Below are 57,137 nucleotides of genomic sequence, written 5' to 3' on the forward strand. Positions count from 1 at the left end.
CGCCGGCTTGCACAGCGGCAGCACGATCTGCCAGTACATCCGCCACACGGAGGCGCCGTCGACGAGGGCGGCCTCGGTGAGCTCGTGCGGCAGCATCCGCATGTAGTTGGACAGTACGAAGGCGCAGAACCCGGACTGGAAGGCCACATGGATGAGGACCAGGCCGAGGGCGGAGTCGTACAGCTTGCCGCTCATGGTGATGCCGGGCAGGTCGATGAGCAGGTACAGGCGGTACAGCGGGGTGATGATGACCTGCTGCGGCAGCAGGTTGCCGGCCGTGAAGACGAGCAGCAGGAAGATGTTGAGGCGGAAGTCGAAGCGGCTGACGTAGAACGCGACCATCGACGACAGCAGCAGCGTGATCAGCACGGCCGGGACCGCGATGATCAGCGTGTTGCCGAAGTAGTGCATCATGTCCGACTGCTCGAACGCGTTCTTGAAGTTGTCGAAGTTCAGCGTGTCCGGCCAGGACACGTAGCCCTTGTTGCTGGTCTCCGAGTACGGGCGCAGGGCCGCGAAGACGGCCCACAGCAGCGGGGCCAGCCAGGCCAGCGAGGTGACCACCAGGAAGGTGTGCAGCAGAACCCGGGCGGGCCGGACGGGGGTGCGCTGCTTGCCGAGCGCCGCGGCGTTGGTGCTCATGCGCGCCGCTCCTTCCGGAAGGTCGCGATCAGGTACGGGATGATGACCGCGAGGGAGATGACCAGCAGGACGACCGCGATCGCGGAGCCGTAACCGATCCGGCTGGACTCGCCGATGATGTTGTTGGTGATCAGGATCGACAGCAACTCGGTGCCCTGGGCGCCCTTGTTGAAGACGAACACCAGGTCGAAGGCGCGCAGCGCCTCGATGATGGTGACCACCAGCACGACGGTGTTGGTCGGCCGCAGGGTGGGGAAGATGACGTTCTTGAACGTCTGCCACTCGTTCGCGCCGTCCAGCGAGGAGGCCTCGCGCAGGGACGGGTCGACGCCCTTGAGGCCGGCCAGGTACAGGATCATCATGTAGCCGGTGTGCCGCCAGGACGCGGCGATCAGCACCGCCCACAGGTTCAGGTGCGGGTTGCCGATCCAGTCGATGTAGTGGCCGGGCTTGTTGGCCCCGATGAGGCTGTTGATCAGGCCGGTGTCGGGGTTGTAGACCAGCTGCCAGACGAACCCGGTCACGGCCAGCGAGACCACGACCGGCAGGAAGAACGCGGTCTGGTAGACCCGGGAGAAGCGGATCTTCTTGTCCAGCTGGACGGCCAGGAACAGGCCCATCGGCGTCGGGATCAGGATGAGCACGACGAACCAGATGATGTTGTGCTCTACGGCCGGCCAGAACTGCGGGTTGTCGGTGAACAACTGCTTGAAGTTGTCCAGGCCGACCCACTTGATCGAGTCGAAGCCGATGCCGTCCCAGGAGGTGAAGGCCAGGGCGATGGAGGCGAGGGCGGTGACCCAGACGAGGGCCACGTGCAGGACCGTGGGCACGCCCGCCATGAAGGCGAGCGTGATGCGGTCACGGCGGGTCAGCAGGCGCTTGTGCCCCTGCGGAACCCGCTTCTTGGTGGATTCGGTGCCGGGAGACGGCACGGCGGCCGCCTCCCGGGTCTTCGTGGCGTCGATGGACATGATGCTGGGAGAACCCCCGACTACGAGGACGCGAAGATCGTCTTCTTCTGGCGCTCGATCGAGGACAGCAGGCCGTCGACCCCCTTGGGGTCGCGGACGAACTTCTGCAGCGCGGGCTGCATCACCGTCGAGGTGAAGTCCGGCCGACTGTCGCGGTCCATGAACTGCGTGAGGCTCTTGGCACCGGAGATCATCTCGAAAGCCTTCTTCTGAAGCGTCGAGTAGGTGGAGGTGTCGGCCTTGCTGGAGGCGGCCACCACGCTCGGGTCGGCCTTGAGGTAGATCGCCTCGGCCTCCGGAGTGCCCAGGAACTCCAGCAGTTTCACCACGCCGTCGTGGTTCTTCGGGCTCTTGCTGACCATGAAGCCGTCGGTGGGGGCCTCGACGGTGTCCTGGCCGTACGCGGAGTTGATCTCCGGGAAGGCGAAGAAGTCGAGGTCGTCCAGGTCGGCCTTGTTGGTGAACTGCTGCGCCACGAAGGAGCCGAGGAGGTACATGCCGGCCTTCTTGGACACCAGGGTCTGGGCGGCGTCCTGCCAGGTGCGGCCGAGGGAACCGTCCTGGTGGTAGGGCAGCAGCTCGGCCCAGTGGTCGAAGGCGGCCTTGACCTTCGCGTCGGTCCAGGAGACCTTGCCCGCCATCAGCTCGACGTGGAAGTCGTAGCCGTTGGTACGGAAGTTGATCTGGTCGAAGGTGCCCATCGCGGGCCAGGCGTCCTTGTCGCCGAAGGCGATCGGGACCAGGCCGTCCTTCTTCATCTGCTTGCACAGGGCGACGAGTTGGTCCCAGGTGGTGGGGACGGTGTAGCCGTGCTGCTGGAAGACGCTCTTGCGGTAGAAGAGCGCCCAGGGGTACGTCGTGATCGGCACGAAGTAGTACTTGCCGTCCGCGCCCTTGGACAGCTTCTTCATCGCGTCGGGGAAGTTGTCCCCGATTTTTGCCCACACGTCGTCGATGGCGGTGGTCAGGCCCTTGGCCGCGAAGAACTGCATCCGGTAGCCCGCGAACCAGTTGAACACGTCATCCGGAGTGCCCTGCAGGTAGGAGTTGATCTGCTCCTGGAACGTGTTGTGGTCCTTGGTGTTCACGTCGACCGTGATCCCGGACTGCTTCTTGAACGCCGCGTAGATCTCGGCGAACGCCTTCTTGGGGACGGCGTCGGACGCGTTGGAGCCGAGGGTGACGGTCTTCGGGTCGGACGCGGCACCGCTGCCGCCGCACGCGGACAGCACCGGTATGCCGGCACCGAGCAGAGCGGCCCCACCGAGTCCGCGCAGCACGGCGCGGCGGCTGGTACCAGGCAGGGGTTGACCAGGGGATGAAAGGCGCATTTCGGCTCCTGAGGGGCTGTCATGGCCCGGGCGTGGCGCGTTGGCTCAAGGGGGCATGACGGGAAGCGGTCGACGATACGACCAGAAACAAACGCGATCGGACAGATCCGATCGGTCGACGCGTCGAAGAGTGAACTTTCCGGGGACCCGCTGTCAAGGCTCTGCAGGGAACGTGGTGAGCGGACCGCTCCTTTCGCGGCTTTGCGGCCTGTCGGCGGAAGAAATGCTGCGCGGGCTCTTGACGCGTGACCATCCGGCTGTCTAGATATGACCGCGCGGTCAGTGACCGCGCGGTCATATAGCTGACCTCGCCTGATGCAGGTACCAGGCGGCGGGGTGGCAGGCGACAGGCATACGGCCAACAGGAGCTTTCATGACATCAGCGGCAGGGCGCAGCGCGGGTTCTCCCGCACCGCGCAGCGCGGACGTGGCCCGCGTGGCCGGCGTTTCGCGCAAGACGGTGTCACGGGTCCTCAACAACGAGCCGTATGTGTCCGACGAGGTCCGGCAACGCGTCCTCGAAGCCGCCGACGAACTCGGATACCGGCTGAACCACGCGGCCAGGGCGCTCGCCTCGGGGCGGAATCGCTCCATCGGCGTCGTCGCCCTGGGGACGGCCGGGTACGGAACCGCCATGCTCCTCGTGGGCATCGAGAAGGCCGTGCGCGACGCCGGGTACGCGCTGCGTGTGGTCAATACGCCCGACGGGGACCCCGAAGGCATTGCCGGCGCGGTGATGTCCCTCCTGGAACAGGGAGTTGACGGGATCGTCGTCTCCGAGCCCGTCGTGGAAGGAGAGGTCTCCGTCCGCATCGACGTGCCGGTCCTGTTCCTGGGCGCTCCGCCGTCCTTCCCCTCCGCCCGGACCCTGACTGTGGGCGTCGGCGCCCATGCGCTGGCACGGGCGGCCACCGATCATCTGCTGGACCTGGGACACACGACCGTTCACCACCTCGCCGGACCCGGTCGCTGGTACGCGTCCACGGACCGTATCGACGGCTGGCGGGCGGCGTTGGCCGCACGGGGGGCACAGGAACCGCCAGTGATCCGGGGTGACTGGTCACCCGAATCCGGTTACGCGGCAGGCTGCGCGCTGGCCGCGGACACCTCGGTGACGGCGGTGTTCGTGGCGGGTGACGAGATGGCCATCGGCCTGATCCATGCCCTGCGGGAAGCCGGCCGGCGTGTGCCGGAGGACATCAGCGTCATCGGTTTCGACGGCAACCCCGTCTTCGCCTACGTCACTCCTCCCCTGACCACCGTGCGTCAGCCCTTCGACGCTGCGGCAGGAGAGGGCATCAAACTCCTCGTGCACGCCATCGAAAAGCCGGAGACCGAGCTGCCTGCGGCGGGCGAGCCACCGGTCGACCTCGTCGTCCGCGGCTCGACCGCACCTCCGCCGTCCCACCAGGACCAGACGGAACTTCGCACCACCTGATCACCTGCCCCGGCCGTTGCAGGCGTAGGCCGCACGCCCGAGCACCAACCTCCGCCGCCCGACGGCCGTCTCATCGTGGCGCCTGTCGGATGCCCCTCGTCATCGCGGCGTCAGCCGGCACGGTCATGCCGGCTCACGCCGCCCACCGACTCCGCCGTTCCCGTCCGGACCGATCCGGGGTGCGGCGGGTGCCAGAGAACATCCCCTTCCCTTCCTCTGAGAGCCGCACATGTTCCCTGCCCGAACAGGCGCCAGACCCGGCGCCGCTCCGCGTTCCCGTCCCCTCTCCCTCCTGTCGACGGTCTTCGCCCTGCTGGCCGTGGTGGCGACGCTGGTTCTGCCGGCCGCCGGGCGGGCGGATGCCCTGGCGCGTCCGTCGCAGACGATGTACACCCCGCCCTCGAACGCGCCCTCGCCCGGTTCGTTCTATCCGCGGGCGCTGCGTCTGGAGCACAACGGCTCGGCCAACGGCACGATTCTGTCGACGTTCGAGCAGTACACCTCCGGCACCCCGGTCTTCCCGATCTACCGCAGCACCGACAACGGCAACTCCTGGACGAAGCTCTCGGACGTCACCGACACCCAGAACGGCTGGGGCATGCGCTGGGAGCCCCAGCTGTTCGAACTGCCCACCGCGATGGGCGACTTCCCCGCCGGGACCATCCTGGCCGCCGGTGACTCCGTGCCCAGTGACCGGTCGGCGTCCAAGATCGACCTCTACGCCAGCACCGACCGCGGCCAGACCTGGAGCTTCGTCACCAACATCGCCACCGGCGGCCCGGCGTTCTCCACCAACGGTTACACGCCGGTGTGGGAGCCGTTCTTCCTCATGAACGGCAACCGGCTCATCGTCTACTACTCCGACCAGCGCGACACCGCCCACGGCCAGAAGATCGTGCACCAGGTCTCCACGGACGTGCGCACCTGGGGTGCGGTCGTGGACGACGTGGCGATGCCGAACTACGCGGACCGCCCCGGCATGCCGGTGGTCACCCAACTGCCCAACGGCAACTACGTGATGACCCACGAGTACTGCGGCGCGCCGGAGGGCGGCTGCTCCGTGTACTACCACATCTCCGCTGACCCCGAGGCGTTCGCCTCCGCCCCCGGCCAGGTGCTGCGGGCGACCGACGGCACCATCCCCAGCGGCGCGCCGTACATCACCTGGCTGCCCACCGGCGGCCCGAACGGCACCCTCGTCGTCAGCGGCGACACCCAGGACGACCTGTTCGTCAACACCCAGAACGGCGCTGCCGGCGCCTGGACCCGGATCCGCTCCAACGTCGCCGGCGGTTACAGCCGCGGCATGCTGCCGCTGCCCGACGGCCACAGTCTGCTGGTGCTCAGCGGGGGACGCGCGCGAAGCACCGGCGTCAACCCGGTGACCTACAGCACCATCGATCTGGGCGGCGGTGTCTCGGACGGCGCGACCTACACCGTGTCGAACGCCAACAGCAATCTGCAGCTCGCCATCGCGGGCGGCTCCACCGCCAACGGCACCTACGCCACCCAGCAGAACGCAGACAACGCCACCGACCAGCAGTGGCGCTTCGTGCAGCAGTCCTCCGGCTACTTCAAGATCTTCAACGTCGCCACGGGCAAGGTCCTGGGCGTGGAGAACCAGTCCACGGCCAACGGTGCCAAGATCCTTCAGTGGGACGACAACGGCACCCTCGATCACGAATGGGCCGTCGCCCCCAACCCTGCGGGCGGCTACACACTCACGAACCGCATCACCGGCAAGTACCTCGAGATCCCGAATGCCTCCACCGCCACCGGCACCACCGCCGGCCAGTGGAGCGGCACCGGTTGCGCCTGCCAGCGCTGGAACCTCACCCAGACTGCGCTGCCCCCGTTGGGCACCGGGCAGTACGTCCTCGTCAACAAGAACAGCGGAAAGTACCTCGACATCCCCAAGGACTCCACCTCCACCGGTACGGCCGCCGACCAGTGGCAGAACTCGGCCTGCTTCTGCCAGCTGTTCACCTTCCAGTCGGCGGGCGGCGGAGCCTGGACCATCAAGGGCGTCAGCAGCAACCTCAACCTCGACATCGGCAGCGGCTCCACCGCCGCGGGAGCCGCCGTCGTGCAGAACACGCCCTCCACCGCCGGCTCACAGAAGTGGACCCTCACCGACGCGGGCAACGGCTACTACAAGCTCAAGAACGTCAACAGCGGCCTCGCCGTCGGCGTCGCCCAGTCCTCCACCGCCAATGGCGCAGCCGTCATCCAGTGGAACGACCTGAACGTCGACGACCAGCTCTGGAAGATCGTCCGCATCAACTGAGCGGACGTCGCGTAAAGCCTCGTCCGTATCAAGAAGGGCCTCCTGACAACTCGGGATCGCGATGCGCACCGAGTGTCAGGAGGTCGTGGTGCGGACTCGGATTGCGGCTGCTCAGCGGGTCAGCCCTTGATGGCCCCAGTGAGTACGCCGGTCTTGAAGTGCTTCTGCATGAAGGGATACACAAGCAGGATCGGGATCAGCGTCAGCACCACCACGGCCATCTGCAGTGACTGGGGCGCTGTTTGCGCGTGGATACCGCCGAAGCCGTTGTTGACCGATCCGGGCATGGTCAGGCCGTAATTGACGTACTGCAGGAGTACGTACTGCAGTGGCCACTTGGCGCTGTCGGTCGGCATGTAGAGCATCACGTTGAAGAACGCGTTCCAGTAGCCGACGGCGTAGAAGAGGGCCACGACCGCGGTGACCGCGCGGGAGGTGGGCAGCACCACCGACCAGAGGATGCGCCATTCGCTGCACCCGTCCATCCGTGCCGCGTCGATGAGGTCTGCGGCGGTGCCGGAGTAGAAGGAGCGCAGCACCAGGATGTTGAAGACGGAGACGGCGCTGGGCAGGATCAGCGCCCAGTACTGGCCGTAGCCGCCGAGGCCGGTGACGACGAGGTAGGTGGGGATCAGTCCGCCGCTGACGAACATGGTGACGATCAGCACCATCAGGATGCTGCGGTGGCCGAGAGAGCGGGACCGGGAGAGTCCGTAGGCGCACATCACCGAGACCACCATGGACAGCACCGTGCCGATGACCGTGATGCAGAGGCTGACCAGGACGGCGCGGGTGACGGGGCCGTCGGTGAGCATCTGCCGGTAGGCGCCGAGAGTGAATCCGTCGGGCCAGAGCACCAGTCCGCCGGCGCGGTTGATGGCGCCGGGGGTGGAGAAGCTCGTGAGCACGACGATGTAGAGCGGCACCAGTACGGCGGCGAGGACCAGGAGGAGGACGCCGCCCTTGAGGGTCTGTCCGGCGACGGTGGGCTTCTCCTCCCAGACGGCACGGCGGCGGTGGCGGTCGGGCCGGAGGGCGGAGGCGGTGTGCGTCTGCGTCAGCGTCTGGCTCATTTGCGGTACAACCCGTCCTCACCGAAGGTATGCGCGATCTTGTTGGCGCCCCAGATCAGGAGCAGCGAGATCGCGCTCTTGAACAGTCCGGCCGCAGCGCCGTAGCTGTAGTTGTTGGTGGCGATGCCGTAGTAGAAGGAGAAGGTGTCCAGCACATCAGCGGTGTCGTGGCCGACCGCGTTGCGCTGGATCAGGAACTGCTCGAAGCCGACGGACAGGGCGTTCCCCAGGCGCAGCACGAGCATCAGGACGATGACGCCGCGCATGCCGGGCAGGGTGATGTGCCATGTCCGGCGCAGGCGGCCCGCGCCGTCGACGGCAGCGGCCTCGTAGAGGTTCTGGTCGATGGCGGCGAGAGCGGCGAGGAAGACGATGATGCCCCAGCCGGCCTCCTTCCACACGGCCTGGGAGGTGACCAGCAGCGCGAAGGTGTGCGGGTTGGTCATGATGTTCCAGGTGCCCAGGTCGTGCTGGGCAAGGAAGTGGTTGAGCACTCCGGCGCCGCCGAGCATCTGCTGGAAGATGGTGATGGCCAATACCCAGGAGAAGAAGTGGGGCAGGTAGACCACGGACTGGATGAAGTTCCGCAGACGTTCGCTGAGCACCGTGTTGAGCAGCAGCGCCAGCCCGATCGGCACGGGGAAGAAGAGAATCAGCTGGACGAAGCTGAGCCAGAGAGTGTTGCGCAGTGCTTCCCAGAACAGCGGGTCGTTGAAGAGCTGCCGGAACTGGTCGAGGCCGGCCCAGTCGCTGTGGACCACCCCGACCAGCGGGTCGTAGTACTCGAAGGCGGTGACGAGGCCGAACAGCGGGGCGTAGTTGAAGACCAGCAGCAGCGCGACCGCCGGCAGGGTCATGATGATCAGCGACTTGTCGCGGCGCAGCTGCACCCGCAGGCTCATGCGGTTCGCTGGGGAAGCGGACTTCTCGCCGCCCTCGACCGTTGCCGACGTGGATTCCTTCTTCGCCTTGGTGGTGATCGTGCCGGCCACCGTTCCTCCTTGCTGTGCGGCGGCCGCTGCTACGCGGCCCGCCCGCACGCCGTCGTCTGCTACTGGCCGGTGCCGAACTTCTCCAGTACCGCGGTCTGATACCAGTTGGTCAGCTGGTCGCCGCCGCTGGACTTCCAGGACGCGATGGCGGCCTGGACGTCGGAGACCTTCTTGATGCCGTGGTAGCAGTCCTTGACGGCGTCCTCGACGGCCTGCGCGGTGTCGGCGGTGGCAAAGCGCTTGGGCACGGTGATGTTCATGTTCCAGAACACCGGCTTGTAGACGTACTTCACGGTCCGGGCCTGCCAGGCGGTGTAGTCCTTCGTCACCTGGTTGGCACCCGGGTTGCTGACGACCTGCGGAGCGGAGGCCAGGAAGTTGAACGTCTGCTGCTGTGCGGTCTTCTTGCCCTCGTCGGTGTAGGCGGGGATGCCGTTCACCATGGTGTAGTGGACACCCTCGACGCCGTAGACGACCTTCGTGTACTCGGCTGAACCGAAGGGCGCGGCAAGGTAGTTGGCGACCGACAGCAGCTCCTCGATCTGTTCGCCCCTGAGCTTGGCGTTGAGGTAGCTCATGATGCTGGTGGAGGGGCCGAGGAAGGTCTGAGGCTTGGATTTGCCGTCGGCGGAGATGATGTCGAAAGCTCCACGGCGGTAGTTCTTGTTCGCGGCGACGCCGGACTGGTGGTCCGCCAGGTTCCACGCGCCGGTGCCGCCGCCTTCGATCAAGGACTTTCCGGCATAGAACCGGGAGAGGCCGTTGTTGGTGTCGCCCGCCCGCGCATTCGGGTGCATGTAACCGGCCTTGGCGAGCCGGTAGTGCCAGTTCAGGGCTTCCAGGAACTCGGGCATGTCGTACTTGTGTACGAGCTTGTCCTTGTTGATGGTGAACTTGTAGGGAAGCCCCCACGCTTGGTACAGGTAGGTCCACACGTCGTCGAAGGCCCACACGCCGCGCTTGGCGTCGGTGAACTCCTTGCCCAGGTTCCACAGGTCGTCGGCGGACTTGACCTGGTCCGCGGTGACGCCCTTCGCCCCCAGTATGTCCGCGCGGAAGTAGACCGCCCCGGCCACGGCCATGCCGCCGGCGAAGGAGGGGATGCCGTAGATCTTGTCCTCCCAGGCGGCGGCCTGCCAGGCGCCGGTGGGAATCGCGGCCAGGTTCGGGTACTTCTTGATCTTGTCGCCGGACAGGTACGGGGTGAGGTCCGCCAGCTGATTACCCACCAGCTCACTGACATTGAAGGTGGCGTTCCACCAGGCGGGCAGCTGGACCCAGTCCGGCAGCTTCTTGGACGCGGTCATCGTCGGGACGATGGTCGCGTAGTCGTTGCCGTTGGCCGGCTTCATGGTCAGGTCGATGCCGAGGGCCTTGTTCATGGCCTGGTAGTAGGAGTTGTTCGGCGCAGGCAAGGTCCCCCAGATCGGTGTCACCGCGGTGTAGCTGCCGCCCTTGCCGGGGGTTCCCTGAACCGTTGTCACGGGGTGAGCCGGGTAGGACAGGAAGCCCGGGCTGGTGAACGCTCCGTCGGCTCCGGTGATCGACGGAATGTCCGGCTTCACCGAGGTGCTGGCCTGGTAGTCGGGAAGCGCCCCGGCGAGCCCTGACTTGGAGTTGGTTCCCCCCTTCGAGCTGGAGGAGCCGCTTCCGCACGCGGACAGCAAGGGGGACATGGCGGCGGCCCCGGCGACGGCGACGGCGCCGTTCACGAAGGCTCTGCGGTTCATTGCGATGCTCATGGTGGGCGGTCCTTCGCCTTTGAGGTTCTGTGACGAACGTCGTGCGGGAGGGCTGCGCAGGAGCCGCCTGGCTTCGGCGCAGGAGGCGTGAGCGGCTTCGATGGCGTCGAAACGCAGCGCGGATCGTGTCCGCTGTCGAAGCGCTTCGACATTGCCGAGAGGTTAAGCGCGGCTTGCGGTACCAGGCAAGGGCTGTGCCAGAAACTTGAGCGCCGTTTTTCGTGCGAAGTTTCTTGGAAACTTTCTCTTGACACGCAAGTGCCCCCATGTCAGCGTCGAAGCGCTTCAACACGGCCCCGAGACGCTGCGACCCGGCCGTACGGCGCCGTCCCCCTGCCCCGCACTCTGCAAGGGACTTTCACCTGTGAGTACCGCTGCCGTCTCCGCCACGCTGCCCTTCCGCGACCCGGGGCTCCCGCTGGCCGAACGCATCGAAGACCTGCTCCACCGGCTCACGCCGGAGGAACGCGTCGCGATGCTGCACCAATACGCGCCCGCCGTTCCTCGCCTGGGCGTCGCCGAGTTCCGTACCGGCACCGAGACCCTGCACGGAGTGGCCTGGCTGGGCGAGGCCACCACCTTCCCGCAGGCCGTCGGTCTGGGCGCGACCTGGGACGAGGACCTGGTCCGAGAGGTCGCCGAGGCGATCTCCGTCGAGCAGCGCGCCTTCCACCACCACCGTCCCCCGGTCGTCGGCACCGGCCGCAACAGCCTCCAGGGCTGGGCCCCCGTGGTGAACCTGCTGCGCGACCCGCGCTGGGGCCGCAACGAGGAGGGCTACTCCGAGGACGCCCTCATCTCCGCCCGGCTCGGCGCCGCCTTCTGCCGCGGCATGTCCGGCGACGACCCGGACCACTTGCGCACCGCGCCGGTCCTCAAGCACTTCCTCGCCTACAACAACGAGGACGACCGCTGCACCACCTCCTCCGGCCTGCGGCCCCGGGTCCTGCACGAGTACGACCTCGCCGCCTTCCGGCTCGCCATCGCCACCGGCGCGGCCACCGGCGTGATGGCGGCCTACAACCTGGTCAACGGCCGTCCCTGCCACGTCAGTCCGCTCCTCGAGCAGCAGCTGAGGGAGTGGGCGAAGCCCACCGGCCACGAACTCTTCGTGGTCAGCGACGCCGACGCCCCTTCGAACCTGGTGGACCCGGAGCACTACTTCGACGACCACGCCGAGTCGCACGCCGCCGCGCTGAAGGCCGGCATCGACAGCTTCACCGACCACTTCGAGGACAGCGCCCCCACCTTCGGCCGGATCAGCGCCGCCCTGAAGCGCGGCCTGCTGTCGATGGCCGACGTGGACCAGGCCGTGCGCCGTCAGCTGTCTGTACGCTTCCGGCTCGGCGAGTTCGACCCCGAGCAGGACCCGTACGCGGGTATCGGCTGGGATGCCGTCAACTCCCCGGCCCACCAGGCGCTCGCGCTGCGCGCGGCCACCGAGTCGGTCGTGCTGCTCAAGAACACCGGAGTACTGCCCCTCGCCGCGGACCGACGCGTGGCTGTGGTCGGACCGCTCGCCCACACCCTGTTCGAGGACTGGTACAGCGGCAGCCACCCCTACCGGGTCACCGTCGCCGAGGGCCTCGGCGTGGAGGGCGTCGAAGGCGTCGACCGGATCGTGCTCCGTACCCCCGACGGCCGCGCCCTCACCGCCGTAGGCCCTGAGGGTCGGCTGGCCGTGACAGACGCCCAGGACACCGACCCCGCCGTCCAGTGGGACCTCTTCGACTGGGACCTGGGTGTGCTCACCCTGCGCTCCGCCGCCACTGGTCGCTATGCCTCGCTGCGCGACGAGGACCAGCGAGTTGCCGCCGACCGGGACCAGCCCGGTGAGTGGGAGGTCCACGAAACTTTCCGCCTCGAATCCGCCGAGGACGGCGCGGAGCTCCTCTTCAACATCTGCAACAGCCGTTACGCCCAGGCCGACCCGGACACCGGCGTCCTCACCATGACCGCCGAAACCCCCGAGCAGGCCGCCCGGTTCACCCGGACCGTGGTGCGCGACGGCGTCGCCGAGGCCGTCGCGGCCGCGCGGACCGCCGACACCATCGTCGTGGTGGTCGGCAACGACCCGCACATCAACGGCAAGGAGACCACGGACCGGGCCGGTCTGCGGCTGCCGCCCCAGCAGGACCGGCTCCTGCGCGAGATCGCCGCGGTCCACGACGACACCGTGCTGGTCGTCATGTCCAGTTACCCCTACGCGCTGGACTGGGCCGACGAGCACGTGCCCGCGATGCTGTGGATCTCGCATGCCGGCCAGGAGACCGGCCGGGCCCTGGCCAGCGTGCTGCGCGGCGAGGCCGACCCGGCCGGCCGCCTCCCGCAGACCTGGTACCGGGGCGACGACCAGCTGCCCGGCCGCCTGGACTACGACATCATCAAGGCCGGCTGGACATACCAGTACCACCGCGCCGCCCCGCTCTACGCCTTCGGCCACGGCCTCTCCTACACCAGCTTCGACTACACCCAACTCGCCGTGGAACAGGAAGGGTTGGGTCAGGACGGTGAGATCCGGGTCCGGGTCTCGCTGCGCAACGCCGGGCCGCGCGCGGGCACGGAGACCGTGCAGCTCTACGCCCGCGCCCTGGACGCCCGCTACCAGGCTCCGCGGCTGAAACTCGTCGGCTTCCGCAAGGCGCGCCTGGCAGCGGGCCAGACAGCGGAGCTGGAGTTCCGGCTGCCGGTCGTCGAGGCGCTGTCCCACTGGGACGTGGTCACCGGTGCTTTCACCGTGGACCCCGGCCGCTACGAACTGGTGCTCGCCCGCTCGGCGGCGGCTCCCGCCCTGACCGCGCAGCTGACCGTCACCGGCCCCGCCCCGCGGTCACGCCGAGCGCTCGAAGGCCCGCTGCGCGCGGTCGACTTCGACGACTACGAGGACCTCGCCCTGGTCGACGCCACCCGCGAGGACGGCGACGCGGTGGCCCCGGCCGGCGCGACCGCGACGCTGCTCTTCCGCCAGGTGGACCTGAGCGGCGCGGGCCGGCTCGCGGTCGAGGTGTCCCGGACGGGGGAGGGGGACGCCGCCGTTCTCGAACTACACGTGGGGGAGCGCAGGTTGGCGTCGCTGGAGGTGCCGGCCACCGGTGACCGCTACGTCTGGACCACCGTCACCGCTCCTCTGGCCGAGCAGCTGGAGGGCGTTCACGACCTGCGGATCGTCCTCACCGGCGAACAGCGGCTGCGCACGCTGACCTTCGCGCCCTGAACCGCCGTTGCAGATCCATCGAACCACAGACCAAGAACCGAAGGGACCTGACGAGGTGTACGACGAGAACGCGACGGCATCCGCCACCAATCCGGTGATCCCGGGTTTCCACCCCGACCCCAGCGTCTGCCGTGTCGGCGAGGACTACTACCTCGCCTGTTCGAGCTTCGAGTACTTCCCAGGCATCCCCCTCTTCCACAGTCGGGACCTGGTGCACTGGACCCTGATAGGCAATGCCCTGGACCGGCCCAGCCAGCTCCGGCTGCCCCGGGAGACCCCCTCCTCCGGTGGTCTCTACGCGCCCACCCTGCGCCATCACGACGGACGGTTCTGGCTGATCGTCACCAATGTCGCCCCCGGTGAGGGGAACCTGGTGGTCAGCGCGACCGACCCCGCCGGCCCCTGGACCGACCCGGTCCGCCTGCCGGGCGTCCCCGGCATCGACCCCGACCTCGCCTGGGACGAGGAAGGAAACTGCTGGTGCACCATCTCCGGAGTCGCCCAGGTCCGTATCGACCCGAGCACAGGCGAGACCTTCGGTGAGCCGCAGCCGGTGTGGTCCGGCACCCCGGGTGCCGCCGCCCCGGAGGCCCCGCACCTGTACCGGATCGGCGACTACTGGTACCTGATGATCGCCGAGGGCGGCACCGAGCGCGGCCACGGTGTTTCCATCGCCCGCGGTACTTCCCCCAATGGCCCCTTCGAGCCCTGCCCGGCCAACCCGATCCTGACCCACCGCAGTACCAACCGGCCGATCCAGAACACCGGCCACGCCGATCTCGTCCAGGCCGCGGAGGGCTCCTGGTGGATGGTGCTCCTGGGCGTCCGCCCGCAGGGCGGCACCCCCGGGTGGCACGTCCTGGGCCGGGAGACCTTCCTGGCCCCCGTCTCCTGGGTCGACGGCTGGCCCGTCGTCGGTGAGGTCAACCCCGAACTCCCGGAGATGCCCTGGCCGTTGGTGCCGACCGCGGTGCCGGACGAGCGCGACGACTTCGACTCGAACGAGCTGCGGCCCTCCTGGATCTCGCTGCACGACCGCCCGGCCGAGCACTACACCACCAAGGAGCGCTCCAGTTGGCTGACCCTTCGCGCCCGCGGGACCTCCATGGACGAGCCCGACGTCATCTTCCTCGGGCGGCGCCAGCAGCACCTCGGCTTTGAGGCGCGGACCCTCGTCGACTGCTCCGAGGGCGCCGGGGGCCTGGCCGTCCGCCTGGACGACCGGCACCACTACGCCATCGAGGCGGCACCCGAGGGCACCGTCCGGGTGATCGCCCGCGTCGGGTCGCTGCGCTCCGTGGCGGCGCAACTTCCGCTGCCCGCAGGTCCCGTCGTGCTCACCGTGCGCACCGGCAAGGCACCCGAGCCCCACGACTCGCGTACCGGCCCCGACTCCCTGGTCTTCGGCATCGAGGCACCCGACGGGACGACGACGGACGTGGCCTCGCTGGACGGCCGCTATCTCTCGACCGAGGTCGCCGGAGGCTTCACCGGCCGGGTCGTCGGCCTGTACGCCGTCGATGGCGCCGTGCACTTCGACTGGTTCGACTACACCCCTGCTCACCACTGACGAGGAGTTCCGATCCACACCTCGCACGACCACCCGCCCGCACAGAAGGGACCGTACCTTGTACCGGACACAACGCCTCACGAGACGTGGGCATGAGAACAACGGCCGAAGCCGCAGACCGCTCCGCCGTTGCGTCGGCCTGTTGCTCGCGCTCGTGGCCGCGACCCATCTCGCCTGGGGTGGTGCAGCCTTCGCCGCCTCACAAACGCCCCAGGCGTCCGCCGTGCCCTCTGACCGCATGGCCGCCGTCAAGGCCATGCAGCCCAGCTGGAACCTCGGCAACACCCTGGACGCCATCCCGGACGAGACGTCCTGGGGCAACCCGCCGATCACCAAGGCCCTGCTCGACACCGTCAAGGCCCAGGGTTTCCGCAGCGTCCGCATCCCCGTCACCTGGAGCGGCCACCAGTCGTCGACGGCGCCGTACACCATCGACCCCACCTTCATGAACCGTGTCAAGCAGGTCGTCGACTGGGCCATCGCCGACGGCCTCTATGTGGACCTCAACGTCCACCACGACTCGTGGGAGTGGATCGCCGACATGCCCTCCGACCACGACGGAGTGCTGGCGCGGTTCGACGCCACCTGGACCCAGATCGCCACCGCCTTCCGGGACGAGCCGCGCCTCCTGCTGTTCGAGAGCGTCAACGAGCCGCAGTTCAACAACGCCACCGACGCCCAGAAGCAACAGCTGCTGGACGAACTCAACACCTCGTTCCACCGCATCGTCCGCGCCTCCGGCGGCGGCAACACCAACAGGCTGCTGCTCCTGCCCACCGTGTACGCCACGCCCAGCAAGTCGCTGATGGAAGACCTCGCCGCCGAGATGGCCTCGCTCAAGGACGACAACCTCGTCGCAACCGTGCACTACTACGGCTTCTGGCCCTTCAGCGTCAACATCGCCGGCTACACCCGCTTCGACGCCACCTCACAGCAGGACATGACGCAGGCCTTCACGCAGATGCACGACATCTTCGTCGCCAAGGGCATCCCGGTGTACCTGGGCGAGTTCGGTCTCCTCAACTACCCGGACTTCCACCACCCGGCCATGATCGAGCGCGGCGAGGGGTTCAAGTACTTCGAGCAACTGGGTTACGAGGCCCGGGTCAACGGGATCACCACCGCGCTGTGGGACGCCTTCAACTACCTCAACAGGGACACACTGCAGTGGCGTGATCCCGAGCTGATCAACCGGATCAGGTCCGCCTGGACCACGCGTTCCGGGACCGCCTCCAGCGACACCGTGTACCTGCCCAAGTCGGGCGCCATCGGCGCGCAGACGCTCACACTGAACCTGAACGGAACATCCTTCCGCGGTGTGTGGCAGGAGGACCGGAAGCTCGCCCCCGGCCGCGACTACACCGTCTCCGGCGACCAGGTCACCCTCACCGCCGCCGCCCTCACCCGCCTCGCCGGGGATCGCGCCTACGGGGTGGACTCGACCATCCAATTCCGCTTCTCCTGCGGCCTGCCCTGGCCTGTCCACATCCGCACCTACGACACCCCCGTGCTCTCGAACGCGTCGGGCACGAGCAGCGGCCTGGTCATCCCCACGGCCTTCCGGGGTGACCAACTAGCCACCATGGAAGCGAAGTACGCGGACGGGTCCAATGCCGGCACCGCCACCTGGACCTCGTACCAGCAGTTCAACACGACGTTCTCCCCGGACTACCCCGGTGGGGCTATCGACCTCACCTCGGACTTCCTGGGCAGCCTCACCGACGGCACGCCGGTCGCCCTCACCTTCCACTTCTGGAGCGGTACCACCGTGACGTACCAGGTCACCCGCTCCGGCACCACGGTGACGGGAGCGAGCACCTGACCTGTGGTCCTCGACCCGAGGAACCACCCGGCCCGGGAACGGTGGCGACGCACCGTGACCGGGCTGATTGCCTCACGCCACGAAACATAAAGCGCCTCGATTCAAGAATGAGAAACACAGGGAGCCGTCGCTCGCCAGCCTGAAGTGCCATAATGAATCTCGCGACAACGACAACGTAAAGTGCTGGGCATTCCCTCCGTGAATCTGGATGCGATCGTTCGGCGGCAGCGAGGGTAGGCGAGCGTGGCGGACAACGGGTCGGACGTGTCGACGGAGCACGCCCCGGGCACCCCGGACGAACCGCAGGGGCCGGTCACCATCGCGTACATCGCCGAGACTGCCGGAGTCTCGATCCCCACTGTTTCGAAGGTGCTCAACGGCAGGACAGGCGTCTCCAGCGACACCCGAGCCCGCGTCGAGGAGCTGATCAACCGCTACGGCTACAAGAAGCCGCCGGGCAGCCGCAACACCACCATGGAGCTGGTGTTCCGCGAACTGAAGAGCCTGTGGGCGGTCGAGATCATCCGTGGCGTCGAGCGAGTGGCCAGCAAGAACCGGGTCGGGGTGATGGTCTCCGAGTTCGGGCTCCATGACGCACCCACCCGGACCGTGGAGGACATGGTGGGCCGCCGGCCGCACTGCGTGCTGTCCGTGGCCCAGCTGTCCGACGATGAGCGCGAGCAACTCAGCGCCAAGGGCATCCCCTTCGTCGTCTTCGACCCGACGGAGGAACCCCCCGACGACGTGCCCTTCGTCGGCGCCACCAACTGGCGTGGTGGCCAGTCGGCAACCCGGCACCTGATCGACCTCGGGCACCGCCACATAGCGATGATCGGCGGCCCCCGGGATGTCTCCTGCTTCCGTGCGCGGCAGGCCGGTTACACATCCGCCCTGGAGGCAGCAGACCTGCCCACCGATCCCGGCCTGGTGCTCCATGCACCGCTCACCAGCGAAGGCGGAAGCGAAGCCGCGCGTGAACTGCTGATGCGGAGCGAGCGACCCACCGCCATTTTCGCCTCGAACGACCTGCAGGCACTGGGCGTCTACCAGGCCGCCCGCGAACTGGGACTGACCATTCCCGACGACCTCAGCGTCGTGGGTTTCGACGACCTCCCTGTCGTGGCGTGGGTGGATCCACCGCTGACGACGGTTCACCAGCCGCTGACGGAGATGGCGGCGGCAGCCACCGAACTCGCGCTCTCTCTCGGCCGCGGCGAGAGGCCGGCGCAGATCGGCGTGGAAATCGCCACCACGCTTACCGTGCGCGGCAGCACAGCCGCACCCGCGAAGAAGCGGAAGAAAGTCTGACGGCTGCCGAGGCCCGCTTGCCGCACGCTCTCAGGCCGCAACCCCTTTCACGCCCCATGGCACTGGGGGCGTGACGCCGAGCGGCAGGGCCCACCTGCACCCTGGCGGCAACCGGCCTGTCGAGCATGGCCTCGCCTCCGGCTTCAGTCCACGAGCCTTGGCAGAGTCGCCGCTGTGTGCCGACGGCCACTGGAATGGTCCGTTCAACAGCCAGTTCTGGATCATCGGTGCTGGTTCTGACCCGCGGATGCACCGCCGTGCTGAAGCCGTCCGAGGACGCGTCTTTGTCGGTGCTGCGGGTGGCCTTCGACCTCACTCAGAAGGTGAGGACCAGCCGCCCCCGGTGGCCACCGGCCTCCAGCAGCCGGTGTGCTTCGACGGCTTCGTCGGCAGGCAGGGTCCGAGCGACGCGCGGGGTGAGCCGGCCCTCCTCCGCCAGCCGGCGGAGGCGGCCGAGCTGGGCGCGTGCGCGGGCGTACTGCGGCACGAACGTGAACTGGACCTCGATACCGCGTTCACCGGGCACCTGGGTACCACCGACCGACGACGCCAACCGGCCGCCGTCGCGCACCGCACCGATGGCGAGGCCCGCGACACCCGCCGTGTCGACGAGTCCGTCGACACCGGTGGGCACTTCCTTGCGCACCAGCTCCGGGAACTCGGTACCGCGAGGCAGGACCACGTCGGCGCCGAGGGCCTTCACCAGCTGCTCGTCCTTCGGCGCCGCGTCGGCGATCACTCGGTATCCGCCCGCTTTGGCCAGTTGGACGGCGTAGCCGCCGACCGCGCCGGCCGCTCCGGTGACCGCCACGGTGGCGCCTGCAGGAAGTTCCAACAGGTCCAGGGCCATACGGGCCGTCAGTCCGTTCATCGGCAGCGTGGCGGCCTCGGCGGCTGTCACGCCCGCCGGCACACGGACCACCGACTCGGCGGGCACGACGAGGTGCTCGGCATAGGCCCCGTGCGTTCCGGACACGACCGCGACGGCCATGACATCGTCGCCGACGGTGAGATCGGTGTCGGTTCCCTCGCCGATCTGCTCGATGACGCCGGCCGCGTCCATCCCGGGGACGTAGGGCGGTTCGGCGTCGGAGACGAAGGCAATTCCTCGGCGCACCAGCGTGTCGACGGGGTTGACCGTCGCCGCGTGTACGCGGATCCGTATCTCGCCCGGCCCGGCGTGGGGGACCGGAAGGTCCAGGACCCGCAGTACCTCGGGCCCGCCGAATTCAGTCAGTCCTATGGCCTTCATGGAAGGTCCTTCCTCAGGTATGGGTCATTCGACCGCCGCGCCTCCCGACAGGCGCACCTCTTCGCTGTCGAGGGCGGCCTGCAGACGGCGCAGTACGGTGTCGTCGATCCGGCGCTCGTCGCGGAGCCGGACGACGGTGGCGCGTTTGTGCGCGATGAGGGCGAGGCGCAGTGCGAGGTAGTCCTGGTGCTGGAGCTGTGCCGGGTCGTCGGTGGCACCCGCACTCCTGGCCCGTACCGACGCCAAGTGCGCCTCGTACTCCTGCCGCAGCCACTCGACGATCTTCGGTTCGGACCGCAGATCGGTGGCGAGTTGGGGCATCGCCTTGATCGCCTCTTCTATGGCGGCGGTCTCGGCGAGGTCGTGTTCCTCGTCGACCGACGTGTCCGGCGGCAGCTTCGCCCAGCGCACTGCAACCGGCAGCAGCAGTCCCTGACCCACCAGCGTCACGAGGATGACGCCGGAGGTGACGAAGACGATGAAGCTGCGGTCGGGGAACGGCTCGCCCGAGTCGAGGGTCTGCGGCACCGAGAGCACCATCGCGAGCGAGACCGCGCCCCGGAAGCCGGCCAGCCCGTTGACGACGCGGGTCCGGTGACCGACGCGGAGCATGCGTTGCTGGGGGCGGCGGTCGAGCGCGCGGACCAGGTAGGTGGAGGCGTACAGGAACGCGAAGCGCACGGCGACGAGCACCACGCAGATGGCACCCACCGCGATCAGCGCGTCCCGGAGATCGGCGCGGCCCAGGTCGCGGACCGCGTACTGCAGTTCCACCCCCACCAGGACGAACAGCGCACCGTTGATGATGAAGGTGGCCAGCGGCCAGAACGCCAGTGCCTGCGTGCGGTGTTCGGCCTGGATGATGCGCGGGGCGACCTGGGACATGATCAGACCGCTGACGACCACCGCGAGGACACCGGAAGCCTCGACCAGTTCGGCCAGCAGATACGCGGTGAAGGGCGCCAGGATCATGACCAGGTTGCCCAGCAGCGGATCGGTCAGGCGGCGCCGCAGGTTCATGTTGACCCACGCGACCGCCACGCCGACCAGGGCTCCGCCGCCGTAGGCGAGCAGGAACAGCCCGCCGACGTGCGGCATGCTCAGGTGTTCCTCGCCGACCGTGATGCCGACGGCGAGACCGTAGACGACCAGGGCCGTACCGTCGTTGACCAGGCTCTCCGCGCGCAGGATGGTGACCTGACGGCGCGGCAGGGCGCGGGCGAGGACGCCGACCGCGGTCGCGTCGGTGGGCGCCATGGCCGCGCCGAGCACCCAGGCCGGCCCCCACGGCAGCCCGAGGGCGTGCCCGGTTGCGGCGACGGCCCAGGCGGTGAGGATGACGAGGACGGTGCTCAGCTGCAGGATGCCGCGCAGGTTGGTGCGGATCTCCCGCAGGGAGGTGGTCAGGCTCTCCCAGTACAGCAACACCGGAAGGAAGAGCAACAGCACTACCTCCGGTGGCAGTTGCGCCTCCCGCACTGCCGGGACGAATCCCAGCAGCACACCCGTCAAGAGCAGGACGACGGGCGGGGCGATGCCGAGGCGCTGTCCCACGACGTTGCCCACCAGCACGGCCACGCCCAGGACCACGACGAGTTCAAGACCGAGCATGGTGGTTCTTGTCTCCTGTAGGTCAGCGCGGTACGAGCTTCAGGGTCGTGTCCCGCGAGGCCACCATGGGATCGATGTAACTCGCGCCGTAGCGGCCGTACTTGGTGCGGTAGGCGGTGTCGATACGGTCGTTGACGCCGGGGTCGGTGACCTCGACGAGGGTGACGGCCTTGTCGACGCCGCCGGAGCGGATACGGCCCTCGTGGCTGGCCCGGGCCGCCCGGTACCAGGCGCCGGCGCTGCCGCGGAAGGAGCGGACGTAGAGGTCGTCGCCGTCTCGGACGACCCAGATCGGCACGGGTGTGCGCGGCTTTCCGTCGCTGCGCGAAGGGGCCATCTGAAGTTCCTCGGCGTGCTCGATCCGGGTCAGCTCGTCGTTCGTCCAGGTCGTCATGGGCTTGCCTCCTTTACGACCATGCGGCGGGGTGTGCCCTCGTGGGCGTGAGCGCGGCCGGCGCAGCTCACGCCCACGAGGCGACCGGGTCAGGGCTTGAGGAGGGCCTTGATGGCGCGGCGCTCGTCCATCGCCTTGTAGCCCTCGGCGACCTGCTCCAGCGGCAGCGTGAGGTCGAAGACCTTGCCCGGGTTGATGTGGCCGGACAGCACGCGGTCGATCAGGTCGGGCAGGAAGCGGCGCACGGGCGCCGGGCCGCCGCGCAGGCCGACCTGGGAGAAGAACAGCTCCTGGCCGTCGACGGCCACCTCGTGGGGGACGCCGACGAAGCCGACGTTGCCTCCCGGGCGGGCGGAGTGCAGGGCCTGGCTCATGGACTGGGAGGTGCCGACACACTCCAGGACCGAGTCGGCGCCGATGCCGCCGGTGAGGTCCTTGATGCGGGCGATGCCGTCTTCGCCGCGTTCGCTGACGATGTCGGTGGCGCCGAACTCCAGGGCGAGCTTCTGACGGGATTCATGCCGGGACATGGCGATGATCCGCTCCGCGCCGAGCTCCTTCGCGGCGATGACACCGCACAGGCCGACGGCTCCGTCGCCGACCACGACGGCCGTCGAGCCGGGCTTGACCTCGGCGGCGAGGGCCGCGTACCAGCCGGTGCCCATCACGTCGGACACGGCCAGCAGGCTCGGCACCAACTCGCCGGAGGGGTGCTCGTCGGTGGCGACCAGGGTGCCGTGGGCGTTGGGAATGCGCACGTACTCGGCCTGGCAGGTGCCCATGAACTCGCGGTTCAGACAGGAGGACTGCCAGCCCTTCTGGCAGTTCGCGCAGGTGTTGTCCGACGTGGCGAAGGAGCCGACCACGAACTGGCCGGGCTTGACGTTGCCGACCTCGCTGCCGACTTCCTCGACGATGCCGACGTACTCGTGCCCCATCGGGTGCGGGTCGCCGACCGGCTCCAGGCCGCGGTACGGCCACAGGTCCGAGCCGCACACACAGGTGGCGACCGTGCGGATGATCGCGTCCGTCGGGTTGACGATCTTGGGCTCGTGGGCGTCCTCCACCCGGATGTCACCGGGGGCGTGGATCACGGTTGCGCGCATGTCTTTTCTCCTGAAGCGTTTCTCGGGCAGCGGTGTCACCCGGACGTGCCGGATTCGTCGACGATGGCCATAAGGGTTTAAAGAAGCGCCGACGGCCTGTGAAAACAATTGCCGTTCTCCGACTCTGTCACCGCCCGCAGGACCCGTACAGAGGAGAATTCCACCCCGGGAGAGATGTATCCAGGGATAAAACCTTCCTACCCAGCCGAGTGGCGGACAGCGCAGACTGGCCAGTATGAACAGCAGTGCGCACCGTAAGGAGCTGGGCCAATTCCTGAAAGCCCGCCGGGCCGAGCTCAGCCCCCGCACGGTCGGTCTGCCCGAAACCGACCGGCGCCGGCGTGTGGCCGGCCTGCGCCGGGACGAGGTGGCCATGCTGGCCGCCATCAGCACCAATTACTACACCCGCCTGGAGCAGGGTCGCATGACCCCCTCCACGTCCGTGCTGTCCGAGCTCGTCCGGGTCCTGCACCTGAGTGACGCACAGCGGGACCAGCTGTTCGAGCTGGCCGGAAAGGGGGCCGGTCGCGCGCGGCGGCGGGCCCCGCAGAAGGCGCACCCGCGGCTGCGTTCCGTGCTGAACGAGCTCAGCGTGGCCCCCGGCATGATCCTGGGCCGGCACCTGGACATCCTGGCGTGGAACCCGACGGCCGCCGCCTTGTTCGGCACCGATTTCGCGAAGACCCCCCAGCAGCAGCGCAACTACGTCCGGCAGCTCTTCACCGACCCGGCCATGAGAACGCTGTACGCCGACTGGGAGGACTCCGCCCGCAACGCCGTGGCCGTGCTGCGGCAGCAGGCCGCGGTCTGTCCCGACGACAGGAGACTGGCCGACCTCGTCGGCGAGCTGTCGGTGCAGGACGACCAGTTCCGCCAGTGGTGGGGAGGCCGCCCTGTGGTGCCCCGGGCCGGCGGCACCAAGGTGTTCAACCACCCGGTCGCCGGTGAACTCTCCCTCACCTGGGACGCCCTCACCTGCGTGGCCGACCCCGATCAGCAGCTGATCATCTGGAGCGCCGAACCCGAATCACGTACGTACGAGGGCCTACGCTTCCTTTCCTCCTGGACGGCGACCCCCGCCATGAATTCGTAAAATCGGCAGGAGATTCCCGGCGTAAAGCCAGGGACAAATCCTTCCTACCTTCGCTGTTGAATTCCGTGCCATGCTTCCAGAGCACGATTCATGCAATCCCTTTCGAGATCCTTTTCGAGGAGCAATACCCCCATGTCCTCCACCTCCCGCCCCACGGTCGCCGTCGCATTCCACTCCGGCTACGGCCACACCGCCGTCATAGCCGAGGCCGTGGCGCGCGGTGCCGCGGAAGCCGGTGCCGAGGTGATCTCCATCCCCGTGGACACGATCACCGACGAACAGTGGGCGCAGCTGGACGCCGCCGACGCCATCATCTTCGGTGCCCCCACCTACATGGGCACCGCCTCCGCCGCCTTCCACACCTTCGCCGAGGCGAGCAGCAAGCGCTGGTTCACCCAGACCTGGGTCGACAAGATCGCCGCCGGTTTCACCAACTCCGGTGCCAAGAACGGCGACAAGTCCTCGACCCTGGGCTACTTCTTCACCATGGCCGCCCAGCACGGCATGCACTGGGTCAGCCTGGGCGTGCAGCCGGGCTGGGCCTCCACCGAGGGCAGCGAGAACGACATCAACCGTCTGGGCTACTTCGTCGGTGCCGGCGCCCAGACCCCGACCGATGCTGGTCCGGAGGCCGTCCACAAGTCGGACATCGCCACCGCTGAGGGCCTCGGCGCCCGCGTCGCGCAGCAGACCGCGTTCTTCCGCGCCGGCCGCGCCGCCCTCGCCGCCTGAACCCAAGCACCTCACCCGCAGCCTGACCCGTAAAGGAGCAGCACCATGTCCGACTCCCCGAACCTCGCTCTCGTCCGCCGTCTCTACGACTCCGGCATGGCCCCGGACGTGGTCGCCGAGGTCATCGACCCCGACATCGTCTGGGACATCACCCCCGGCTTCCCCTACGGCGGCGTCTACAAGACCTGGGCGAGCGCCGGAGCCGACTTCTTCGGCCGCCTCGCGCCCAGCTTCACCTCCTTCGGCGCGGTGGCCGAGGAGTTCTACGGCTCTGGCGAGCACGTGTTCGTCCGCGGCCACTACCACGCCGTGTCCAAGTCCGGCGAGGAGTCGGACGCCCGCTTCATCCACCTGTGGACGGTCGGCGACGGCAAGCTCACCCACCTGATCCAGGCCGCCGACAGCCACGTCGTCCAGCAGGCCGCGAACAACTGACCGCCCGCACTCACCCCTGGGAGCACCCCATGGCGAAGATCCTCTTCCTCATCACCGCCGCCGACCACTGGACCCTGGCCGACGGGTTCGAGCAGCCGGCCGGCTTCTGGGCCGAGGAGGCCATCGGCCCGTACGGCGTCTTCAAGGAGGCCGGCTACGAGATCGCCGCGGCCACCCCCGGTGGCGTCCCGCCCACCGCCGACGCCCTCAGCCTCACCCCGGACTTCAACGGCGGCGAGGAGGGCGCCGAGCAGATGAAGACCGCCCTGCGCGAGGCCACCGAACTGGCGAACCCCATCCGTATCGAGGACGTGAACATCGACGACTACGACGCCGTGTTCGTCCCCGGCGGCTGGGGTCCGATGGAGGACCTGTCCGACGACCCCGCGGCCGGCAAGCTGCTCGGCGACTGGCTCGCCTCCGGCAAGCTCGTGACGCTGGTGTGCCACGGCCCGGCCGCGCTGCTGTCCACCGTGGACGCCGACGGCAAGTCCCCGTTCTCCGGCTACCGCCTGACCGGTCTGTCCAACTCCGAGGAGATCCAGAACGGCCTCGCGGACCGGGCGAAGTGGCTGCTTGAGGACCGTCTCGTCTCGGACGTCGGCGCGGACTACCACAAGGGCGAGGAGAACTTCGCCCCCCACCTCGAGGTGGACCGCACCCTCATCACCGGCCAGAACCCCGCCTCGGCCGTCCCGCTGGCCCGGGAAGTCGTCAAGACCCTCGGCTGACGACACCCCGCACCGCCGCTCAAAGGTTCAAAGAAAGAGGTAGTACCGATGGACAGCAACGCGACTCTCCCCAGCGTCGGCCAGACCTGGCTGGCGGACCTCGGCCCGGACACTCCGCTCGGCCACTTCACGGTGGAGATCACCTTCGACTCGGCGACCAAGGTCAGCTTCGAGGTGACTGGCGGCGCCATCAAGGGTCGTAAGCAGACGATGGAGTACACCACCACCCAGCTCCGCGACGGCCTGTTCGTCGTCCGCTGGACCGAGCCCGACGCTGGTGACCACGTCACTCACATCGAGGACTACACCGAGGGTACCTGCATGGCCAGCTCGGTCATCGGTGGCGAGTTCGTCCAGCTCCACGGGAAGTGGACCCGCGTCCGCTGATCCCACAGGGCAGCGCGCTTCTCGACGGTGAGGACTTCCAGGGACAAATCTCTCCCCCTGACAACACCGCTTTCCGGTGTCAGGGTGATGGCATGAACCGCGATCCTCACCGCCACGATCTGGGGGAATTCCTCAAGGCGCGCCGTGCCGAGCTCGACCCGGCCGCCGTCGGCCTGCCCGACGGCGGCTCGCGTCGCGTCGCGGGCCTGCGCCGTGAGGAGGTCGCCGTACTGGCGGCCATCAGCACTGACTACTACGCCCGCCTCGAACAGGGCCGTATCCAGCCGTCGCCGTCGGTGCTGGAGTCCCTGGCCCGCGTGCTGCGCCTGGACGAGGATCAGCGCGCCTACCTGTACGAGCTCGCGGCCAAGGACGAATTCCGCCCACCCCGCCGGCAGCCGCGCCTCAAGGCGCAGCCGCAGTTGCAGCGCATGCTCGACGACATGGCGCACACTCCCGCGTTCGTGATCGGGCCGCGCACCGAGATCGTCGCCTGGAACGCCATGGGCGCCGCCCTGATCACCGACTTCGGCAAGATCCCCGAGAAGCAGCGGTACTACATCAGGCTGCTCATCACGGACCCCGCGATGCGCGAGCTGTACGCGGACTGGGAGGGTGTCACCCGGCTGGCCATCGCCCAGATGCGCATGCACAACGCCAACAACCCCGGGGATACGCAGCTCGCCGCCCTGGTGGGCGAACTCTCGGTCCGGGACGAGCAGTTCCGCCAGTGGTGGGGCGCCCACCACGTCGCCGTCCGGGACACCGGGACCAAGCACCTGCGCCACCCCGTCGTCGGCGACCTGCACCTCGACTGGAACGCCGTCACCTGGGCCGCCGATCCCGACCTGGCGATCATCGTCTGGACCGCCGAAACCGGCACCCCGACCCACGACAGCCTGCGCATGCTGGCCTCATGGGCGGCGGACCCGAGCCACTCGACCAGCGACAGCTCCGCCTGACCGTCGCCCAGGTATTCCCTTCAAAGGGGGAGCCTTTCCTCCTACGCGCCCCGCGCCTAGGAAGAGGCTCTCCCTTTTTCGTGTACGGCTCTCCTGGCACGCTCGTCACGAGGCCCACCGCGCTGCGCGTCCCCGCCCCGGTCCGGCCCTCTTCCCACCGACAGAACCGGTTCCCTCAGCGCCGAGGCGTCCGACCTGCCTGCTCATCCGCCAGGAAAGAGATCCACCTCCCCATGTCCCTGACCCAGTCCCGCCCCGGGACGCTGCCCTCGGCCGCCCCCGAACCCCGCTGGACCGCCCGCCTCTGGGCCGTCCTCGCCGTGCTGTGCCTCGTGCTGTTCCTCGACGGCCTCGACGTCTCCATGGTCGGCGTCGCCCTGCCCTCCATCGGCCACGACCTCGGCATGGCCACCGGCTCACTGCAGTGGATCATCAACGGCTACGTCCTCGGCTACGGCGGCCTGATGCTGCTCGGCGGCCGCACCGCCGACCTGCTCGGACGCCGCCGCGTCTTCCTCGTCGCGCTGGCCGTCTTCGCCGCCGCCTCGCTGCTCGGCGGCCTCGTCGACAGCGGCTCGCTGCTGATCGCCACCCGCTTCGTCAAGGGCGTGGCCGCCGCCTTCACCGCGCCCGCCGGCCTGTCGATCCTCACCACGACGTTCCCGGAGGGCCCACAGCGCAACCGGGCGCTGTCGGTCTTCAGCCTCTTCGGCGCCCTGGGCTACTCCTCGGGCCTGATCCTGGGCGGTCTGCTCACCGGGATCGGCTGGCGCTGGACCTTCCTCATGCCGGTCCCGCTCGCCCTGCTCGCACTTGTCGTCGGCCTGCTGCTGATCCCGCGCGACCGCCGCACCGAGACCGGAGGCCAGGACCCGGCCGGGGCGGTCACCCTCACCGCGGGCATGCTGCTCGCCGTCTACGCCGTGGTCACCGCCCCCCAGACGGGCTGGACCTCCGGGGCGACGCTCGCCGCCTTCGGCGTCGCCGCCCTGCTGCTGCTCGCCTTCGTCCTGATCGAGCAGCGGGTCCGGCACCCGCTGGTCCGCTTCGGCATCCTGCGCAAGGCCACCACGGTCCGGGCCAACCTCAGCATCGTCGCGCTGATGGGCTCCTACCTCAGCTTCCAGTTCATGATGACGCTGTTCCTGCAGGACGGGCTCGGCTGGTCGCCTCTGCGCATGGCCTTCGCGCTGCTGCCGGTCGGCCTGATCGTCGCCGTCGGCTCGCCCCTCACCGGCCGACTCGTCAACCGCTTCGGCACAGCACCGATGATCATCGCCTCGATGACCTCGCTGACCCTCGGCTACGTCTGGTTTCTGGCGACGGCCGGCTCCTCGCCCGACTACGTCACCGCCATGCTCCCGTCCCTGCTGCTCCTCGGCGGCGGCTTCGCGTTCGGCTACAGCGCCATCATGGCCCAGGCCACCGAAGGCATCGACGACTCCGAACAGGGCCTCGCCTCCGGCCTGGTGCAGACCTCCGGCCAGGTCGGCGCCGCCCTCGTCCTCGCCGTACTCACCGCCGTGATCGCCCAAGCCGGCGACAGCGGCGCCGACTTCACCGCCTACCGACCCGGCCTGAACCTGGTCACCGGCGTAGCCGCGATCGGGTTGCTCCTGAACCTGGTGCCCGTACTGCGTCTGCGGCGGCGCTGAGCCCCGACAGACGGAAAGCCGACCCGAGGCCAGCCCCGGGTCGGCTTTCCGCGAGCACCGCTCACGCGAGGTTCTTGGTCAAGAACTCCTCCAGCTTGTACTCCTTCGGCTCCGAGGCGAGTTCGCGTACACGACACCGGGGTGCGGCTGACGTTCTCGTCAAGGTCGAAGATTCAGTTGTCCCCGGTCTCTCCTGGGCTGTTCGTCAGCGGACGTGGGAGTCGAACCAGTCGACAGCGACCTCGGGGTGCTCGCTGAAGTAGTTGTAGCCGTCGAAGCGGCGGGTGCTGCCGTGGATCCAGTGCATTTGCTTGTCCTCGACGGGGATGGCGTCGTGGACGGCCTGCACGGCTTCGGGGGTGGTCATGATGTCGTCGTGCTCCTGCGCCACCAGCGTGGGCACGGTGATGGCAGAGGCGTACTTCGCAGGCGACTGCTCTGCCAGATGGAAGCCGGTACGCTCCAGCACGGCCTGGTCGAGCCGGTCGTAACCGCCTTTGAAGCCAAGGGCCTTGGAGAACTGCTCGCCGATGGAACGGCCCTCCAAGGGCTGGAGCATCACCAGCGCCTGGATCTCGGCGAACTCCTCGGGGTGCTTGGCCCAGGCGACGGCCGTGGAGTTGGCGCCCAGGCACACCGACAGCAGGGCCTTCTTCATGTTCTTGGTGTCGGGGCGTGCCGCGGCGTAGCGGAGGGCTCCGATGACGTCGCGGTACTCGGTGAGGCCGATCGTGCAGATGCCGCCGTTGCCGTACCCGCTCATGCCGTGGTTGCGCAGGTCGTAGGCGAGGACGTTGTAGCCGGCGTCGTGCAGTGCCTTGTAGGCGGGGAGGAAGTTGACCTCGAATCCGCCGAAGCGGTCCCAGCCGGGCAGGTGTCCGGGATAGCCGTAGCGGTTGCCGGGGGAGAAGTGGTTGTGGGTGATCAGCCGGTCCGAGTCGGCCGGGATGAACCACCCCTCGAGAGGCACGCCGTCCATCGACGGGAACGTCACGTCCTCGTAGGCCAGGCCCAGTTCGGAGGGGCGGCGCAGCAGGGGCGCGCGTCGGCCGTCGGTGGTGCCTTCCGTCCACTGCCCGACGAATCCGTTGAATGCCAGCTCGGCCATGTCGAGTTCGGTCATGGTGCGCTCCTGATTTCCCGGCAAGGGTGCTTGATGTGTGGTGCTCCGGGCGCCTGGATTTCCCCCAAGATAGGCCCGTGAACGGATTTTTCGCATCTTGAGCTCGGCCTGGGAAGGGAAAGAGAGGGGGAAGGAATTCTCCCAGGGAGTAATTCCTCCCTGTCGGGATCGGAGTGAATCCGGTAATGGTGCGGACGCGCCCGCAATCCTCATGGCTGTGCCCTTGTCGGGCCGCAGTGCGGCGGCCCGACAAGGGCACAGGGAATGTGGTGGGGAATCCGGGGTCAGATCGTCGCGGTGTCTATCACGAACCGGTACCGCACGTCGCTGTTCAACACCCGCTCGTACGCCTCGTTGATCTCGGACGCGGCGATCACTTCGATCTCGGCGCCGAAGCCGTGCTCGGCGCAGAAGTCCAGCATCTCCTGGGTCTCGGCGATGCCGCCGATGGCGGAGCCGGCGATGGACCTGCGGCCCATGATCAGGGGGAAGACGTTGACGGAGATCGGCTCCTCGGGGGCGCCGACGTTGACCAGGGCTCCGTCGATCTTCAGCAGGTTCACGTACGCGCTGAAGTCGAGCGGGGCCGAGACCGTGGAGACGATCAGGTCGAACGTGCCTGCCAGGTCCTCGAAGGTCTTCGGGTCGCTGGTGGCGTAGTAGTGGTCGGCGCCCAGCTTGAGGCCGTCGTCCTTCTTGCGCAGGGACTGGGAGAGGACCGTGACCTCGGCGCCCAGCGCGTGCGCGATCTTGACGCCCATGTGGCCGAGACCGCCCAGACCGACTATCGCGACCTTCTTGCCGGGGCCCGCGCCCCAGTGCTTCAGCGGGGAGTACAGGGTGATGCCCGCGCACAGCAGCGGGGCGGCCACGTCGAGGGCGAGGCCGTCGGGGATGCGGACGGCGTAGTTCTCGTCGACGACGATCTTCTCGGAGTAGCCGCCGTAGGTGGGCCGGCCGTCCTTGTCGAGGTAGTTGTACGTCTGGATCATGCCGCTGCCGGTGCAGTACTGCTCCAGGCCTGCCTTGCAGTGGTCGCACTCGCGGCAGGAGTCGACGAAGCAGCCGACGCCCACCCGGTCGCCGACCTTGTACTTCGTGACACCGGGGCCGACCTCGGAGACGACACCGGCGATCTCGTGACCGGGGACCATCGGGAAGATGGCGGTACCCCAGCCCTCCTGGACCTGGTGGATGTCGGAGTGACAGATACCGGCGAACTTGATGTCGATGAGCACATCGAACTCGCCGACCGGGCGCCGCTCGATGGTGGTGCGCTCCAGCGGAGCCTTGGCGGCGGGAGCGGCATAAGCAGCAACGGTGGTCATGAGGGGGGTCTCCTAGCAGTGCTCTCGTGCCCGGCTGCCTTCCGACCGGGCACGGTGACGAGCTTGCCGCGCCGCCGGGAAATGACCCAGGGCAGGAATGTGCCTACGTTCGCGGTTCCTACCACTGTCAGAGTCAGGCTCTTTCCCGGCGGCGCGCGAAATGTGCCATGGCCTCAAGAATCATGCGCTCAGGAATTCGGTTCGCTCACCGCCTCCTCGTCATGGAGAAGACCACGAGAAGGCAAAGGGGGGATAAAAGTCTCCCTGTCGCGAGTGTGGCCGGTGATGCAAGACTCCCGGCGTGACCGGCCGCCGCTGCCAAGGCGCGCGGTTGCCCTTTCCCCGCGGCGGCGTTGATCCCGCGCCTGCTGCCCCGCTGTTGTTCACGACTGTCCCGTCCGTGATGCGAAGGCGTGCGTATGTCTGCTGACCTCTCTGAATCCGCTGTTCCACCCTCGACCGAATCGGGTGAGTCCTCCTCGGGGCCCAGTCGGCGTACCGTCATCGCCACTGGTGTCGTGGTGGGCGGTGCCGTGGTGGCCGGAGGGACGTTCCTCGCCGGCTCGGAGGAGGCCATCGCCGCAGAAGCGGCGCCCTCCAGCCGGGTCTCCCTGACGGTCAACGGCACCCGCCGGACCGTGACGGTGGACAACCGGACCTCGCTGCTGGACCTGCTGCGCGAGCACCTCGACCTGACCGGCTCCAAGAAGGGCTGCAACGCCGGGGCCTGCGGGGCGTGCACGGTGCTGGTCGACGGACGGCGGGTCAACTCCTGCCTGACGCTGGCCGTTCGGCTGGAGGGCGTCGAGGTCACCACGATCGAGGGCCTGGCCAAGGGCGACGAACTGCACCCGCTGCAGCAGGCGTTCATCGACGAGGACGCCTTCCAGTGCGGGTACTGCACTCCAGGGCAGATCCTCTCCGGCGTCGGCTGCATCCAGGAGGGCCACACCGGTTCGCCGGAGGAGATCCGGGAGTGGATGAGCGGCAACATCTGCCGCTGCGGCTGCTACGTCAAGATCGTGCGCGCGGTCGAACAGACCGCGGGCCGGAAGTAAGGAGCGGCCCACCATGCATCCCTTCTCCTACACCCGCGTCTCCGGCACCCGTGAAGCCCTCAAGGCCGGTCGCGCAGGCGGCCGTTACATCGCCGGGGGGACCACGCTGGTCGACCTGATGCGGGAGACCGTCGAGCGCCCCGAGGCGCTGGTCGACATCTCCGGCCTGCCCCTGCGCGAGGTCGCGGTCACCGAGCGCGGAGGCTTGCGCCTGGGTGCGCTGGTGAGAATGTCCGAGGCCGCCGCGCATACCAAGGTGCGCACGCTGTACCCCGTCGTCTCGCAGGCGCTGGAGCTGAGTGCCTCGGCCCAGTTGCGGAACATGGCGACCATCGGCGGCAACATCATGCAGCGCACCCGGTGCACCTACTTCCGTGATGTGACCGCGGCCTGCAACAAGCGTGAGCCCGGCTCCGGTTGTGCGGCGCGGGAGGGCTTCAACCGGATGCACGCGATCCTCGGCACCTCCGACGCCTGCGTGGCCACCCACCCTTCCGACGTGGCCGTGGCCTTCGCTGCCTTGGAGGCAACGGTGCATCTCCTCGGCCCGGAGGGTGCGCGCACCCTGCCGTTCGCCGACTTCCTGCTACGGCCCGGCACTACCCCGAACCGTGAACAAGCCCTCAGAAAAGGCGAGTTGATCACGGCTGTGGAGATCCCGGCGCTTCCGCGTCCGCTCAAGTCCGGCTACCTGAAGGTGCGCGACCGGCAGTCCTACGAGTTCGCCCTGACCTCGGCGGCGGTCGCGTTGCACGTCCGGCGCGGGGTGATCCAGGAGGCGAAGGTCGCCGCTGGTGGCGTGGGGACCGTGCCGTGGAAACTGCCCGCCGTCGAGCAGCACCTCGTCGGTGAGCGTCCCTCGGAGTCCCTGTGGACGTCCGCTGCCGCGAAGGCGGCGGACGGCGCCCGTCCCCTTCAGCACAACGGCTTCAAGGTCGAGCTGCTGAAGCGGACCGTCGAACGCCAGCTGCGCATCGTAGGAGGTACGAAGTGAGCCCCCAGCCACAGGCGGCCGTGGGCGCGCCGCTGTCCCGGGTGGACGGCCGACTCAAGGTCACCGGCAAGGCCCTGTACGCCGCCGAACACGACCTCGAAGGTGTGGTGCACGCCGTCATCGTCGACGCGAGCATCGGGCGCGGCCGTATCACCTCGATCGACACCGGCGACGCCGAGAAACACGCCGGTGTGCTGCGGGTGATCCATCACGGCAACGCGCCGACGCTGCCGTACCGCGACAACGCCGGGTCCAACAACCCGCCCGGGCGCAGGCTCAGGGTCTTCCAGGATGATCGGGTGCTCTTCCACGGCCAGCCGGTCGCGGTCGTGGTGGCGAGCACGTTGGAGGCCGCGCAGCACGGGGCGAGTCTGGTGAAGGTCCGCTACGACGCCGAGCGGCCCTCGACCGACCTGCACGAGGCCGAGCCGGGCGAGCCGACGGACTACGCGCGCGGCGACGCGGAAGCCGGCCTGCGTTCCTCGGCCGTACGGCTGGACCTGACGTACGAGCTGGCGCGCAACCACCACAACCCGATGGAGCCGCACGCCACCATCGCCCGCTGGGACGGCGACAAGCTGACCGTCTGGGACAAGACCCAGTGGGTGGTGGGCACGCACGACGAGCTCGCGGCCGTGTTCGGCCTGCCCGCGGACTCGGTGCGCGTGATCTCGCCGTTCGTCGGCGGCGGTTTCGGCAGCGGACTGCGCTGCTGGCCGCACACCGTCGTCGCCGCGCTGGCCGCGCGGGTGGCGCGTCGCCCGGTCAAGTTGGTGCTCAGCCGCAGGCAGATGTACTTCGGCACCGGCTTCAGGCCGTCGTACGAGTACCGGCTGCGGCTCGGCAGCGACCGGCGAGGCCGGCTGAACGCCGCGATCCACGACATCGACGCCGAGACCTCGTCGTACGAGACGTTCTTCGAGGCCGTCATGCCGGCGGGCCAGATGCTTTACAGCATGCCCAACGTCCGTCAGGCGTACCGGAGGGTGCCCCTCGACGTGAACACGCCTATCTGGATGCGCGGCCCCGGCTTCGCCTCCGCGTCGTTCGTGATCGAGTCCGCGATGGACGAGCTCGCGCACGAACTCGGCGTCGACCCGATCGAGTTGCGCCGGCGCAACGAGCCGAGCGAGGACGAGTCGACGAACGAGCCGTTCTCCACCCGGCGGCTGAGTGAGTGCTACACGGTCGGCGCCCGTGAGTTCGGCTGGGACCGCCGTAATCCGAAGCCGCGCTCGACGCGGGACGGGGACTGGCTGATCGGCCTGGGCATGGCCGCCGGTGTCTATGACCCGGGGCGGTATCCCGCGCAGGCGCGGGCCCGTCTGGACGCCGACGGCACCGCGGTGGTCGAGGCGGCCACCAGTGACATGGGGCCCGGCACCTACACCTCCCAGACCCAAGTGGCCGCGGACGCACTCGGGTTGACGATGCGCACGGTGACCTTCCGACTCGGTGACTCCCTGTATCCGCCGACCTCGCCGCACGGCGGCTCGGCGACCATGGCCAGCGTCGGCTCGGCCGTCGTCGACGCCTGCAACAGGGTGCGGCAGCAGGCGATCCGGCTGGCCGTCGAGGACCGGGAGTCGCCGCTCTACGGCGTGAACGCGGACGACGTGGTGGTGCGGAACGGCCGACTGCACGTGCAGGGCAGCCCGGCGCGCGGGGAGACGTACAAGAGTCTGCTGGCCCGCAATGACCGCTCACACTTGGAAGCGAACGGTTCCTACGACGGGCCGGGCAGCGAACGGTCCGCCTACTTCGCCTACAACGCCACCTTCGCCGAGGTCGCCGTGGACGCGAGCCTGGGCCTGGTGCGGGTGCGGCGGATGCTCGGCGTGTACGACGCGGGGCGGATCATCAGCCCCAAGCTGGCCGAGAGCCAGGCGTTCGGCGGCATCGTGGGCGGTATCGGCACGGCGCTCCTTGAGCACACGGTCACCGACCACCGGGACGGGCGGATCGTGAACGCCAGCCTGGCCGACTACCTCGTACCCGTGAACGCCGACGTGCCCGAGATCAAGGCGATCTACCTGGACGGCGAGGACAACGCCGGCAACCTGCTGGGCGTCAAGGGACTCGGCGAGGTCGTCCAGGTGGGCGTGGCGGCCGCGATCGGCAACGCGGTCTTCAACGCCACCGGCCGACGGATCCGCCAACTGCCCATCACCGCTGAAGCGTTGCTCTGACACTCCAGCCTCCATGGACCGGTCCGGCAGCCGACCCCCCGTACAACTGCCGGACCTCCCCGCGCCGCTGCCGCGCGTGCGCCCCCGTCGACGCGGCGGCGGCCCGACCCACCTTCTGCGACAGAGACCGTCCGTTCTGGAGACCTCCCATGCTGAACATCGCGGACACACTGCACCGCTGGTGCCGCGAGGAACGCCCCTTCGCCCTGGCCACCGTCGTCGGCGTCACCGGCAGCGCACCCCTGCCCGTCGGCACGTCGGTGGCGGTGGACGAGGACGGCAACGCCATCGGCAGCATCTCCGGCGGCTGCGTCGAGGGCGCGGTGTACGAGCTGAGCCGCCAGGTCCTCCACGACCGAGGCGGCCCCCAGCGCGCCTGGTTCGGCTACTCAGACGACGATGCCTTCGCCGTGGGCCTGACCTGCGGCGGGGAACTCGACGTGTTCGTGCAGCGTGTCGACCCGGCCGCCCAGCCGCATCTCGGCGCGGCGCTCGCCGAGGCGGTCGAGGGCCGGCCTGCCGCCGTGGCGCAGGTCGTGGACGGGCCCGAGGGATTGCTCGGCGCCACTGTGAGCGTGCTCGGCGACAGTTGGATCGCCGACAGCACGCTCGGCGACGGGCCGACCGGGCGGGCAGTGGCGGACCGGACCACCGCCCAACTGCGTACCGGACGCACCGCACTCCTCACCCTCGGCTCAGACGCCGACACCTGCCCCGAGAAGTTCTCCGTCCTCGTCCACGCGGCCGCCACCCGCCCCCGCATGCTGATCTTCGGCGCGATCGACTTCGCCGCCGCCCTCGCCCAGGCCGGCCGGTTCCTCGGCTACCACGTCACCGTGTGCGACGCCCGCCCGGTCTTCGCCACCGAAGCCCGCTTCCCGCACGCCGACGAGGTGGTCGTCGACTGGCCCCACCGCTACCTGGAAGGGACGGCAGTGGACGCCCGTACCGCTGTCTGCGTGCTGACCCACGACGCCAAGTTCGACATCCCTCTGCTCCGACTCGCCCTCAATCTGCCCGTCGGCTACGTCGGCGCCATGGGCTCCCGCCGCACCCACGACGAACGCCTGCGCCGCCTGCGTGAAGTGGGGGTCGCCGACGGGCAGTTGGCCCGGCTCCGCTCCCCGATCGGCCTCGACCTCGGCGCCTGCACCCCCGAGGAGACGGCCATCTCCATAACCGCCGAGATCATCGGCGACTCCAACCAGAGCAGTGGCCTCCCCCTGACCCGGGTCACCGGCCCGATCCACCGCGTTTCCGGTGCAGCTTGAGACATTCATGCGGTGCGCGATTTTCTGTGAAATTCCTTTGACGGCCTGAGCGGAATAGGAAGCGCGTGCTCATTGACACGTACGTCGGCTGCGCGTGAGTTCAACGCCCGTTCCCAAGACGGCAGTTGGTGGGGCGCTGACCTTCGCCGATGTGCTGTTCCGTGGTCTGCCTGAGCCTCGGCAGGGGGCCTGCGAGGGCGATTGACGGGGAATTCGGGACGCTGGCAGGAGGCAGGGTAGGGGAAACGGCCGCAGGGAGGGTCGCCACTTCGATCCCGCTACGACGGTGGCCGACCGGAAGCGCGAGTCGGCTTCCCTGGTGTCCTGGCCCGCGGCGAGCCGCCCACCATGCCCTCGAACAGCGCGGCGCCCGCTTGCGACGCATGCCTATGTGCGGTGATGCCGCGACGCGACCGGGGCGCCCCGTGGTCTTGGGGCGCCCCGGGCAATGTTTTGAGCCGGTGTCGGCAGCGAGCGCGACCTTGCCACCGGCGTGGCGGACTCCCCGGTGGTGGGTGTGGAGGAGGGAGAAGTCATCGGCGGTTACCCGGCTCTTTCGGCAGGAAACATGCTGCACCGGCGGCCGGCTCCAGGGAGGCGACCTTGGCGAGCGCCCAGGCCGTGCCGCTGGTGCCTGTCGTGATGTTGCCGGGTGGCCGACGCGGACGTCGGTCACCCGGCAGGGGGAGGGAGTCAGCTGGTGGCGTTGCTCTGGGAGATGGCGTAGACGCGGTTGTCGGGGGCGCGGAAGAGCCGGAAGCGGTAGTCGCTCCCGCCGGCTCCGGCGTGGGGGACCACCTGGACGGTGGAGACCCACTCGGCGCCGTTGTTCTGGAGCTGGGTCATGGCCTTGTCCAGATTTGTGGTGTTGAAGCCGAAGGCGATGGAGGTGGGGCTGGTGCGCCAGGGGTACTGGGGTGCCTTCGGTCCGTAGAGCTCGAACAGGTTGCCGTTCTCTGTTCCGAAGACGGAGAACTGCTTGGCTTCGTTGAGGGGGGTGAGGCCCAGGCCCGTCGCGGCGAGCTTCTTCATCGTGGGGTACTGCTCGGCGGTCAGGGCGACAGCGCCCCATTGCAGCTTGTTGATCCCTGCGGCGCCGGTGTCCTCATCGCTCACCGGCTTCCGGGGGTCGGTGCCGCTTTGGGCGATGGCGTAGACGCGGTTGTCGGGGGCGCGGAAGAGCCGGAAGCGATAGTCGCTGCCGCCGGCTCCGGCGCCGGGGACCACCTGGACGGTGGAGGCCCACTTGGCGCCGTTGGCCTGCAGAGCCTTCTCGGCGGCGTCCAGGTCGGTGGAGTCGAAGCCGATCGCTGTCGAGGTGGGGCTGGTGCGCCAGGGGTACTGGGGGGCCTTCGGACCGTAGAGCTCGAACAGGTTGCCGTTGGGTGTGGTGAAGACGGAGAACTCCTCGGAGCTGTTCACCAGGTTCAGGCCGAGGGCTTTCTGGGCGAATTCCTTCATCGCGGGGTACTGCTGGGCGGTCAGGGCGACCGCCCCCCACTGCAGCCTGGTGGTACCCGCGTCAGCGGTGGGGGCGGTCCTCTTCGTGCTGGGACCGGTCTCGGTCGATGCCAGCGCCAGGGTGGTGGCCGTGAGGGATACGCCTATCACCAGCGCCCCTGCTATCACGGTGCGGCGTGTGAATGAAGTGGTCATGAAGGTGCTCCTGGAGGGTGGGGGTGGGGGGTTGGGTTGCGTTGTCATCGGTGGGTGTCGCCCCGTGCTGTGCCGCGGAGCCGACAAGATCCCGAATTCCATGACGAGCCCACTCCGGGCGACGCCCCACCGAATAGTTGATATGTGAACAACCTAGAGTCCAATTGGTATACGTGTCAACTACTTGTTGGGTGGCGTCAGGCGTCCACCCACGATTAGTTCACGTATGAACTAATCGGGATAGGATGGCGCGGTGAGCACGGAACACTGGAATGCGCGAGAGAGTCAGGCGTGGCGAGGTCTGCTGGATGCGCAGCGCCTGGTGCGCGAGCATGTCGAGAGGGATCTTGCGCGTGAGACGGACCTGTCCCCGCAGGACTACACGGTGCTGGTCGCGTTGACCGAGGCGCCGGAGGGGAGGATGCGCCCCACGGACCTTGCCGCGGCCATCAGCTGGGAGAAGAGCCGGCTGTCGAACCACGCGGTGCGCATGGAGAAGCGGGGTCTGGTGTCCCGCGAGGAGTATCGGGGTGACGGGCGCGGTTCCGTGGTCGCGGTCACCGATGCCGGGCGTGCGGCGATCCGGTCGGCGGCGCCGCTGCACCGCGCGCACGTGAGGAAGTACTTCATTGACGCGCTGACCGCAGAGCAGCAGGAGGCTCTGATCGACATCTCTGCCAGCCTCATTCGGCATGTGACCGCCGCAGGTCGGGCCGAGGGGGCGGTCGACGGCTGATGCCCCTCGGGTATGTAGTTGACGCGTGTACTACCTCCAGGTTAGGTTGTACACGTATCAACTACTTGGCGGGTGTGCCCGCCCGGAAGGTCGCGTCATGGAGTTCGGAATTTTCGGCGTCGGGGACCTCTCCCCTCACCCGGTCACGGGGAAGACGGTCAGCGAGACCGAGAGGATCCGGGGCATCGTCCGCATCGCGCGGCACGCCGACGAGGTCGGCTTCGACGTCTATGCGATCGGCGAGCACCACAACCCGCCCTTCATCTCCAGCGCGGGCGCCGCGATCCTGGCCTCCATCGCCGCGCAGACGACGAACATCACTCTGTCGACGTCGACGACCCTGATCACCACGACCGACCCGGTGCGGATCGCGGAGGAGTTCGCCACCCTGCAGCACCTCGCCGGCGACCGGATCGACATCATGCTCGGCCGCGGGAACACCCCCGAGGTCTATCCGTGGTTCGGCCAGGACATCCGCCAGGGCATCCCCCTGGCCATCGAGAACTACGCTCTGCTGCGCCGGCTGTGGGACGAGGATGTCATCGACTGGGAGGGGAGGTTCCGGGCCCCGCTGCGGGGCTTCACCTCCATGCCCCGGCCGCTGAACGGCACCCCGCCGTTTGTCTGGCACGGCTCGATCCGCTCGCCCGAGATCGCCGAGCAGGCCGCGTACTACGGCGACGGCTTCTTCGTGAACAACCTGTTCATGACCATGGAGTACTTCAAGGACTTCGTCGACTACTACCGCGCCCGCTTCGAACACCACGGCCATGGCCCCGCCGTCGGCGCGATCGTCGGCGCAGGAGGCGGCGCCTTCGTCCGCAGGAACAGTCAGGACGCCGTAGCCGAGTACATGCCCTACTTCCGTGCGGGCAGCCGCTTCCACTCCGGCGACTTCGACCAGGTTACGACGGAGACCGGGCTCACTGTCGGCAGCCCGCAGCAGGTCATCGAGAAGGTCCTCTCCTTCCCCGACTACTTCGGCCCGTACCAGCGCCAACTGTTCGGCCTGGACTTCGGCGGCGTCCCGGAGAAGACCATCCACGAACAGCTCGACCTGTTCGGCTCCGACATTCTCCCCGTCCTGCGCCGCGAAATGCCCTCACCTCCGGCAGCCGGAAAGACGCGCACAGCCGCCTGAGCCGCAGCATTCCCGCCGCGCCACCGCCTCGCCTCCCCCTGCGCACTCGCCGTGCGCGGGTCGCCCCCTCCGCAGTGGCGTGGGGCACCCCGGTCCCCTCTCTCTTTCCGCATCCGACCTCACGGAGAACTACGCCATGACCATCGCCTTCTGGACAGTCGCCGGCCTCGGCATGCTCGTCTTCCTCGCCGCAGGCGGCATGAAGCTCGCCCGAAACCGCGCCGCCCTCAAAGAGGCCAACATGCCCTGGGTGGACGACTTCTCCGCCGGGTCCGTCAAGCTCATGGGCCTGGCCGAGGTGCTCGGTGCACTCGGTCTGATCCTGCCCGCCCTGACCGACACCGCGACCGTCCTCAGCCCGATCGCCGGCATCTGCCTCGCGCTGGTCATGCTCGGTGCCGTCAAGGTCCACACCCGCCGCAAGGAATCCCCGGCCGCGCCGGCGGTACTGGCCGTGCTCACCCTCACTGCCGCCGTCCTCGGCTTCGCCGCCCTGTAAGGCCGCGGGCGCGGGACCGTCGACGCATCCAAGTCGCCGGGCGGCTGCCCCACGCCACATCACACGGCACGTCTATCGCGCCCGCGACACACCCGAACTCCCCCCACGACGCCCGTCGTCCGACCTCCCGGAAAGAAGTCCGTATGTCCTCCGCTGTCTCCTCCCGCCCCCTGGCCGCTTTCGTCCGCACCGTCCTGCCGGCAGCCATCGCCGCGGCGGTCGCTGTCCTCGTGGCCTACTTCCTCTTCGACATGGCGGGAGCCGACTACACCGTCACCATGTCCGGCAGCCAGAGCACGGTGAACGCGCCGATGGCCGGCATCATGACCCTCCTGATGACCCTGGTCGGAGGCGGTATCGCCCTGGTCATCGCCCGGCGGACCGCACGGCCCGGGCGGACCTTCGTCCTGCTCGTGGCGCTCGCCGTCGTCGTGATGGCGGCAGGGCCCCTCACCTCCGCCCACCAGGGCCTGACCATCGCGGCCCTCGAAGTCCTTCACCTGATCGCGGCGGCGACCGTCCTGCTCATCGTCCTACCGCGCCTCGGCAACAGCCGGACTGCGTCATCCTGATACCCGCCGACCCAGGCAAGCCCCGTACGCCAAGTCACGTTCACCGTGCTTGGTGTACGGGTTCCTCGCTGTTCAGCTCCGGAATGTACGAACCCGCGCGCTTCCGTCTTCGATGTTCTGGAGGTGGCGGGGGTGTGGATCCGTTGCGCTCCCTACCGCGAGCACCGTGCCGCCCTCGAAGACCACATCGCCTGCTGCCGCAATCGGCTCGATGTCAGCCGTACCCTTCTGTCCGCGCTCCGTTCGGGACACAAGGAGCAGGGAAACGACGTACACCACCTGCAACGGCAGGCTCGCCAGCACGACCGACGCCAGTACCGCCGGGGGATCCGCGGCAGGGCCGTGCCCGGGTGCGCGGCGTGAACGTACTTCACCGGGACCGGATCAGAGCCAGGCGGCGAGCCCTGCCGGGGAGAGGGCGTGTTCCACCGCGAGGTGGCCGCCGCCCAGCAGGCCGAGGTCGGCGTTGAGGGTCGTGGTCTCGATGCGGATGCGGTGGGTGGCCTGGGCCAGGGCTCGTTCGTAGACGACGCTGCGGACGCCGGCCAGCAGATCTTCCTCAAGGGCGGCGAAGGATCCGCCGATCACGATGAGTTCGGGGTTGTGGAAGCAGACCACGATGGCCAGCACCTCACCGAGTCGTTCGCCGGCCTCGCGCACCGCGCGCAGGGCTCGGGGTTCGCCCTGCTGGGCGAGGCGGATGACGTCGTGTTTGGTCTCTACGGGAAGCCCTTCGGCGGCGAGCCGGGCGGCGATGGCGTTGCCGTTGACGATCGCACGCAGGCAACCGGGGTTGCCGCAGCTGGTGCACAGCTGGTCTCCGTAATCGGTACCGCGCAGTCGTACATGGGCGATCTCGCCCGCGATGCCGTTGGCGCCGCGGTGGATCCTGCCGTTGCTGATGATGCCGCAGCCGAGTGCGGAGCCGAACTTGACGAAGAGCATGTCGTCCACCGCATCGGCCCGGGACCGGTACTCGCCGAGTGCCATGAGGTTGGCATCGTTGTCGACCAGCACAGGGGCGTCGCACATGGGGGAGAAGACGTCTTGGGGCCGGAAGCTTTCCCAGCCGGGCAGTTTGACGGGCCGGATCGGGACGGCCCTGTCGGTGTCGACCGGGCCCGGCACGCCGATGCAGATCGCCCGGACGTCGGACCACCGGCGGTCGACTCCGGTGAGCAGTTCTTCAAGAGTGGCCAGGATGCCGGCCATGGCGGCTTCGTGCCCTGCCTCGGGCGTGATGTCGACGTAGCCGCTGTCGAGAAGTTGTACGCCCAGGTCGAGGACGCCGACGCGGCAGTGTGCGGCGCCGATGTCGATGGCGGCGACGACTCCGGCGGCCGGGTTGACGCTGAGTTCCACGGCGGGACGGCCGCCGGTGGAGTCGCCGAGGTGTGTGGTCAGGAGACCGCGCCGGGTCAGCGCGTCCAGTCGTTTGCCGACCGTGGTTCTGGACAGTCCGGTCAGCCGTGCCAGGTCGGTCTTCGATGAGGCGCGGCCGGTGGCGATATGGGTGACGAGTTCGCTGTGCTCGCGCAGCCCGGCATGCGCGGACTCGACACCGTTGATCGCACCAGTTCTGCCGGATCTGGCGAAAGCTTCTGACACTGCCGCTGTCTCCTTTGTCGAAGGTGCTGTTTGAAATGCCCTGATGCACAGTAAGCAGCTTGTTGAGCCAAGAGCAACTCCCCGTTGGACCCGTCATCCAGGCGGTGACGACGGGGTTCCGGGAAGGTTTCGTCGCATCTTGCATAAGTTCTGTCTTGTCTACCTGGCGAGGCCGGGGCAATAGTTGCGGTGCGGCGCCACCCGGCCGAAAACGACCGTCACCCGGTCTCCCGGACCACCGGCTTGTCGCCCACCACCTGCGGGTTCCCGTGTCTTCGGCGCTTCGCGCCCATCCCGGGATCACGGAACACAGATCCCATTCGGACACCCGCACTTCCGAGATTTCCAGATGTCCGAGAGACATCGAGTCGTCTGAGGCAGGAGTCGCGATGCATGACCCCGTCCGCGTCGGTGTGATCGGCTGCGGCAACATCTTCAGCCGGTACGCCACCGGTATGTCCCGCTTCCCCGGACTGGAACTGGTCGCGGTCGCCGACGCCGATCCCGTCCGGGCCCAGGCGGCGGCAGCCGAGTCGGGTGCTGTCGCCTGCACCGTTGACGGGCTGCTCGGCCGGACGGACGTCGATGTGGTCGTGAACATCACTCCACCCGCCGCGCATGCCGTCGTCAGCGAGCAGGTCCTGGCCGCGGGCAAGCACCTCTATGTGGAGAAGCCGCTGGCCGCCACCACGGCCGCGGCCCGCGCCGCGTTGGCCGAGGCCGACCGTCGGGGGCTGTTGTTCGGGGCCGCGCCGGACACATTCCTCGGCTCCGCCGGGCAGACCGCACGGGCCGCGGTCGACGGCGGCGTGATCGGCGAGCCCGTCGGTGCCACTGCCTTCGTGACGCATTCGCAGGCGGAGACCTGGCACCCGGACCCCACGTTCCTGTTTCGGCCCGGCGGCGGTCCGGCCCTGGACATGGGCCCCTACTACCTCAGCGCGTTGGTCAACTGCCTCGGGCCGGTGTCCGCGGTGTACGGCACCAGCCGGATCGGCGCTCCACAGCGCACCGTGACCGCCCCGGGCCGCCTGGTCGGCCGGATCGAAGTGAGCGTGCCGACGCACACGGCCGCCACGGTCACCTTCGCGAGCGGCGTGCTGGCCACCGTGATGCTGAGTTTCGACGTGTGGGACCACCACCTGCCCTTCATCGAGATCTACGGCACCGAGGGCACCCTCTCCCTGCCCAACCCCAACGGCTACGACGGTCCCGTTCTGCTGCGCCGCCACGGGGACCCGCAGTGGTCCGAACTGCCCCCGGCCGTACCACCGTTGGCCCGGCCGGGCAGCGACGATCAGCTGATGCGCGGCATCGGCGTCGCCGATCTGGCCGCTGCCCTGCGCGAGGCCCGCCCGCACCACGCCACCGCCGGCCTGGCCTTCCACGTCCTGGACGCGCTGGAGGCCATCGCCGTCTCCGCCGACACCGGCGCCCCCGTACAGCTGACCACCACCTGCGAACGCCCCGAGCCGGTCGACGGCACCTACGGGGCCGAGGCCCTGAACACCCTGGAGGTACACCCGTGAGCGACCGGCAGTCCACCCCCCGCTTCGGCGCCGACCTCATCACCTTCTACGACCCGGAGTTCTGGCAGGTCGCGAGCGACCGCGAACTCGCCGCCACCGCCGCCGAGCGCCCGGAATGGTTCTGGACCCGGCTGCTGGACTCGGCCGTGGACGCCGGACTGTCCACCCTCGAGCTGACCTTCCCGCCCGGCGACTGGCGCACCGCCCTGGCCGCGTTCGGCTCGGCGGACGGATTCCGCAAGGAACTGGACGTACGCGGGCTGAGCGTGCTGTCCGGCTTCTTCGTCGATATCTCCTCGCAGCCCAGCCTGGAGTCCACCGACTGGGCCGCCCTCACCGAGCAGGCCCTGGAGTACGCGGAGTTCCTCGCGTCGATGGGCTGTTCCACCATGGTCGCGGGCTTGCCCATGCGCACCACCCGCGACGCGGTACCGCCCGTGTTCGTCGACCTCGGCTACGCCACGGCGCTCGGCGGCCACCTCAACGAGATCGCCGCCGCCACCCTGCGTGGCAGCGGCGTGCGACTGGCCCTGCACACCGAGGCGCACTCGGTGTTCTGGACCCCCCGTGACGTCGACCTGTTCATGATGGCGACCGACCCGCTCTACGTCGCCTTCTGCCCCGACACCGGCCACATCAGGATGTCCGGCAGCGAACCCGCGGGCGTCGCGGAGCGGCACCGCGAACGGATCGTGATCGCTCACTGGAAGGACGCCTCCGGCACGGCCCCCTTCGACATCTCCATCGACGAACACCTCCACCACGACCACCAGACCTACTTCCGCCGCGTCGGTGCGGGCGCCGTGGACTGGGCGGCCTGGGCCGCGCTGATGGCCCGGACCGGTCTGCGCGACGACGTGCTGCTGGAGGTCGACGCCGTCCCCGATCCGGTCGCCGAGCTCACCGCTGCCCGCACGTTCATCCAGCACAACCTCCTTCCCCTTCTGCACGGGAGCACCTCATGAGAAGCACCTTCGCCCGCGCCCTGCCCGCCGTCCTCGTCACCTCCTGCCTGCTCGCCACCGCCGCCTGCGCGGACAACACCTCCACCGGGGCCGCCGCCAACGGCACGGGACAGTCGGCGGCTCTGGCGGCCGCGGCCCGCAAGGAAGCCCTTGCCGCGGCCGGCGGCAAGAAGATCGGCGGCAAGGTCACCATGCTCGGCATCAACGGCGGCGCCGAGGGGCAACTGATCAAGAACGCCCTCAAACCCTTTACTGACGCCACCGGCATCCAGGTCGACTACACCGGCAACGAGGACCTGGCCACGGTCGTGCAGACCCGTGTCCAGGCCGGCAACGCGCCGGACGTCGTGGACGCCGCCGACCTCGGCTCCGTACTCAAATACGCCAAGCAGGGCAAACTGGTCGACCTTGGCAGTCTCATCGGCACCAGCACCCTGAAGTCGAGCTACCCGCAGAGCCTGCTGGACGCCACCACCGTCAACGGCAAGACCTACGGCATCTTCACCGAGATCGACAACTTCATGGTCTGGTACAACCCCAAGACCTACAAGGGCCCCAAGAACCCCTCCAGCTGGGCCCAGTTGGAGACGTTCACCAAGCAGCAGGCGGCGGCGGGCAAGACCCCCTGGTGCATGGCGCAGAACGCGGGCGCGGGCAGCGGCTGGCCCGGCGCCCAGTGGATCGAGAACTGGTTCCTCAAGCACTACGGCGCCGCCAAGCTCACGGACTGGGCCCAGGGACGGCTGTCGTGGACCTCGCCCGAGGTCACCGCGGCCTGGAAGGCGTTCGGCGCGGTCGCCACCGACGACAAGATGGTCGCCGGCGGCCCCACCTCGGTCCTGTCCGCGTCGGTCGTCAACAACGGCACCGGCCTGGTCTCCTCGCCCCCGACCTGCTCGGTGATGCTGTGGGGCGTGTACGCGGGCGGCGTCACCCTCGGCCGGAAGCCCTCCCTGAAGCCCGGTACCGACCTGGACTTCTTCCCGGTCCCCGCCGGATCCCCGGCCCACGCCGACGACGAACTGTTCAGCGGACATGTCGCCTACGCCTTCAACAGCAACCCCAGGACCCGTGCGCTGATGAAGTACTGGGCCTCCGCCCCGGCCCAGACGATGCTGGTCGCCAGCGGTCAGTGGACCGAGGCCAACACCAAGATCCCCGCCTCCGCCTACACCAATCCGCTGTTGAAGAAGGCGTCCCAGCAGATGCTGACCGGCAAGAACCTGGTCGCGGGACCCAGCATGTACAGCGACCCGGCCGTCGTCGCTGCCTTCGACAAGGGCGTGGTCAGCTACATCCAGAAGCCGGGCTCCCTGAACGGCATCCTCGCCGGAATCCAGCGCACCGCCCCGACCGGCTGAGTCTGCCTCCCTTTCTCCCTTTCCACCCTCGCCCGCACGGCCTGTAACAACCGCTCCGCACAAAGAAGGTGACCGCCATGGGCCTGCTTCCCCGGTTGCTGCAGATCGCCATCGCGGTGATCGCCGTACCCGCGATCATCGCAGTCCTGATCATCAGCGCCGAACGCGCACTCGGGCGCCGCCCGCACCGGGCGGTACGCGTCCGCCCATGGGTGTGGCTGCTGCCCGCCTGCCTGCTCACCGGCGGCATCCTGGTCTACCCGATGGCCGACACCGTCCTGCTCAGCTTCCGCCACGCCGACGGGACCGGGTGGGCCGGACTGGGCAATTACGCATGGTCCTTCGGCAGTGCCCTGCTGCCGACCCTGCGCAACAACGCCCTGTGGCTCGTCCTGGTCCCCGCCGTGACCCTCACCCTCGGCCTGGCCGTGGCCGTCCTCGGCGACAAGGTCCGCTACGAGAGGATCATCCGGACCCTGCTGTTGGTGCCGGCCGGGATCTCCTTTGCCGCGGCCGGGGTGATCTGGCGGCTGATGTACGAGTACCAGCCGCCCGGCGCCCGGCAGACGGGCACCGTCGACGGCCTGTTCTCCTCCGCGGGCCTCGATCCGGTCGCATGGGTCGCCGACCCGTCGGTGGCCACCTACGCGCTGATCTTCGTCGGCTGCTGGATGACCCTGGGCACCACCGCGCTCATCCTCTCCGCGGGCGTGAAGAACATCCCCGGCGAGATGATCGAGGCCGCACGGCTGGACGGCGCCGGCGAATGGCGGATCTTCCGTTCCATCACCCTTCCGACGCTGTGGCCCAGCATTCTGGTCGCCCTCACCACCCAGGTCATCTTCGCGCTGAAGGTCTTCGACATCGTCTACGTCATGACCAACGGCCAGTTCGACACCGATGTCGCGGCGAACCGCATCTACTCCGAGCTGTTCGTCGCCCAGAACTTCGGCCACGCGAGCGCCCTCGCGGTGATCCTGCTGATCATCTCCTCACCCGTCATCGTCCTCAACATCCGCCAGTTCAGGCAGGAGGCGACCGCCCGATGAGCGTCACCACCCCGCCCGCGCCCCGTGCCACCGAAGCACACCGGCCGACGGACACGACGCGCCCCGCGCCCCGGCTCCCACTCCGACTCCGACTCAGGCGCACCCTGTCGCGCTCCCCGATGCATCTGGTCCTGACCGTCATCGGCGTCATCTGGGCCGTACCCGTCGTCGGACTGCTGGTCACCTCCTTCCGTACCACGGGCGCCGTCGCGACCAGCGGCTGGTGGACCGAGTTCGCCCACCCCGCCTTCACTCCCGAGAACTACGGCAACGCCGCCACCTTCATCGACCTCGGCGCCGCCGCGGGCAACAGCCTCGCCATCGCCGTCCCGGCCACCGTCGGCACCGTGACCGTCTCCGCCGTCGCCGCCTACGCCCTGGCCCGGATGCCCTTCCGGGGACGGCTGCCACTCCTGCTGCTGGTCATCGCCCTCCAGGTCACCCCGCCCCAGCTCACCCTCGTCCCCGTGCTGCGGCTGTTCAACGCGATCGGCCTGACGGGCAGCACCCCGGCCGTCTGGCTCTACCAGATCGGCTTCACCATCCCCTTCGGCGTGTTCCTGCTCTACGGCTTCTTCGCCTCCGTACCCGCCGAACTCCTGGAAGCCGCGGCCCTCGACGGCGCGGGGGAGTTCACCATCTTCCGCAGCATCGTGCTGCCCACGGCCACACCGGTACTGTCCGCCCTGGCCATGCTCCAGTTCATCTGGTCCTGGAACGACCTGCTCACCCCGTTGCTCTTCCTCGGCGGTGGCAGCGCGAACGCCCCCTTCACCGTGCAGATCGCCGGACTCCTGCAAGCCACCGGTCAGGGTCAGGAGACCATGGCCGCTGCCGCGCTGGTGTCCGTACTCCTCCCGTTGGGCGTCCTCCTGCTGCTCCAGCGGTACTTCATCCGCGGCATCCTCGGCGGTGCGGTGAAGGGATGACCCGACACCACCCGGGTTTACGAGTGGGTCGACGGACGGAGCCTTCCTCCTCGGCAGTCGTTCTACGCGGCCGGTCGACCGAACCTGCCGACCCGCGTCGTACGCGACGCGCCGACCCTCGGCGACGACGCCGAAGAGGGCCACCGTGCTGGGGGTCGCTACCGCATGGAACAGCGTCTGCCACTCGAACGCTGACCGGTGTTCTGCACCGGCGCGTCCGTTGGTCCTCATCTCTCCCCCCGGCTGACCTCGTCTGCCTGCCACCTCAAAGACGGGCTGATCGTGCGTTTCTGCTCCTGATGACCCGGGATCGGCAGTAAGTCGGTTACGCCTGAGCAGATTGGAATCTCCACGTGCAACACCTCGGCGTCGCACTCATCGGCCACTCGTTCATGGGAGCCGTGCACTCCCAGGCCTGGCGCACGGTCGGCCATGCCTACGACCTTCCGGCGCGACCGGCCAGGACAGTACTCGTCGGACGCCGCGCGCTGGGTGCCGCGCACGCGGCCGAGCGGCTCGGTTGGCAGGACTCCACCGACGACTGGAAGTCGGTGCTGCGACGTGACGACGTGCACATCGTCGACATCTGCACCCCCGGCGACAGCCACGCCGAGATAGCAGTGGCCGCGCTCGAGGCAGGCAAGCACGTACTGTGCGAGAAACCCCAGGCCAACACGGTCGCCGAGGCCGAGACCATGGCAATCGCCGCGAGCCGGGCCCGCGCACACGGGATCCGGGCGATGGTCGGATTCACCTACCGACGCGTCCCCGCGCTCGCTCTCGCACGGCAACTCATCGCGGACGGCCGCATCGGCGACATCCGGCATGTGCGCGCCGCCTACCTCCAGGACTGGCTGTACGACCCCCGGGCACCCTTCACCTGGCGGCTGCAGCGTGAACGGGCCGGAGCGGGCGCCCTCGGCGACATCGGCTCGCACATCGTCGACCTCAGCCAGTATCTGCTCGGCGACCACATCGACGGAGTCTCCGCACAGACCGCCACCTTCGTCGGTGTTCGTCCGCTCGCCGACAGCCCCGGGCGGACCGGGCAGGTCACCGTCGACGACGCGGCCGTGTTCACCGCGCGCTTCACCGGCGGTGCCCTGGCCACCTACGAGGCCACCCGGTACGCCACCGGCCGCAAGAACGCCCTCCGTATCGAGGTCAACGGGTCGTGCGGCAGCCTGGCCTTCGACTTCGAGTCGATGAACGAACTCTCCTTCTACGACGCCGCCCAGGCCGCCGAGAACACCGGGGGCTTCCGCCGCATCCTCGTGACCGAGCCCGGACACCCGTATCTGGAGGGGTGGTGGCCGCCGGGGCACGGGCTGGGCTACGAGCACGCATTCGTGCACCAGGCACGCGATCTGGTGAAGGCGATCACCGAAGGGACCGATCCCGCTCCGGGGTTCGAGGAAGGCCTGCGGGTCCAGAAGGTGCTCGCCGCCGTGGAAGCGAGCGCAGTGGATGGCAGCCGCTACACGCGCATAGACCACCACGGGTCGGTTTGAACCCCGCAACGAAGCCCGCAACGAACGAAGGAACCGCTGATGTCCCGTCCCGTCACCCTCTTCACCGGCCAGTGGGCCGATCTGCCCTTCGAGCAGGTGTGTGAACTTGCCGCCGGATGGGGTTACGACGGCCTGGAGATCGCCTGCTCCGGCGACCACCTCGACGTTGCCAGGGCTCTTGCCGACTCCGACTACCTGCCCGCCAAGCGGGCCCTGCTCGACAAGCACGGCCTGAAGGTTTTCGCGATCTCCAACCACCTGGTCGGCCAGGCGGTGTGCGACCACCCCATCGACGAACGCCACCGCGCCATCCTGCCCGCCCGGATCTGGGCCGACGGCGATCCCGAAGGCGTACGGCAGCGGGCCGCGGCCGAGCTCAAGGACACCGCCCGGGTCGCCGCCGCGCTCGGTACACACGTCGTCACCGGCTTCACGGGGTCGTCGATCTGGCACACCGTAGCCATGTTCCCGCCGGTGCCTGCTTCGGTGATCGAGCGTGGCTACGAGGACTTCGCCGAACGCTGGAACCCCATCCTCGATGTCTTCGACGCCCAGGGTGTGCGCTTCGCCCACGAAGTGCACCCCGGCGAGATCGCCTACGACTACTGGACCACCCGGCGCGCTCTGGAAGCCATCGATCACCGCCCCGCCTTCGGCATCAACTTCGACCCCAGCCACTTCGTCTGGCAGGACCTGGATTACCTCGGCTTTGCCTGGGACTTCCGGGACCGCATCTACCACGTCGATTTCAAGGATGCGAAGAAAAACCTCAACGGCCGTAACGGGCGCCTGGGATCTCATCTGGCCTGGGCCGACCCCCGGCGGGGCTGGGACTTCGTCTCACTGGGACACGGCGACATCGACTTCGAAGCGTGCGTACGCGTCCTCAACTCCATCGGCTACACCGGTCCCCTCTCGGTCGAGTGGGAGGACGCCGGCATGGACCGCCTCATCGGCGCCCCGGACGCCCTCGCCCGGGTGCGCGCCCTCACGGCCATCGAGCCGGCCGCCGCCTCCTTCGACGCAGCCTTCATCACAGGCCGCTGAGCAGGGCGTTCGCTACCCAAGGCTCGCGCTCCACTGAGGCAGGAGAGCGGAGTCGACGCGGGCCGCCCGGACGGCAGGTCCGCGCGCCGCGACGATCACGCCCAGGTCGTCGCCGTAGACGCCGATCGGCCAGCTCATGGCCTCCGGCTGGGCGGTGAGTACATCGAGTGCGCGCAGCACGTCCGCCAGGACCGCCCGGTAGGCGAAGGCGTGCGGACGGGCTGTGGGGAGGGTGCCCGGATAGCAGTGCGTCGTCTCGGGGCCACTGGCGAACTGGCCCCGGTGCGCGGGTGCGAAGGTCCGTGTTGAGGATGTCTCGGGAGGGAACGGAAGGCTTCTGGAATCGGTGGGTTCCGCTACGGGCGGCACCGGAGCCAGTCGCTTCGCGAGAAGGTCGGCCTCCTCCTCTGCTCGCCGACCGCCGGCCTGATGCCCGCAGCCGTAGAACCGGGCCACCTGCACAGGCCCCGGCAGCGAGCGGGCGAGTTCGAGCCCGGGTTGGTGGGGCGGGAGGGCTCACCTCGGGGCGGCGGCAGTTGGCCGTTGGGTATGTCGTTCACCGTGAGGTGTCTGCTCGGCGGGTAAGGGCCCGACCGTGGTCAGGCGGGAGGGGGAGAGGCCGGCAGGCTCTGGTCGGCGGCCCAGGAGGCGAGGATGCGCAGCCGCTCGTGAGTGGGGGAGCCGGGTGCGGCCGTCCAGACGGTGAGGTGCTGGTCGGGGTCGGTGTTGGCGGTCAGGGTGTCCCAGTCCAGGACGAGTTCGCCGACCAGCGGGTGGTTGAGGGTCTTCGTGCCCACCGTGCGGGCCGCGACGCGGTGGTCGCCCCACCACTGGGCGAACTGCTTGTCGCGCAGGGACAGTTCACCGACCAGCTCGATGAGGCGGGGGTCCTCGGGATACTGCGCGGCTTCCATCCGCAGCTGTGCCACGGCGAGTCGCGCGGAGGTGTCCCAGTCGGCGTACAGGGTGCGCATGGCCGGGTCCGTGAAGATGATCCGAGGGTAGTTGCGGTGCTTCTCCGGGATCCGGGAGAAGTCGGTGACCAGCGCGGCCGCCAGCGCGTTCCAGGCCAGGATGTCCCCGCGCCGGCCCTGCACGATGGCCGGGGTGGCGGTGAGATCGTCCAGTACGCGCTGCAACTGCGGCTGGACCTTCTGCCGCCCCCGGGTGCGGGTGCGGGTGGTGATCTTGCCGGCGAGCTGGAAGAGATAGCCGCGTTCGTCGTCGTCGAGATGGAGCACCCGGGCGAGCGTGTCCAGCACGGGCGCGGACGCCTGCATACGGCCCTGTTCGAGACGCGTGTAGTAGTCGGTGCTGATGCTGGCGAGCTGGGCGACCTCTTCGCGGCGCAGCCCGGCGACCCGACGGGGGCCGCCGTTGTCGGGCAGGCCGACAGTGCGCGGGCTCAGCTCGGCGCGGCGCTTCTTGAGGAATTCTCCCAGCTCGTTGAGGGGAACGTTGCCGGTCATGCCGGTCAGCATGACACCGAACGCACCTGAGGAAGGAGGGAGAGTTTCCACCCAGGATGTATCCCTCCCCGGATGTCTTTCTCCGCTTTTCGCTCTTGCCTCGAAGTGTGAGGCTCGACATGGAGCAGCCTGCCGCGGCGATCTCGAGCGCCGTGCCGGCAAGGTCCTCCCCAAGCCTGAGCTAAGCCCCTCCACCCACAAGGACTCACGATGACGACCTTCGCCCTCGTCGGAGCCGGCTCCGGCCTCGGGCTCGCCACCGCCCACCGCTTCGGAACCGCCGGCCACACCGTCGCCCTCATCTCCCGCAGCGCTGAGAAGCTGGACGGACTGACCGCCGAGCTGGCCCGCGACGGCATCCATGCCCGGGGCTTCACCGCCGACGTTCTCGACACCGAGTCACTGGACGCGGCCCTCAACGCGGCCGCAGCCGCCCTGGGGCCCATCGAGATCCTGCAGTACAGCCCCTTGCCCCGCGCCGACTTCATGAAGCCCGTCCTCGACACGACTGCCGACGGCCTCGACGCGCCCCTCGCCTTCTCCGTCAAGGGCCCGGTCACCGCGGTGAACGCCGTCCGGCCCGGCATGCGTCAACTCGGCCGCGGCACCCTGCTGTTCGTCAACGGCGGCAGCGCCGTACGCCCCCATCCCGACCGGGCTGGCACCTCGATCGCCTTCGCCGCCGAGAGCGCATACGCCCACATGCTCCACGACGTCCTCGCCCCGGAGAACATCCACACCGCCCAGTTGATCATCCCCGGCGCCATCCGGCCCGACGCCGAACACAGCAGCCCTGAGGTGCTGGCCCATCGCCTGTACGACATCCATCTCAAGCGCGACGGCTTCCGCCACTACGCCGAGCCCCTGCCCGACTGACGCCCTGGAGGGTGCCGTGAGTCTGACCACCCGTTCCAGCCTTGCCCGCGCCGTCCCGACGGCCTTACTGCTTGCGGTGACCGCCTGTACCGATGAGGTGGCCCCGTCCCCGTCTTCCGCGCCCTCCGCCACCGCGTCACAGCGAACGCCGGCGGCCACGGCACCAGCCTCACCGACTGATGACAAGGTCACCGCCATGAACCTCCGGCTCACCATCGACGGCCACCGGGTCGACGCCACCCTGAACGACAGCGCCACGGCCCGCGACTTCGCAGCCCTGCTCCCGCTCACGCTGAACCTGGGCGACTTCCACGGGACGGAGAAGATCGCTGACCTGCCCCGTCGGCTGTCCACCTCCGGCGCCTCGGACGCCGCCGAAGCCAAGCCCGGTGACCTGGCGTACTACGCGCCCTGGGGCAACCTGGCCCTCTTCTACCGAGGCAGCGGCTCCAGCGACGCCGGCCTGATCATCCTCGGCAGCGTGCACGGCGACACCGAACGCCTCGCCACCGCCACCAAGGTCACCATCGAAACTGCCTCCTGACCCGGCCCACTCTCAACGGGAGAAAGACACGTGAACCCCACCTACGACTTCACCGGCCAGGTCGCCCTCGTCACTGGAGCAGGCTCCGGCATGGGCCTGGCGACCGCCCGCGCCTTCGCCGAGGCCGGAGCCGCCGTCGCCCTCACCGACATCGACGAAGCCGCTCTGAACGCAGCCGTCAAGGAACTCACCGACTCCGGCCACCGAGCACTCGCCCTCACCTGCGACGTCAGCGACGAGGACCAGGTGTCGGCTGCGGTCGACCGCACCGTCGAGACCTTCGGGCGCTTGGACATGGCCTACAACAACGCTGGCATCCAGATCCCGCCCAGCGACGCCGCCGACGAACCCGCCGAGCGTTTCGACCGCGTCAACGCCATCAACCTTCGCGGCGTGTGGGCCTGCATGAAACACGAGCTGCGGCACATGCGCGCCCAGGGCAGCGGCGCCATCGTCAACTGCTCCTCGCTCGGCGGCCTGGTCGGCCTGCCCGGCCGTGCCTCGTACCACGCCTCCAAGCACGGGGTGATCGGCCTGACCACCAGCGCCGCCCTCGAATACGCCCCGCGCGGTATCCGCGTCAACGCCGTCTGTCCCGGCACGATCGACACCCCCATGGTCAGCGACATGATCACCAAGGGGGAACTCGACCGCGCCGAGGCCGAGGCCAACCAGCCCATCAATCGCCTCGGTAAGGCCGAGGAGATCGCCCAGGCGGTCCTGTGGCTGTGCAGCCCGGGAGCGAGTTTCGTCGTAGGCGTCGCCCTCCCCGTCGACGGCGGGTACGTCGCCCGATAACGACGTAGGGGCTGCCGTCACGCAACTGACGGCGGCGCCCGCGGCAGCATCAGGTATCAGCAGACTGCGAAAGGATCGACCCCGTCGCATGCTTCACGCCGCGCATCGGCGAGGCGGTCGTGGACCAGACGCGGCTCCACGTCGAAGGACGGCAAGCCCGATGGCGAGGGGTGAAGGCCGACCAGTTCGGCAGCGCCCGGGTCGAAGGGGACCCGTAGTGCGCGAACGCGGCGAACGAGTCCACCATCTTCGAGGACAGCGCCCGTGCCGTCGCGAGGTCGGCCGGCGCGGCACCGGTGAAGGCGCCCTGCCCGAAGTTGCCGAAGGCGAACTGGACGTCGCTGCCGTGCGTGGTTCACGACGAACCAGCCGCTGAGCACGGATCCGTTGGGCGGGCGTGTCACATACCTCGCCCGCCGATGCCGCCTTCGGGGGCGATCTCGTCGATGCGGGCAAGGTCGTCGGCGGTCAGCTCGAGGTCGGCGGCGGCGATGTTCTGCGCGACGCGCTCGGGGTTGCGCGAGCCCGGGATCGGGACGATGTAGTCCTTCTTCGCCAGCAGCCAGGCCAGGGCCAGCTGCGACAGGGTGACGCCCTTGCTCTCCGCGAGCTTGGTGAGCTCGGTGACGATGGAGAGGTTCTGGTCGAAGTTCTCCGGGGCCCACCAGGGAATCATCTGGCGGAAGTCGCTCGCGTCGTAGTGCTCGCGGGACTGGACGGCGCCGCTGAGGAAGCCGCGGGCGAGCGGAGAGTAGGCGACCAGCCCGATGCCGAGTTCCTCCAGCACGGGGAAGAACTGCTCGGAGTCGTGCGCGAAGATCGAGTACTCGTGCTGCAGGACCGAGATCGGGTGCACCGTGTGGGCGCGGCGGATCGCGTCGGTGTCGGTGTTGGACAGGCCGAGGTACCTGACCTTGCCGGCGTCGACGAACTCCTTCATCACACCGACCACGTCCTCGATCGGCACGCTCGGGTCGGGGCCGTGCTGGTAGAGCACGTCGATCACGTCGGTGTTCAGGTTGCGGAGGCTGTTGTCGACGACCTCGCGGATGTGCTCCGGCCGTGAGTTCGGGGCGAAGGTCGGGGTGAGGCCGAACTTGGTCGCGATCGTCACCTCGTCGCGGATGGGGGCGAGGGCGTGGCCGAGCAGCTTCTCGCCCTCTCCCCAGCCGTACATCTCAGCGGTGTCGAAGTGGGTCACGCCCAGCTCGTGGGCGCGGCGGATCGCGGTGATCGACGCGGTGTCGTCCGAGGGGCCGTAGCCGATGGCGGTGCCCATCGCACCGTAGCCGAGCTCGGAGACGGTCAGGCCCTGGCGGCCCAGTGTGCGCTGTCGCATGAGGTGCTCCTGTGTTGGTGCTGGATCAGACCGAACGTTTCGGTTCGACCATACGTCGGGCGGGTCGCCGTCTGCAAGACCGAACGGTTCGGTTAGGTAATCTGGGGTGCATGGTCCCCCGTAACAGCACCGACCCCACCAGCGATCGCATCGTCGCCGCGGCCACCGCCGAGTTCGCCCGCCACGGCATCGCGGGCGCCCGGGTCGAGCGGATAGCCAAGGCGGCGCGCACCGGCAAGGAGCGCGTGTACGCGTACTTCCGCAGCAAGGAGGCGCTCTACCGGTTCGTCGCCGCCCGGGAACTCGCGGCCATGGCCGAGGCCGTCCCGCTGGACGCCACCGACCTTCCGGGCTACGCCGGCCGCGTGCACGACCACGCCGTCCAGCACCCCGAACGCCACCGGCTGATGATGTGGGGCCAACTGGAGCTCCAGCCCGGTCAGGCGCCCGCCGACGACCCGTTCCAGGAGTCCCTGCGTCGCAAGATCGAGCAGCTGCGCAGGGCGCAGGAGGCCGGCCACCTCGATCCCGCGTGGGAGCCCGAGGACATCCTGGTCTTCGTCAGCCAGCTCGCCCTGTCGTGGGCAGGCCAGACCGACCTCACTCCCGTCGGCGAGGAACGCGACGCCTTCCTGGCGGCCCACCGGGCGGCCATCGTCGCCGCCGTCCAGCGACTGTTCCCCGCCGCCGTCGGCGATACAGCCCCAACGGCCGCCGATGCACAGAATCCTGACAAGGTGTGAGCGTCTTCGGCCGCCGCCAGGAGATGGCGCCTGGGCGAGGCTGAGCAAGGC

The 57,137-nt window shown here is 68.7% G+C and carries 49 protein-coding genes (1 of these 49 running past the window's edge); 32 read left to right on the top strand and 17 right to left on the bottom strand.

The window, feature by feature from the left end:
* The 3 genes in view from ACFY0P_RS37065 to ACFY0P_RS37075 are tightly spaced (at most 20 nt apart) and all read right to left on the bottom strand, a layout consistent with a single transcriptional unit that may run on beyond the window.
* Nucleotides 1–642 carry the 5' portion of a carbohydrate ABC transporter permease gene (locus ACFY0P_RS37065; RefSeq protein WP_388923526.1) on the bottom strand. It extends 249 nt beyond the left edge of the window, so the window shows 642 of its 891 coding nt (coding positions 1–642); it begins with the start codon at nt 640–642; the stop codon falls past the left edge of the window.
* Complete coding sequence (locus tag ACFY0P_RS37070) at nt 639–1,616, bottom strand: carbohydrate ABC transporter permease (protein WP_388923529.1); 978 nt, start codon at nt 1,614–1,616, stop codon at nt 639–641. Before ACFY0P_RS37070 ends, ACFY0P_RS37065 begins: the two co-directional genes overlap by 4 nt.
* A 20-nt stretch (nt 1,617–1,636) precedes the next feature.
* The gene (locus ACFY0P_RS37075) at nt 1,637–2,947 is read right to left on the bottom strand and encodes an ABC transporter substrate-binding protein (protein WP_388923532.1); all 1,311 of its coding nucleotides are present in this window, start codon (nt 2,945–2,947) and stop codon (nt 1,637–1,639) included.
* A gap of 373 nt (nt 2,948–3,320) precedes the next feature.
* Between ACFY0P_RS37075 and ACFY0P_RS37080 the strand changes: the two genes are divergently transcribed.
* Nucleotides 3,321–4,385 carry a LacI family DNA-binding transcriptional regulator gene (locus ACFY0P_RS37080; RefSeq protein WP_388923535.1) on the top strand — a complete coding sequence of 355 codons (1,065 nt, stop codon included), beginning with the start codon at nt 3,321–3,323 and terminating at the stop codon, nt 4,383–4,385.
* Nucleotides 4,386–4,614: 229 nt separating this feature from the next.
* Nucleotides 4,615–6,672 carry an RICIN domain-containing protein gene (locus ACFY0P_RS37085; protein WP_388923538.1) on the top strand — a complete coding sequence of 686 codons (2,058 nt, stop codon included), beginning with the start codon at nt 4,615–4,617 and terminating at the stop codon, nt 6,670–6,672.
* Between the two features lie 119 nt (nt 6,673–6,791).
* Here ACFY0P_RS37085 and ACFY0P_RS37090 read toward each other — a convergent pair whose 3' ends face one another.
* Genes ACFY0P_RS37090 through ACFY0P_RS37100 form a run of 3 tightly spaced genes read right to left on the bottom strand, consistent with a single transcriptional unit; the run spans nt 6,792 to nt 10,479 of the window.
* On the bottom strand, nt 6,792–7,745 hold the full coding sequence (locus ACFY0P_RS37090; RefSeq protein WP_388923541.1) for a carbohydrate ABC transporter permease: 954 nt from the start codon (nt 7,743–7,745) through the stop codon (nt 6,792–6,794).
* Complete coding sequence (locus ACFY0P_RS37095) at nt 7,742–8,737, bottom strand: ABC transporter permease (protein WP_388923544.1); 996 nt, start codon at nt 8,735–8,737, stop codon at nt 7,742–7,744. The genes ACFY0P_RS37090 and ACFY0P_RS37095 overlap by 4 nt, the downstream gene beginning before the upstream one ends.
* Nucleotides 8,738–8,796: 59 nt before the next feature.
* Nucleotides 8,797–10,479, bottom strand: coding sequence for a Tat pathway signal sequence domain protein (locus ACFY0P_RS37100; RefSeq protein WP_388923547.1), 1,683 nt, complete (start codon nt 10,477–10,479; stop codon nt 8,797–8,799).
* A 364-nt stretch (nt 10,480–10,843) separates the two neighbouring features.
* Between ACFY0P_RS37100 and ACFY0P_RS37105 the strand changes: the two genes are divergently transcribed.
* From ACFY0P_RS37105 to ACFY0P_RS37120, 4 genes are all read left to right on the top strand, one after another.
* On the top strand, nt 10,844–13,693 hold the full coding sequence (locus ACFY0P_RS37105) for a glycoside hydrolase family 3 C-terminal domain-containing protein (RefSeq protein ID WP_388923550.1): 2,850 nt from the start codon (nt 10,844–10,846) through the stop codon (nt 13,691–13,693).
* Between the two features lie 55 nt (nt 13,694–13,748).
* On the top strand, nt 13,749–15,263 hold the full coding sequence (locus tag ACFY0P_RS37110; protein ID WP_388923553.1) for a glycoside hydrolase family 43 protein: 1,515 nt from the start codon (nt 13,749–13,751) through the stop codon (nt 15,261–15,263).
* A gap of 223 nt (nt 15,264–15,486) precedes the next feature.
* Nucleotides 15,487–17,085, top strand: a complete 1,599-nt coding sequence (locus ACFY0P_RS37115; protein ID WP_388923556.1) for a cellulase family glycosylhydrolase — start codon at nt 15,487–15,489, stop codon at nt 17,083–17,085.
* Nucleotides 17,086–17,328: 243 nt separating this feature from the next.
* Complete coding sequence (locus ACFY0P_RS37120) at nt 17,329–18,393, top strand: LacI family DNA-binding transcriptional regulator (RefSeq protein WP_388923559.1); 1,065 nt, start codon at nt 17,329–17,331, stop codon at nt 18,391–18,393.
* A 316-nt stretch (nt 18,394–18,709) separates the two neighbouring features.
* On the opposite strand, the gene ACFY0P_RS37125 is transcribed toward ACFY0P_RS37120, so the two are convergent.
* The 4 genes from ACFY0P_RS37125 to ACFY0P_RS37140 all read right to left on the bottom strand — a co-directional run bounded on the left by ACFY0P_RS37125 (nt 18,710) and on the right by ACFY0P_RS37140 (nt 22,756).
* Complete coding sequence (locus tag ACFY0P_RS37125) at nt 18,710–19,645, bottom strand: NADP-dependent oxidoreductase (protein WP_388923562.1); 936 nt, start codon at nt 19,643–19,645, stop codon at nt 18,710–18,712.
* A gap of 24 nt (nt 19,646–19,669) precedes the next feature.
* Entirely contained in the window at nt 19,670–21,256 is a 1,587-nt protein-coding gene (locus tag ACFY0P_RS37130) for a Na+/H+ antiporter (RefSeq protein ID WP_388923565.1), read from the bottom strand.
* A gap of 22 nt (nt 21,257–21,278) precedes the next feature.
* Nucleotides 21,279–21,650, bottom strand: coding sequence for a DUF2255 family protein (locus tag ACFY0P_RS37135; protein WP_351421567.1), 372 nt, complete (start codon nt 21,648–21,650; stop codon nt 21,279–21,281).
* A gap of 89 nt (nt 21,651–21,739) precedes the next feature.
* Complete coding sequence (locus tag ACFY0P_RS37140) at nt 21,740–22,756, bottom strand: zinc-dependent alcohol dehydrogenase family protein (protein WP_388923568.1); 1,017 nt, start codon at nt 22,754–22,756, stop codon at nt 21,740–21,742.
* A gap of 235 nt (nt 22,757–22,991) precedes the next feature.
* Here ACFY0P_RS37140 and ACFY0P_RS37145 point away from each other — a divergent pair, with 235 nt between their 5' ends.
* From ACFY0P_RS37145 to ACFY0P_RS37175, 7 genes are all read left to right on the top strand, one after another.
* Nucleotides 22,992–23,849 carry a helix-turn-helix domain-containing protein gene (locus tag ACFY0P_RS37145; RefSeq protein WP_388923571.1) on the top strand — a complete coding sequence of 286 codons (858 nt, stop codon included), beginning with the start codon at nt 22,992–22,994 and terminating at the stop codon, nt 23,847–23,849.
* 132 nt (nt 23,850–23,981) lie between these two features.
* Nucleotides 23,982–24,581, top strand: a complete 600-nt coding sequence (locus tag ACFY0P_RS37150; protein ID WP_367324557.1) for a flavodoxin family protein — start codon at nt 23,982–23,984, stop codon at nt 24,579–24,581.
* 45 nt (nt 24,582–24,626) lie between these two features.
* Nucleotides 24,627–25,016: a nuclear transport factor 2 family protein gene (locus ACFY0P_RS37155; RefSeq protein ID WP_388842435.1), complete on the top strand. Its 390-nt coding sequence runs from the start codon at nt 24,627–24,629 to the stop codon at nt 25,014–25,016.
* Nucleotides 25,017–25,045: 29 nt separating this feature from the next.
* A complete protein-coding gene (locus ACFY0P_RS37160; RefSeq protein ID WP_388923574.1) occupies nt 25,046–25,747 on the top strand; it encodes a type 1 glutamine amidotransferase domain-containing protein in 702 nt (233 codons plus the stop codon).
* 48 nt (nt 25,748–25,795) lie between these two features.
* A complete protein-coding gene (locus tag ACFY0P_RS37165; protein ID WP_388923577.1) occupies nt 25,796–26,134 on the top strand; it encodes a hypothetical protein in 339 nt (112 codons plus the stop codon).
* A 92-nt stretch (nt 26,135–26,226) separates the two neighbouring features.
* Nucleotides 26,227–27,096: a helix-turn-helix transcriptional regulator gene (locus tag ACFY0P_RS37170; RefSeq protein WP_388923580.1), complete on the top strand. Its 870-nt coding sequence runs from the start codon at nt 26,227–26,229 to the stop codon at nt 27,094–27,096.
* Nucleotides 27,097–27,329: 233 nt separating this feature from the next.
* Nucleotides 27,330–28,751, top strand: a complete 1,422-nt coding sequence (locus ACFY0P_RS37175; RefSeq protein ID WP_388923583.1) for an MFS transporter — start codon at nt 27,330–27,332, stop codon at nt 28,749–28,751.
* 205 nt (nt 28,752–28,956) lie between these two features.
* Here ACFY0P_RS37175 and ACFY0P_RS37180 read toward each other — a convergent pair whose 3' ends face one another.
* The gene (locus ACFY0P_RS37180; RefSeq protein WP_388923586.1) at nt 28,957–29,874 is read right to left on the bottom strand and encodes an alpha/beta hydrolase family protein; all 918 of its coding nucleotides are present in this window, start codon (nt 29,872–29,874) and stop codon (nt 28,957–28,959) included.
* A 284-nt stretch (nt 29,875–30,158) separates the two neighbouring features.
* Nucleotides 30,159–31,202, bottom strand: a complete 1,044-nt coding sequence (locus ACFY0P_RS37185; protein WP_388923589.1) for an NAD(P)-dependent alcohol dehydrogenase — start codon at nt 31,200–31,202, stop codon at nt 30,159–30,161.
* A gap of 419 nt (nt 31,203–31,621) precedes the next feature.
* Here ACFY0P_RS37185 and ACFY0P_RS37190 point away from each other — a divergent pair, with 419 nt between their 5' ends.
* From ACFY0P_RS37190 to ACFY0P_RS37205, 4 genes are all read left to right on the top strand, one after another.
* Nucleotides 31,622–32,260, top strand: a complete 639-nt coding sequence (locus tag ACFY0P_RS37190) for a (2Fe-2S)-binding protein (protein WP_388923592.1) — start codon at nt 31,622–31,624, stop codon at nt 32,258–32,260.
* A 13-nt stretch (nt 32,261–32,273) separates the two neighbouring features.
* A complete protein-coding gene (locus ACFY0P_RS37195; protein ID WP_388923595.1) occupies nt 32,274–33,254 on the top strand; it encodes an FAD binding domain-containing protein in 981 nt (326 codons plus the stop codon).
* Nucleotides 33,251–35,443: a xanthine dehydrogenase family protein molybdopterin-binding subunit gene (locus tag ACFY0P_RS37200; RefSeq protein ID WP_388923598.1), complete on the top strand. Its 2,193-nt coding sequence runs from the start codon at nt 33,251–33,253 to the stop codon at nt 35,441–35,443. The genes ACFY0P_RS37195 and ACFY0P_RS37200 overlap by 4 nt, the downstream gene beginning before the upstream one ends.
* Nucleotides 35,444–35,592: 149 nt before the next feature.
* Nucleotides 35,593–36,714 (top strand): XdhC family protein, encoded by a 1,122-nt coding sequence (locus ACFY0P_RS37205; protein WP_388923601.1) that lies wholly within the window; start codon nt 35,593–35,595, stop codon nt 36,712–36,714.
* 693 nt (nt 36,715–37,407) lie between these two features.
* Here ACFY0P_RS37205 and ACFY0P_RS37210 read toward each other — a convergent pair.
* Nucleotides 37,408–38,370 (bottom strand): hypothetical protein, encoded by a 963-nt coding sequence (locus ACFY0P_RS37210; RefSeq protein ID WP_388923604.1) that lies wholly within the window; start codon nt 38,368–38,370, stop codon nt 37,408–37,410.
* Nucleotides 38,371–38,623: 253 nt separating this feature from the next.
* On the opposite strand from ACFY0P_RS37210, the gene ACFY0P_RS37215 reads away from it, so the two are divergent.
* The 4 genes from ACFY0P_RS37215 (at nt 38,624) to ACFY0P_RS37230 (ending at nt 41,318) form a co-directional block, all read left to right on the top strand.
* Nucleotides 38,624–39,106 (top strand): MarR family winged helix-turn-helix transcriptional regulator, encoded by a 483-nt coding sequence (locus ACFY0P_RS37215; protein ID WP_388923607.1) that lies wholly within the window; start codon nt 38,624–38,626, stop codon nt 39,104–39,106.
* Nucleotides 39,107–39,203: 97 nt separating this feature from the next.
* The gene (locus tag ACFY0P_RS37220; protein ID WP_388923610.1) at nt 39,204–40,247 is read left to right on the top strand and encodes a CE1758 family FMN-dependent luciferase-like monooxygenase; all 1,044 of its coding nucleotides are present in this window, start codon (nt 39,204–39,206) and stop codon (nt 40,245–40,247) included.
* Nucleotides 40,248–40,383: 136 nt separating this feature from the next.
* Entirely contained in the window at nt 40,384–40,746 is a 363-nt protein-coding gene (locus ACFY0P_RS37225) for a DoxX family protein (protein WP_388923613.1), read from the top strand.
* A 143-nt stretch (nt 40,747–40,889) separates the two neighbouring features.
* Nucleotides 40,890–41,318: a DUF6069 family protein gene (locus tag ACFY0P_RS37230; RefSeq protein WP_351464137.1), complete on the top strand. Its 429-nt coding sequence runs from the start codon at nt 40,890–40,892 to the stop codon at nt 41,316–41,318.
* A gap of 384 nt (nt 41,319–41,702) precedes the next feature.
* Here ACFY0P_RS37230 and ACFY0P_RS37235 read toward each other — a convergent pair whose 3' ends face one another.
* A complete protein-coding gene (locus tag ACFY0P_RS37235) occupies nt 41,703–42,926 on the bottom strand; it encodes an ROK family protein (protein ID WP_388923617.1) in 1,224 nt (407 codons plus the stop codon).
* Nucleotides 42,927–43,315: 389 nt separating this feature from the next.
* Between ACFY0P_RS37235 and ACFY0P_RS37240 the strand changes: the two genes are divergently transcribed.
* The 7 genes from ACFY0P_RS37240 to ACFY0P_RS37270 all read left to right on the top strand — a co-directional run bounded on the left by ACFY0P_RS37240 (nt 43,316) and on the right by ACFY0P_RS37270 (nt 51,317).
* Nucleotides 43,316–44,455: a Gfo/Idh/MocA family protein gene (locus ACFY0P_RS37240; protein ID WP_388923620.1), complete on the top strand. Its 1,140-nt coding sequence runs from the start codon at nt 43,316–43,318 to the stop codon at nt 44,453–44,455.
* Nucleotides 44,452–45,420 carry a sugar phosphate isomerase/epimerase family protein gene (locus ACFY0P_RS37245; protein ID WP_388923623.1) on the top strand — a complete coding sequence of 323 codons (969 nt, stop codon included), beginning with the start codon at nt 44,452–44,454 and terminating at the stop codon, nt 45,418–45,420. The genes ACFY0P_RS37240 and ACFY0P_RS37245 overlap by 4 nt, the downstream gene beginning before the upstream one ends.
* A complete protein-coding gene (locus ACFY0P_RS37250; RefSeq protein WP_388923626.1) occupies nt 45,417–46,781 on the top strand; it encodes an ABC transporter substrate-binding protein in 1,365 nt (454 codons plus the stop codon). Before ACFY0P_RS37245 ends, ACFY0P_RS37250 begins: the two co-directional genes overlap by 4 nt.
* A 77-nt stretch (nt 46,782–46,858) precedes the next feature.
* Nucleotides 46,859–47,830: a carbohydrate ABC transporter permease gene (locus tag ACFY0P_RS37255; protein WP_388923630.1), complete on the top strand. Its 972-nt coding sequence runs from the start codon at nt 46,859–46,861 to the stop codon at nt 47,828–47,830.
* Between the two features lie 119 nt (nt 47,831–47,949).
* A complete protein-coding gene (locus ACFY0P_RS37260) occupies nt 47,950–48,759 on the top strand; it encodes a carbohydrate ABC transporter permease (protein ID WP_388923633.1) in 810 nt (269 codons plus the stop codon).
* A gap of 353 nt (nt 48,760–49,112) precedes the next feature.
* Nucleotides 49,113–50,270 carry a Gfo/Idh/MocA family protein gene (locus ACFY0P_RS37265; protein WP_388923636.1) on the top strand — a complete coding sequence of 386 codons (1,158 nt, stop codon included), beginning with the start codon at nt 49,113–49,115 and terminating at the stop codon, nt 50,268–50,270.
* 39 nt (nt 50,271–50,309) lie between these two features.
* Nucleotides 50,310–51,317 (top strand): sugar phosphate isomerase/epimerase family protein, encoded by a 1,008-nt coding sequence (locus ACFY0P_RS37270; RefSeq protein WP_388923639.1) that lies wholly within the window; start codon nt 50,310–50,312, stop codon nt 51,315–51,317.
* A 12-nt stretch (nt 51,318–51,329) separates the two neighbouring features.
* On the opposite strand, the gene ACFY0P_RS37275 is transcribed toward ACFY0P_RS37270, so the two are convergent.
* Nucleotides 51,330–51,497, bottom strand: a complete 168-nt coding sequence (locus ACFY0P_RS37275) for a hypothetical protein (RefSeq protein ID WP_388923642.1) — start codon at nt 51,495–51,497, stop codon at nt 51,330–51,332.
* A 419-nt stretch (nt 51,498–51,916) separates the two neighbouring features.
* Entirely contained in the window at nt 51,917–52,798 is an 882-nt protein-coding gene (locus tag ACFY0P_RS37280) for a helix-turn-helix domain-containing protein (RefSeq protein ID WP_388923645.1), read from the bottom strand.
* A gap of 198 nt (nt 52,799–52,996) precedes the next feature.
* Between ACFY0P_RS37280 and ACFY0P_RS37285 the strand changes: the two genes are divergently transcribed.
* The 3 genes from ACFY0P_RS37285 to ACFY0P_RS37295 all read left to right on the top strand — a co-directional run bounded on the left by ACFY0P_RS37285 (nt 52,997) and on the right by ACFY0P_RS37295 (nt 55,004).
* Nucleotides 52,997–53,662, top strand: a complete 666-nt coding sequence (locus ACFY0P_RS37285; protein WP_388923648.1) for an SDR family NAD(P)-dependent oxidoreductase — start codon at nt 52,997–52,999, stop codon at nt 53,660–53,662.
* Between the two features lie 196 nt (nt 53,663–53,858).
* Nucleotides 53,859–54,206: a cyclophilin-like fold protein gene (locus ACFY0P_RS37290; protein WP_388923651.1), complete on the top strand. Its 348-nt coding sequence runs from the start codon at nt 53,859–53,861 to the stop codon at nt 54,204–54,206.
* 30 nt (nt 54,207–54,236) lie between these two features.
* Entirely contained in the window at nt 54,237–55,004 is a 768-nt protein-coding gene (locus tag ACFY0P_RS37295) for a glucose 1-dehydrogenase (protein WP_388923654.1), read from the top strand.
* 400 nt (nt 55,005–55,404) lie between these two features.
* On the opposite strand, the gene ACFY0P_RS37300 is transcribed toward ACFY0P_RS37295, so the two are convergent.
* A complete protein-coding gene (locus ACFY0P_RS37300) occupies nt 55,405–56,343 on the bottom strand; it encodes an aldo/keto reductase (protein WP_388923657.1) in 939 nt (312 codons plus the stop codon).
* A 110-nt stretch (nt 56,344–56,453) separates the two neighbouring features.
* On the opposite strand from ACFY0P_RS37300, the gene ACFY0P_RS37305 reads away from it, so the two are divergent.
* On the top strand, nt 56,454–57,086 hold the full coding sequence (locus ACFY0P_RS37305) for a TetR family transcriptional regulator (RefSeq protein ID WP_388923660.1): 633 nt from the start codon (nt 56,454–56,456) through the stop codon (nt 57,084–57,086).
* The last annotated feature ends 51 nt before the right edge of the window (nt 57,087–57,137 follow it).

The organism is Streptomyces sp. NPDC001714 (genome assembly GCF_042892755.1).
Lineage (GTDB): Bacteria > Actinomycetota > Actinomycetes > Streptomycetales > Streptomycetaceae > Streptomyces.

Excerpts from the sequence above, each read along its gene's own strand:
- ACFY0P_RS37070 (WP_388923529.1), bottom strand. The coding sequence starts at position 1,616 with ATGTCCATCGACGCCACGAAGACCCGGGAGGCGGCCGCCGTGCCGTCT.
- ACFY0P_RS37075 (WP_388923532.1), bottom strand. The coding sequence starts at position 2,947 with ATGCGCCTTTCATCCCCTGGTCAACCCCTGCCTGGTACCAGCCGCCGC.
- ACFY0P_RS37080 (WP_388923535.1), top strand. The coding sequence starts at position 3,321 with ATGACATCAGCGGCAGGGCGCAGCGCGGGTTCTCCCGCACCGCGCAGC.
- ACFY0P_RS37085 (WP_388923538.1), top strand. The coding sequence starts at position 4,615 with ATGTTCCCTGCCCGAACAGGCGCCAGACCCGGCGCCGCTCCGCGTTCC.
- ACFY0P_RS37090 (WP_388923541.1), bottom strand. The coding sequence starts at position 7,745 with ATGAGCCAGACGCTGACGCAGACGCACACCGCCTCCGCCCTCCGGCCC.
- ACFY0P_RS37100 (WP_388923547.1), bottom strand. The coding sequence starts at position 10,479 with ATGAGCATCGCAATGAACCGCAGAGCCTTCGTGAACGGCGCCGTCGCC.
- ACFY0P_RS37125 (WP_388923562.1), bottom strand. The coding sequence starts at position 19,645 with ATGAAGGCCATAGGACTGACTGAATTCGGCGGGCCCGAGGTACTGCGG.
- ACFY0P_RS37130 (WP_388923565.1), bottom strand. The coding sequence starts at position 21,256 with ATGCTCGGTCTTGAACTCGTCGTGGTCCTGGGCGTGGCCGTGCTGGTG.
- ACFY0P_RS37135 (WP_351421567.1), bottom strand. The coding sequence starts at position 21,650 with ATGACGACCTGGACGAACGACGAGCTGACCCGGATCGAGCACGCCGAG.
- ACFY0P_RS37140 (WP_388923568.1), bottom strand. The coding sequence starts at position 22,756 with ATGCGCGCAACCGTGATCCACGCCCCCGGTGACATCCGGGTGGAGGAC.
- ACFY0P_RS37145 (WP_388923571.1), top strand. The coding sequence starts at position 22,992 with ATGAACAGCAGTGCGCACCGTAAGGAGCTGGGCCAATTCCTGAAAGCC.
- ACFY0P_RS37150 (WP_367324557.1), top strand. The coding sequence starts at position 23,982 with ATGTCCTCCACCTCCCGCCCCACGGTCGCCGTCGCATTCCACTCCGGC.
- ACFY0P_RS37155 (WP_388842435.1), top strand. The coding sequence starts at position 24,627 with ATGTCCGACTCCCCGAACCTCGCTCTCGTCCGCCGTCTCTACGACTCC.
- ACFY0P_RS37160 (WP_388923574.1), top strand. The coding sequence starts at position 25,046 with ATGGCGAAGATCCTCTTCCTCATCACCGCCGCCGACCACTGGACCCTG.
- ACFY0P_RS37165 (WP_388923577.1), top strand. The coding sequence starts at position 25,796 with ATGGACAGCAACGCGACTCTCCCCAGCGTCGGCCAGACCTGGCTGGCG.
- ACFY0P_RS37170 (WP_388923580.1), top strand. The coding sequence starts at position 26,227 with ATGAACCGCGATCCTCACCGCCACGATCTGGGGGAATTCCTCAAGGCG.
- ACFY0P_RS37175 (WP_388923583.1), top strand. The coding sequence starts at position 27,330 with ATGTCCCTGACCCAGTCCCGCCCCGGGACGCTGCCCTCGGCCGCCCCC.
- ACFY0P_RS37180 (WP_388923586.1), bottom strand. The coding sequence starts at position 29,874 with ATGACCGAACTCGACATGGCCGAGCTGGCATTCAACGGATTCGTCGGG.
- ACFY0P_RS37185 (WP_388923589.1), bottom strand. The coding sequence starts at position 31,202 with ATGACCACCGTTGCTGCTTATGCCGCTCCCGCCGCCAAGGCTCCGCTG.
- ACFY0P_RS37190 (WP_388923592.1), top strand. The coding sequence starts at position 31,622 with ATGTCTGCTGACCTCTCTGAATCCGCTGTTCCACCCTCGACCGAATCG.
- ACFY0P_RS37195 (WP_388923595.1), top strand. The coding sequence starts at position 32,274 with ATGCATCCCTTCTCCTACACCCGCGTCTCCGGCACCCGTGAAGCCCTC.
- ACFY0P_RS37205 (WP_388923601.1), top strand. The coding sequence starts at position 35,593 with ATGCTGAACATCGCGGACACACTGCACCGCTGGTGCCGCGAGGAACGC.
- ACFY0P_RS37210 (WP_388923604.1), bottom strand. The coding sequence starts at position 38,370 with ATGACCACTTCATTCACACGCCGCACCGTGATAGCAGGGGCGCTGGTG.
- ACFY0P_RS37220 (WP_388923610.1), top strand. The coding sequence starts at position 39,204 with ATGGAGTTCGGAATTTTCGGCGTCGGGGACCTCTCCCCTCACCCGGTC.
- ACFY0P_RS37225 (WP_388923613.1), top strand. The coding sequence starts at position 40,384 with ATGACCATCGCCTTCTGGACAGTCGCCGGCCTCGGCATGCTCGTCTTC.
- ACFY0P_RS37230 (WP_351464137.1), top strand. The coding sequence starts at position 40,890 with ATGTCCTCCGCTGTCTCCTCCCGCCCCCTGGCCGCTTTCGTCCGCACC.
- ACFY0P_RS37240 (WP_388923620.1), top strand. The coding sequence starts at position 43,316 with ATGCATGACCCCGTCCGCGTCGGTGTGATCGGCTGCGGCAACATCTTC.
- ACFY0P_RS37250 (WP_388923626.1), top strand. The coding sequence starts at position 45,417 with ATGAGAAGCACCTTCGCCCGCGCCCTGCCCGCCGTCCTCGTCACCTCC.
- ACFY0P_RS37255 (WP_388923630.1), top strand. The coding sequence starts at position 46,859 with ATGGGCCTGCTTCCCCGGTTGCTGCAGATCGCCATCGCGGTGATCGCC.
- ACFY0P_RS37260 (WP_388923633.1), top strand. The coding sequence starts at position 47,950 with ATGCATCTGGTCCTGACCGTCATCGGCGTCATCTGGGCCGTACCCGTC.
- ACFY0P_RS37270 (WP_388923639.1), top strand. The coding sequence starts at position 50,310 with ATGTCCCGTCCCGTCACCCTCTTCACCGGCCAGTGGGCCGATCTGCCC.
- ACFY0P_RS37280 (WP_388923645.1), bottom strand. The coding sequence starts at position 52,798 with ATGCTGACCGGCATGACCGGCAACGTTCCCCTCAACGAGCTGGGAGAA.
- ACFY0P_RS37285 (WP_388923648.1), top strand. The coding sequence starts at position 52,997 with ATGACGACCTTCGCCCTCGTCGGAGCCGGCTCCGGCCTCGGGCTCGCC.
- ACFY0P_RS37290 (WP_388923651.1), top strand. The coding sequence starts at position 53,859 with ATGAACCTCCGGCTCACCATCGACGGCCACCGGGTCGACGCCACCCTG.
- ACFY0P_RS37300 (WP_388923657.1), bottom strand. The coding sequence starts at position 56,343 with ATGCGACAGCGCACACTGGGCCGCCAGGGCCTGACCGTCTCCGAGCTC.
- ACFY0P_RS37305 (WP_388923660.1), top strand. The coding sequence starts at position 56,454 with ATGGTCCCCCGTAACAGCACCGACCCCACCAGCGATCGCATCGTCGCC.